General features: G+C 67.3%; 74 protein-coding genes and 1 pseudogene (1 of these 75 running past the window's edge). 57 read left to right on the forward strand and 18 right to left on the reverse strand.

Annotated features, from left to right (window positions below):
* The first annotated feature begins 70 nt into the window (after nt 1–70).
* From AB7O82_RS11840 to AB7O82_RS12005, 34 genes are all read left to right on the forward strand, one after another.
* Nucleotides 71–1,405: a site-specific DNA-methyltransferase gene (locus tag AB7O82_RS11840; protein ID WP_428542416.1), complete on the forward strand. Its 1,335-nt coding sequence runs from the start codon at nt 71–73 to the stop codon at nt 1,403–1,405.
* A 43-nt stretch (nt 1,406–1,448) separates the two neighbouring features.
* Nucleotides 1,449–1,784 carry a hypothetical protein gene (locus AB7O82_RS11845; protein ID WP_428542419.1) on the forward strand — a complete coding sequence of 112 codons (336 nt, stop codon included), beginning with the start codon at nt 1,449–1,451 and terminating at the stop codon, nt 1,782–1,784.
* Nucleotides 1,781–3,514 carry a terminase large subunit gene (locus AB7O82_RS11850; RefSeq protein ID WP_428542422.1) on the forward strand — a complete coding sequence of 578 codons (1,734 nt, stop codon included), beginning with the start codon at nt 1,781–1,783 and terminating at the stop codon, nt 3,512–3,514. The genes AB7O82_RS11845 and AB7O82_RS11850 overlap by 4 nt, the downstream gene beginning before the upstream one ends.
* A complete protein-coding gene (locus AB7O82_RS11855; RefSeq protein WP_428542425.1) occupies nt 3,498–4,880 on the forward strand; it encodes a phage portal protein in 1,383 nt (460 codons plus the stop codon). Before AB7O82_RS11850 ends, AB7O82_RS11855 begins: the two co-directional genes overlap by 17 nt.
* Nucleotides 4,873–6,015: a hypothetical protein gene (locus tag AB7O82_RS11860; RefSeq protein WP_428542428.1), complete on the forward strand. Its 1,143-nt coding sequence runs from the start codon at nt 4,873–4,875 to the stop codon at nt 6,013–6,015. Before AB7O82_RS11855 ends, AB7O82_RS11860 begins: the two co-directional genes overlap by 8 nt.
* A 1-nt stretch (nt 6,016) precedes the next feature.
* Nucleotides 6,017–6,733, forward strand: coding sequence for a head maturation protease, ClpP-related (locus AB7O82_RS11865; protein WP_428542431.1), 717 nt, complete (start codon nt 6,017–6,019; stop codon nt 6,731–6,733).
* Between the two features lie 96 nt (nt 6,734–6,829).
* Nucleotides 6,830–8,248 (forward strand): phage major capsid protein, encoded by a 1,419-nt coding sequence (locus AB7O82_RS11870; protein ID WP_428542434.1) that lies wholly within the window; start codon nt 6,830–6,832, stop codon nt 8,246–8,248.
* 81 nt (nt 8,249–8,329) lie between these two features.
* On the forward strand, nt 8,330–8,827 hold the full coding sequence (locus AB7O82_RS11875) for a hypothetical protein (protein WP_428542437.1): 498 nt from the start codon (nt 8,330–8,332) through the stop codon (nt 8,825–8,827).
* A 79-nt stretch (nt 8,828–8,906) separates the two neighbouring features.
* Entirely contained in the window at nt 8,907–9,317 is a 411-nt protein-coding gene (locus AB7O82_RS11880; RefSeq protein WP_428542440.1) for a hypothetical protein, read from the forward strand.
* Complete coding sequence (locus AB7O82_RS11885) at nt 9,314–9,844, forward strand: acyltransferase (protein WP_428619432.1); 531 nt, start codon at nt 9,314–9,316, stop codon at nt 9,842–9,844. Before AB7O82_RS11880 ends, AB7O82_RS11885 begins: the two co-directional genes overlap by 4 nt.
* Nucleotides 9,838–10,458: a hypothetical protein gene (locus AB7O82_RS11890; RefSeq protein WP_428542446.1), complete on the forward strand. Its 621-nt coding sequence runs from the start codon at nt 9,838–9,840 to the stop codon at nt 10,456–10,458. The genes AB7O82_RS11885 and AB7O82_RS11890 overlap by 7 nt, the downstream gene beginning before the upstream one ends.
* Nucleotides 10,455–11,135, forward strand: a complete 681-nt coding sequence (locus AB7O82_RS11895) for a hypothetical protein (RefSeq protein WP_428542449.1) — start codon at nt 10,455–10,457, stop codon at nt 11,133–11,135. The genes AB7O82_RS11890 and AB7O82_RS11895 overlap by 4 nt, the downstream gene beginning before the upstream one ends.
* The gene (locus AB7O82_RS11900) at nt 11,136–11,786 is read left to right on the forward strand and encodes a class I SAM-dependent methyltransferase (RefSeq protein ID WP_428542452.1); all 651 of its coding nucleotides are present in this window, start codon (nt 11,136–11,138) and stop codon (nt 11,784–11,786) included.
* A 16-nt stretch (nt 11,787–11,802) separates the two neighbouring features.
* A complete protein-coding gene (locus AB7O82_RS11905; RefSeq protein WP_428542455.1) occupies nt 11,803–12,135 on the forward strand; it encodes a hypothetical protein in 333 nt (110 codons plus the stop codon).
* 3 nt (nt 12,136–12,138) lie between these two features.
* A complete protein-coding gene (locus tag AB7O82_RS11910; protein ID WP_428542458.1) occupies nt 12,139–12,921 on the forward strand; it encodes a hypothetical protein in 783 nt (260 codons plus the stop codon).
* A gap of 2 nt (nt 12,922–12,923) precedes the next feature.
* Nucleotides 12,924–13,250 (forward strand): hypothetical protein, encoded by a 327-nt coding sequence (locus AB7O82_RS11915; RefSeq protein ID WP_428542461.1) that lies wholly within the window; start codon nt 12,924–12,926, stop codon nt 13,248–13,250.
* Nucleotides 13,251–13,358: 108 nt separating this feature from the next.
* The gene (locus tag AB7O82_RS11920) at nt 13,359–14,057 is read left to right on the forward strand and encodes a phage head-tail connector protein (RefSeq protein ID WP_428542464.1); all 699 of its coding nucleotides are present in this window, start codon (nt 13,359–13,361) and stop codon (nt 14,055–14,057) included.
* Entirely contained in the window at nt 14,054–14,491 is a 438-nt protein-coding gene (locus tag AB7O82_RS11925) for a hypothetical protein (protein WP_428542467.1), read from the forward strand. The genes AB7O82_RS11920 and AB7O82_RS11925 overlap by 4 nt, the downstream gene beginning before the upstream one ends.
* Nucleotides 14,488–14,841, forward strand: a complete 354-nt coding sequence (locus tag AB7O82_RS11930) for a hypothetical protein (RefSeq protein WP_428542470.1) — start codon at nt 14,488–14,490, stop codon at nt 14,839–14,841. The genes AB7O82_RS11925 and AB7O82_RS11930 overlap by 4 nt, the downstream gene beginning before the upstream one ends.
* 3 nt (nt 14,842–14,844) lie before the next feature.
* The gene (locus tag AB7O82_RS11935) at nt 14,845–15,288 is read left to right on the forward strand and encodes a hypothetical protein (RefSeq protein WP_428542473.1); all 444 of its coding nucleotides are present in this window, start codon (nt 14,845–14,847) and stop codon (nt 15,286–15,288) included.
* Between the two features lie 10 nt (nt 15,289–15,298).
* Complete coding sequence (locus tag AB7O82_RS11940) at nt 15,299–16,552, forward strand: phage tail tube protein (protein ID WP_428542476.1); 1,254 nt, start codon at nt 15,299–15,301, stop codon at nt 16,550–16,552.
* A gap of 119 nt (nt 16,553–16,671) precedes the next feature.
* Entirely contained in the window at nt 16,672–17,112 is a 441-nt protein-coding gene (locus AB7O82_RS11945; protein WP_428542479.1) for a hypothetical protein, read from the forward strand.
* Nucleotides 17,040–17,480 (forward strand): phage tail assembly chaperone, encoded by a 441-nt coding sequence (locus tag AB7O82_RS11950; RefSeq protein ID WP_428542482.1) that lies wholly within the window; start codon nt 17,040–17,042, stop codon nt 17,478–17,480. Before AB7O82_RS11945 ends, AB7O82_RS11950 begins: the two co-directional genes overlap by 73 nt.
* A complete protein-coding gene (locus AB7O82_RS11955; protein WP_428542485.1) occupies nt 17,477–18,145 on the forward strand; it encodes a hypothetical protein in 669 nt (222 codons plus the stop codon). Before AB7O82_RS11950 ends, AB7O82_RS11955 begins: the two co-directional genes overlap by 4 nt.
* Before the next feature lie 13 nt (nt 18,146–18,158).
* Nucleotides 18,159–20,600, forward strand: a complete 2,442-nt coding sequence (locus AB7O82_RS11960) for a phage tail length tape measure family protein (RefSeq protein ID WP_428542503.1) — start codon at nt 18,159–18,161, stop codon at nt 20,598–20,600.
* The gene (locus AB7O82_RS11965; protein WP_428542488.1) at nt 20,600–21,298 is read left to right on the forward strand and encodes a hypothetical protein; all 699 of its coding nucleotides are present in this window, start codon (nt 20,600–20,602) and stop codon (nt 21,296–21,298) included. The genes AB7O82_RS11960 and AB7O82_RS11965 overlap by 1 nt, the downstream gene beginning before the upstream one ends.
* Nucleotides 21,295–21,843 (forward strand): hypothetical protein, encoded by a 549-nt coding sequence (locus AB7O82_RS11970; protein ID WP_428542491.1) that lies wholly within the window; start codon nt 21,295–21,297, stop codon nt 21,841–21,843. The genes AB7O82_RS11965 and AB7O82_RS11970 overlap by 4 nt, the downstream gene beginning before the upstream one ends.
* Nucleotides 21,840–22,271 (forward strand): DUF6950 family protein, encoded by a 432-nt coding sequence (locus tag AB7O82_RS11975; RefSeq protein ID WP_428542494.1) that lies wholly within the window; start codon nt 21,840–21,842, stop codon nt 22,269–22,271. Before AB7O82_RS11970 ends, AB7O82_RS11975 begins: the two co-directional genes overlap by 4 nt.
* Nucleotides 22,271–23,800 (forward strand): hypothetical protein, encoded by a 1,530-nt coding sequence (locus AB7O82_RS11980; protein WP_428542497.1) that lies wholly within the window; start codon nt 22,271–22,273, stop codon nt 23,798–23,800. The genes AB7O82_RS11975 and AB7O82_RS11980 overlap by 1 nt, the downstream gene beginning before the upstream one ends.
* Nucleotides 23,797–25,116, forward strand: a complete 1,320-nt coding sequence (locus AB7O82_RS11985) for a DUF2793 domain-containing protein (protein WP_428619435.1) — start codon at nt 23,797–23,799, stop codon at nt 25,114–25,116. Before AB7O82_RS11980 ends, AB7O82_RS11985 begins: the two co-directional genes overlap by 4 nt.
* Before the next feature lie 7 nt (nt 25,117–25,123).
* On the forward strand, nt 25,124–27,253 hold the full coding sequence (locus tag AB7O82_RS11990; RefSeq protein ID WP_428619437.1) for a hypothetical protein: 2,130 nt from the start codon (nt 25,124–25,126) through the stop codon (nt 27,251–27,253).
* Nucleotides 27,254–27,465: 212 nt separating this feature from the next.
* The gene (locus tag AB7O82_RS11995) at nt 27,466–28,230 is read left to right on the forward strand and encodes a glycoside hydrolase family 108 protein (protein ID WP_428619439.1); all 765 of its coding nucleotides are present in this window, start codon (nt 27,466–27,468) and stop codon (nt 28,228–28,230) included.
* Between the two features lie 5 nt (nt 28,231–28,235).
* Complete coding sequence (locus tag AB7O82_RS12000; RefSeq protein ID WP_428619441.1) at nt 28,236–28,754, forward strand: 3TM-type holin; 519 nt, start codon at nt 28,236–28,238, stop codon at nt 28,752–28,754.
* A gap of 14 nt (nt 28,755–28,768) precedes the next feature.
* On the forward strand, nt 28,769–29,083 hold the full coding sequence (locus AB7O82_RS12005) for a hypothetical protein (RefSeq protein ID WP_428619444.1): 315 nt from the start codon (nt 28,769–28,771) through the stop codon (nt 29,081–29,083).
* A 14-nt stretch (nt 29,084–29,097) separates the two neighbouring features.
* Here the strand turns inward: AB7O82_RS12005 and AB7O82_RS12010 are convergent.
* Nucleotides 29,098–29,855, reverse strand: a pseudogene (locus AB7O82_RS12010) (ImuA family protein).
* 370 nt (nt 29,856–30,225) lie between these two features.
* On the opposite strand from AB7O82_RS12010, the gene AB7O82_RS12015 reads away from it, so the two are divergent.
* From AB7O82_RS12015 to AB7O82_RS12025, 3 genes are all read left to right on the forward strand, one after another.
* On the forward strand, nt 30,226–34,053 hold the full coding sequence (locus tag AB7O82_RS12015) for a DNA methyltransferase (RefSeq protein ID WP_428619446.1): 3,828 nt from the start codon (nt 30,226–30,228) through the stop codon (nt 34,051–34,053).
* Nucleotides 34,054–34,129: 76 nt separating this feature from the next.
* Nucleotides 34,130–34,978 (forward strand): helix-turn-helix domain-containing protein, encoded by an 849-nt coding sequence (locus tag AB7O82_RS12020; protein ID WP_428619448.1) that lies wholly within the window; start codon nt 34,130–34,132, stop codon nt 34,976–34,978.
* Nucleotides 34,978–36,651, forward strand: coding sequence for a DEAD/DEAH box helicase family protein (locus tag AB7O82_RS12025; protein ID WP_428619450.1), 1,674 nt, complete (start codon nt 34,978–34,980; stop codon nt 36,649–36,651). Before AB7O82_RS12020 ends, AB7O82_RS12025 begins: the two co-directional genes overlap by 1 nt.
* A 76-nt stretch (nt 36,652–36,727) precedes the next feature.
* On the opposite strand, the gene AB7O82_RS12030 is transcribed toward AB7O82_RS12025, so the two are convergent.
* The 16 genes from AB7O82_RS12030 to AB7O82_RS12105 form a co-directional block, all read right to left on the reverse strand.
* Nucleotides 36,728–37,117, reverse strand: coding sequence for a hypothetical protein (locus AB7O82_RS12030; protein ID WP_428619453.1), 390 nt, complete (start codon nt 37,115–37,117; stop codon nt 36,728–36,730).
* Entirely contained in the window at nt 37,114–37,338 is a 225-nt protein-coding gene (locus tag AB7O82_RS12035) for a hypothetical protein (RefSeq protein ID WP_428619456.1), read from the reverse strand. The genes AB7O82_RS12030 and AB7O82_RS12035 overlap by 4 nt, the downstream gene beginning before the upstream one ends.
* A complete protein-coding gene (locus AB7O82_RS12040) occupies nt 37,335–37,541 on the reverse strand; it encodes a hypothetical protein (protein WP_428619458.1) in 207 nt (68 codons plus the stop codon). Before AB7O82_RS12040 ends, AB7O82_RS12035 begins: the two co-directional genes overlap by 4 nt.
* Nucleotides 37,538–38,509 (reverse strand): AAA family ATPase, encoded by a 972-nt coding sequence (locus AB7O82_RS12045; protein ID WP_428619461.1) that lies wholly within the window; start codon nt 38,507–38,509, stop codon nt 37,538–37,540. The genes AB7O82_RS12040 and AB7O82_RS12045 overlap by 4 nt, the downstream gene beginning before the upstream one ends.
* Before the next feature lie 15 nt (nt 38,510–38,524).
* On the reverse strand, nt 38,525–39,637 hold the full coding sequence (locus AB7O82_RS12050) for a hypothetical protein (protein WP_428619462.1): 1,113 nt from the start codon (nt 39,635–39,637) through the stop codon (nt 38,525–38,527).
* Nucleotides 39,638–39,641: 4 nt separating this feature from the next.
* Nucleotides 39,642–40,577 (reverse strand): hypothetical protein, encoded by a 936-nt coding sequence (locus AB7O82_RS12055; protein WP_428619465.1) that lies wholly within the window; start codon nt 40,575–40,577, stop codon nt 39,642–39,644.
* Entirely contained in the window at nt 40,574–40,780 is a 207-nt protein-coding gene (locus AB7O82_RS12060) for a hypothetical protein (protein WP_428542317.1), read from the reverse strand. Before AB7O82_RS12060 ends, AB7O82_RS12055 begins: the two co-directional genes overlap by 4 nt.
* Nucleotides 40,781–40,789: 9 nt before the next feature.
* Nucleotides 40,790–41,365 (reverse strand): hypothetical protein, encoded by a 576-nt coding sequence (locus AB7O82_RS12065; RefSeq protein WP_428542320.1) that lies wholly within the window; start codon nt 41,363–41,365, stop codon nt 40,790–40,792.
* Nucleotides 41,366–41,821 (reverse strand): hypothetical protein, encoded by a 456-nt coding sequence (locus AB7O82_RS12070; protein ID WP_428542323.1) that lies wholly within the window; start codon nt 41,819–41,821, stop codon nt 41,366–41,368. It abuts the gene before it with no gap.
* A 310-nt stretch (nt 41,822–42,131) separates the two neighbouring features.
* Nucleotides 42,132–42,377 (reverse strand): hypothetical protein, encoded by a 246-nt coding sequence (locus AB7O82_RS12075; protein WP_428542326.1) that lies wholly within the window; start codon nt 42,375–42,377, stop codon nt 42,132–42,134.
* Entirely contained in the window at nt 42,374–42,670 is a 297-nt protein-coding gene (locus tag AB7O82_RS12080) for a hypothetical protein (protein WP_428542329.1), read from the reverse strand. The genes AB7O82_RS12075 and AB7O82_RS12080 overlap by 4 nt, the downstream gene beginning before the upstream one ends.
* Complete coding sequence (locus AB7O82_RS12085) at nt 42,667–42,897, reverse strand: hypothetical protein (protein ID WP_428542332.1); 231 nt, start codon at nt 42,895–42,897, stop codon at nt 42,667–42,669. The genes AB7O82_RS12080 and AB7O82_RS12085 overlap by 4 nt, the downstream gene beginning before the upstream one ends.
* Nucleotides 42,894–43,085 carry a hypothetical protein gene (locus tag AB7O82_RS12090; protein WP_428619467.1) on the reverse strand — a complete coding sequence of 64 codons (192 nt, stop codon included), beginning with the start codon at nt 43,083–43,085 and terminating at the stop codon, nt 42,894–42,896. Before AB7O82_RS12090 ends, AB7O82_RS12085 begins: the two co-directional genes overlap by 4 nt.
* The gene (locus AB7O82_RS12095) at nt 43,085–43,498 is read right to left on the reverse strand and encodes a helix-turn-helix domain-containing protein (RefSeq protein ID WP_428542338.1); all 414 of its coding nucleotides are present in this window, start codon (nt 43,496–43,498) and stop codon (nt 43,085–43,087) included. Before AB7O82_RS12095 ends, AB7O82_RS12090 begins: the two co-directional genes overlap by 1 nt.
* Before the next feature lie 75 nt (nt 43,499–43,573).
* Nucleotides 43,574–43,969, reverse strand: coding sequence for a hypothetical protein (locus tag AB7O82_RS12100; protein WP_428542341.1), 396 nt, complete (start codon nt 43,967–43,969; stop codon nt 43,574–43,576).
* Nucleotides 43,969–44,298: a helix-turn-helix domain-containing protein gene (locus tag AB7O82_RS12105; RefSeq protein ID WP_428542344.1), complete on the reverse strand. Its 330-nt coding sequence runs from the start codon at nt 44,296–44,298 to the stop codon at nt 43,969–43,971. The genes AB7O82_RS12100 and AB7O82_RS12105 overlap by 1 nt, the downstream gene beginning before the upstream one ends.
* Nucleotides 44,299–44,393: 95 nt before the next feature.
* On the opposite strand from AB7O82_RS12105, the gene AB7O82_RS12110 reads away from it, so the two are divergent.
* Nucleotides 44,394–44,606, forward strand: coding sequence for a helix-turn-helix domain-containing protein (locus AB7O82_RS12110; RefSeq protein WP_428542347.1), 213 nt, complete (start codon nt 44,394–44,396; stop codon nt 44,604–44,606).
* On the opposite strand, the gene AB7O82_RS12115 is transcribed toward AB7O82_RS12110, so the two are convergent.
* Complete coding sequence (locus AB7O82_RS12115) at nt 44,603–44,854, reverse strand: hypothetical protein (protein WP_428542350.1); 252 nt, start codon at nt 44,852–44,854, stop codon at nt 44,603–44,605. The two genes, AB7O82_RS12110 and AB7O82_RS12115, sit on opposite strands and share 4 nt — an antisense overlap.
* A 563-nt stretch (nt 44,855–45,417) precedes the next feature.
* Here AB7O82_RS12115 and AB7O82_RS12120 point away from each other — a divergent pair.
* The 19 genes from AB7O82_RS12120 to AB7O82_RS12210 all read left to right on the forward strand — a co-directional run.
* Nucleotides 45,418–45,753 carry a hypothetical protein gene (locus AB7O82_RS12120; protein ID WP_428619469.1) on the forward strand — a complete coding sequence of 112 codons (336 nt, stop codon included), beginning with the start codon at nt 45,418–45,420 and terminating at the stop codon, nt 45,751–45,753.
* 102 nt (nt 45,754–45,855) lie between these two features.
* Nucleotides 45,856–46,065, forward strand: coding sequence for a hypothetical protein (locus AB7O82_RS12125; protein WP_428542356.1), 210 nt, complete (start codon nt 45,856–45,858; stop codon nt 46,063–46,065).
* Nucleotides 46,062–46,211, forward strand: a complete 150-nt coding sequence (locus AB7O82_RS12130) for a hypothetical protein (protein ID WP_428542359.1) — start codon at nt 46,062–46,064, stop codon at nt 46,209–46,211. Before AB7O82_RS12125 ends, AB7O82_RS12130 begins: the two co-directional genes overlap by 4 nt.
* The gene (locus AB7O82_RS12135) at nt 46,208–46,525 is read left to right on the forward strand and encodes a hypothetical protein (RefSeq protein WP_428542362.1); all 318 of its coding nucleotides are present in this window, start codon (nt 46,208–46,210) and stop codon (nt 46,523–46,525) included. The genes AB7O82_RS12130 and AB7O82_RS12135 overlap by 4 nt, the downstream gene beginning before the upstream one ends.
* Nucleotides 46,522–46,683, forward strand: coding sequence for a hypothetical protein (locus AB7O82_RS12140; protein ID WP_428542365.1), 162 nt, complete (start codon nt 46,522–46,524; stop codon nt 46,681–46,683). Before AB7O82_RS12135 ends, AB7O82_RS12140 begins: the two co-directional genes overlap by 4 nt.
* Entirely contained in the window at nt 46,680–46,874 is a 195-nt protein-coding gene (locus AB7O82_RS12145; protein ID WP_428542368.1) for a hypothetical protein, read from the forward strand. Before AB7O82_RS12140 ends, AB7O82_RS12145 begins: the two co-directional genes overlap by 4 nt.
* Complete coding sequence (locus AB7O82_RS12150) at nt 46,862–47,062, forward strand: hypothetical protein (protein ID WP_428542371.1); 201 nt, start codon at nt 46,862–46,864, stop codon at nt 47,060–47,062. Before AB7O82_RS12145 ends, AB7O82_RS12150 begins: the two co-directional genes overlap by 13 nt.
* A complete protein-coding gene (locus AB7O82_RS12155) occupies nt 47,059–47,307 on the forward strand; it encodes a hypothetical protein (protein ID WP_428542377.1) in 249 nt (82 codons plus the stop codon). Before AB7O82_RS12150 ends, AB7O82_RS12155 begins: the two co-directional genes overlap by 4 nt.
* Nucleotides 47,304–47,774, forward strand: a complete 471-nt coding sequence (locus AB7O82_RS12160) for a hypothetical protein (protein WP_428542380.1) — start codon at nt 47,304–47,306, stop codon at nt 47,772–47,774. The genes AB7O82_RS12155 and AB7O82_RS12160 overlap by 4 nt, the downstream gene beginning before the upstream one ends.
* Nucleotides 47,771–48,013 (forward strand): hypothetical protein, encoded by a 243-nt coding sequence (locus AB7O82_RS12165; protein WP_428542383.1) that lies wholly within the window; start codon nt 47,771–47,773, stop codon nt 48,011–48,013. The genes AB7O82_RS12160 and AB7O82_RS12165 overlap by 4 nt, the downstream gene beginning before the upstream one ends.
* Before the next feature lie 9 nt (nt 48,014–48,022).
* The gene (locus AB7O82_RS12170) at nt 48,023–48,727 is read left to right on the forward strand and encodes a hypothetical protein (RefSeq protein ID WP_428542386.1); all 705 of its coding nucleotides are present in this window, start codon (nt 48,023–48,025) and stop codon (nt 48,725–48,727) included.
* A gap of 1 nt (nt 48,728) precedes the next feature.
* A complete protein-coding gene (locus AB7O82_RS12175) occupies nt 48,729–49,151 on the forward strand; it encodes a RusA family crossover junction endodeoxyribonuclease (RefSeq protein WP_428542389.1) in 423 nt (140 codons plus the stop codon).
* Nucleotides 49,151–49,753, forward strand: coding sequence for a hypothetical protein (locus AB7O82_RS12180; RefSeq protein WP_428542392.1), 603 nt, complete (start codon nt 49,151–49,153; stop codon nt 49,751–49,753). Before AB7O82_RS12175 ends, AB7O82_RS12180 begins: the two co-directional genes overlap by 1 nt.
* Nucleotides 49,750–49,932, forward strand: a complete 183-nt coding sequence (locus AB7O82_RS12185; RefSeq protein WP_428542395.1) for a hypothetical protein — start codon at nt 49,750–49,752, stop codon at nt 49,930–49,932. The genes AB7O82_RS12180 and AB7O82_RS12185 overlap by 4 nt, the downstream gene beginning before the upstream one ends.
* Complete coding sequence (locus AB7O82_RS12190; protein WP_428542398.1) at nt 49,929–50,126, forward strand: hypothetical protein; 198 nt, start codon at nt 49,929–49,931, stop codon at nt 50,124–50,126. The genes AB7O82_RS12185 and AB7O82_RS12190 overlap by 4 nt, the downstream gene beginning before the upstream one ends.
* Complete coding sequence (locus AB7O82_RS12195) at nt 50,123–50,341, forward strand: hypothetical protein (RefSeq protein WP_428542401.1); 219 nt, start codon at nt 50,123–50,125, stop codon at nt 50,339–50,341. Before AB7O82_RS12190 ends, AB7O82_RS12195 begins: the two co-directional genes overlap by 4 nt.
* Before the next feature lie 4 nt (nt 50,342–50,345).
* Nucleotides 50,346–51,050, forward strand: coding sequence for a hypothetical protein (locus tag AB7O82_RS12200; protein ID WP_428542404.1), 705 nt, complete (start codon nt 50,346–50,348; stop codon nt 51,048–51,050).
* A gap of 199 nt (nt 51,051–51,249) precedes the next feature.
* Entirely contained in the window at nt 51,250–52,779 is a 1,530-nt protein-coding gene (locus AB7O82_RS12205) for an AAA family ATPase (RefSeq protein WP_428542407.1), read from the forward strand.
* 15 nt (nt 52,780–52,794) lie between these two features.
* Nucleotides 52,795–52,829 carry the beginning of a hypothetical protein gene (locus AB7O82_RS12210; RefSeq protein ID WP_428542410.1) on the forward strand. 670 nt of this gene lie beyond the right edge of the window, so only the first 35 of its 705 coding nucleotides appear in the window; it begins with the start codon at nt 52,795–52,797; the stop codon falls past the right edge of the window.

Here is a 52,829-nt window from a genome sequence, read left to right on the forward strand (position 1 = left end):
CGCACGCGCACATTTTTTTTCTCGCGGGGAAAAATCCGCCCCGATGCCCGGGAGGTTTCTGCACTCCGCCATGAGCAAAACTGATGGCTGGCCCGCATTCCAGGTCGAGCGGCGGGCTGTTTTGGCGCTGAAGCCGTACAAGAACAACGCCCGTACGCACTCGGAGGAGCAGGTCGCACAGATTGCGGCAAGCATTCGGGAGTGGGGCTGGACGCAGCCGATTCTGGTCGACGAGAAGGGCGGGGTGCTTGCCGGACATGGCCGTCTGTTGGCGGCTCAGTCGCTCGGCATCGACGAGGTGCCGGTCATAGTCGCCCGCGGCTGGTCGAAGGCTCAGAAGCGGGCCTATGTGCTGGCGGACAACCAACTGGCGCTGAACGCCGGGTGGGACCGGGATCTGCTGAAGGTCGAGATCGGTGCGCTGCAGGACGTGTTTGACGTCGGGCTGCTGGGGTTCCCGGAGGACTTCCTCGCCGACGTGATGGCCGACCGATCGGCCGGGTTGACTGATCCGGACGATGCGCCGGCAGTGCCGGTCAATCCGGTTTCGCGCAAGGGCGATCTGTGGCTCTGCGGCTCGCATCGGCTGCTGTGCGGCGACAGCACGAGCGCCGAGGCTGTCGATCGGCTGCTCGGCGGCGTGAAGCCGCACCTGATGGTGACGGACCCGCCCTACGGGGTGGAGTACGACGCCAACTGGCGGAATGAACGGGTTCGCTCTGACGGCACGGCCATCGCTGGCCGTGCCGTTGGTAAGGTTCTCAACGACGGTGAGGCCGACTGGCGGGGTGCATACGAACTATTCCGCGGGGACGTAGCCTACGCCTGGAGCGCAGACCTGCGCTCCAGGGAGGCGATCGAGGGCCTGGAGGCGGCCGGCTTCGAAATTCGCGCCCAGATCATATGGGCAAAGCAGCAATTCGCCATTGGCCGCGGCCACTATCATTTCCAGCATGAGCCGTGCTGGTACGCGGTACGCAAGGGGGCGACGGGCCACTGGAACGGCGACCGAAAGCAGTCGACGCTCTGGCAGATCGACAAGCCGCAGGCGTCCGAGACCGGCCACTCGACGCAGAAGCCGGTTGAATGCATGCGCCGGCCCATCGTCAACAACTCCTCGCCCGGCCAAGCGGTCTACGATCCGTTCTGCGGCTCCGGCACCACCATGATCGCCGCTGAGATGGAGGGCCGTGCCGCCTACTGCATGGAACTCTCGGAAGCCTACTGCGACGTGATCGTGAACCGCTGGCAGGCATTCACCGGCAAAGAAGCGACGCTCGACGGGGGCGGGCGCACCTTCGCTGAAATCGACAGTGAGCGGTATGACCCGGCAAAAGACAGTGCGGCCTGCTACGAGGTCGCCATCGCAGACAAGCGCCGCAAGCGACTCGAAGCAGCCGAATAGGGGCGGGCGCCCGCCATACCAGCCGACCGACAAGGACCGGCAGATGGTGGAGGTGCTCGCCGGCTTCGCAATCCCGCAGGTGGAGATCGCGCAGGCTCTCGGCATTGCGCAGCATACGCTGCTGAAATACTTCGCGACCGAACTGGAGTGCGGCGCCGCCAAGGTCCACGCCAAGCTCGCGGGCAATCTCCTTCGCTTGGCAAGCGGTTCGGACGGAACGGCGCTGAAAGCAACCATGTTTGCTCTACAGACGCGCTTCGGCTGGTCAGCCTATGTGCCGAGGCCGGCGGAGGAAAAGCCGCTCGGCAAAAAGGAGATCGCGCAGATCGAGGCCGAGCGCGCGCCGGATGACGAGGGCTGGAGTCGGTTGCTCCAGTGAGCGGCAACTGGGACTTCGCCCTGCCAGACTGGGAGGGGCGGCTCCGCGCGGGGCATTCGCTGCTGCCGGACATGCCGCTGGACGAGGTGGAGGCTGCGCGCGCGGTTGCAATCTTTAACAAGCTCAGGCTCCCGGACGTCCCGGGCCAGCCGACGCTCGGCGAGGCTGCCGCGGAGTGGCAGCGCGACGTGGTAAGGGCAATCTTTGGGTCGATGGAGGATGGGCGCCGTCGGGTCGCCGAGATCCTCGCGATGGTCCCAAAGAAGTCGAACAAGACGACGATGGGCGCCGCAATCACGCTGGTGGCGCTCCTGATGAACGAGCGGCCGCGGGCGGAGATGGTCTACGTCGGCCCAACGCAGGAGATTGCCGACACCGCTTTCAGCCAGGCCGTCGGGATGATCGACGCGGACCCGTATCTGGCGAAGCGGTTCCACGTTCAGCACAACACGAAAACGATCACCGACAGGAGAAACAAGACCAGGGCGAAGATCAAAACCTTTGACATGAAGGTGGTCACCGGGTCGAAGCCGGTCTTCGTGCTCCTCGACGAATTGCACCTCATGGCGGCGATCAACGGCGCCGGCAGGATCATCGGGCAGATCAGGGGCGGGATGATGCCCAATCCAGAGGCGGCGATGGTGATGATCACCACCCAGTCGGACGTGCCGCCGGCGGGGGTGTTCAAAGATGAACTCACTTACGCGCGAGGGGTGCGCGACGGCAGACTTCCGTCCGGGCGGCTTCTGCCGCTGCTCTACGAGTTTCCGCAGCGAATGCAGCGGGACGAATCGTGGCGGGACCCGAAGAACTGGCCGATGGTCTCGCCGAGCCTTGGCCGGCCCGTACCCCTGGACTCACTGATATCGGCCTATGAAGAGGCGCGGCAAAAAGGGGATACCGAAGAGCGGCGCTGGGTGTCGCAGCACCTCAACATTGAGGTCGGAGTTTCGCTGCAGACCAACCGCTGGCCTGGCGCGGAGCACTGGGAGAAGCAGGGCGACCCGACGCTGACCCTCGACGCGGTGCTCGACCGGTCGGAAGTGGTGGTGGTTGGCGTCGACGGCGGCGGCCTCGACGACCTCTTCGGGGTGGTGGTGCTCGGGCGTGACCGCGAGACGAAGCACTGGCTTTGCTGGGCCCACGCCTGGTGCCATCGGGGCGTTCTGACCCGTCGGCAGAGCATCGCGAGCCGGCTACTCGACTTCGAGAAGGATGGTGACCTGACCATCGTCGACGACGACCTCGGCGACATAGCCGATATCGTCGACGTCGTCGTGCAGGTCCGCGATCGTGGTCTTCTGGCCTGCGTTGCGGTCGATCCGGCCGGCATCGGCGAACTGGTCGACGCGCTCGCCGAGGTTGAGATCACGCAGGACGGCAGGCAGATCATGGCGGTGTCCCAGGGCGACGCCATGATGAACGCGATCAAGACCTGCGAGAGGAAGCTGGCGAACGGGACGCTCAGGCACACCGGCTCGGCGCTCGCGGCCTGGTGCGTGGGCAACCTGAAGATCGAGGCGACGGCGACGGCCATCCGGGCGACGAAGCAGAACGCCGGCGACGCGAAGATCGACGTAGCGATGGGGCTCTTCGACGCGGCGAGCGTGATGAGCCTCAATCCGGAGGCGCAGGGCCTGTCGGTTTTCGATCTGCTCGACGACGAGCCCGAACCGACGTCTGCGCCGCACATGATGGAGAGGGAGGACATCGATGCGTTCGATTTCTGACCTCTTCTCCGGGATCTTCGCGCGCTTCACGTCGGAGCCGCGGCGGCCGGAAGAATCCCGGGTGCCGTACAATCCGCGGACCGTGGCCGGCGTCACGATCACGCCCGACACGGCGATCACGATCTCCGCCTACTGGGCGGGCATCCGCTACCTGTCGCAGACGGTCGCGGTGCTCCCGTGGCACGTCATGCGGACCACGCCGGCGGGCGGCGAGCGGGCCAGCAACAGCCCGATCGACTGGCTGCTCTGGCAGCGCGCGTCGGATGAGTGGTCGGCGTTCCAGTTCCGCGAGACGCTCACGCATTGGGCGCTCCGGTGGGGCAACGGGTACGCCGAGATCGAGCGGGACGCCTACGAGCGGCCGGTGGCGTTGTGGCCGATCCATCCCGAGCGGACCGAGGTCTGCCGGGCGACGGCGGCCGCCGAGGACGCCTACGGGACGGCTATTCCTGCCGGCGGCCTCTACTACGAGGTGAGCAACGGGACCGGGTCGAAGACGGTGCTCGCGCCGCGGAATATGTTCCACATCCGAGGATTTGGCGAAGGGCCGGTCGGCGTCAATGTCACGACCTATGCGGCGCAGTCGCTCGGATGGGCGCGAGCGGCGCAGATTTTCGGAGCGGCCTACTTTGGCAATGGCGCCGTCCCGAGCACGATCGTCCGCAACAAGAAGCCTCTGTCCCCGGCCGGCCTGGATCGGCAGCGGAAGGAGATGCGGCAGTTGTACGGCGGGCCCGCGAAGGCCCACGGGACTGCGCATCTCGACGCTGACGCTGAGATCGAGCGCATTGGCCTCAACGCCGCCGAGACGCAACTGATCGAGGTGCACCAGCACCTGATCGAGGAGGTGTGCCGGTGGGTCGGCGCGCCGCCGCACAAGGTGATGCACCTCTTGCGCGCCCACTACAACAACATCGAGCACCAGAACATCGAGGTGGTGGTCGACGCGATCTCGCCCTGGGCCAAGCGCTTCGAGGACGAGGCGAACCACAAGCTGTTCGGCGGGGTCCGGTGGCGCGGCTTCTACACGAAAATGAACATGAACGCGCTCCTGCGCGGCGACATGAAGGCGCGCATGGAGTTCTACCGCGGCATGGTCCAGGTCGGCGCCTATTCGCCGAACCGCATCCTCCAGCTCGAGGATGAGAACACGATCGGCGCCGAGGGCGACATCCACGTCATGCAGGAGCAGATGTCGACGCTCCGCTACATCGCCGAGAAGGAGCAGAAGACCGCGACGCCGGAATCGGCGCCTTCGCCACGGCAGGACCAGCCCGACGAAGGCGACGCGCCGGCCGAAGACGACGCGGCCGCGGATGCCCGCTCCGAATTCGAGGCCGCGATGAGCGAGCGCGTCGATGCCTGACCCGATCATGGCCCGCGCGACGGGTGGACCGAAGAAGCCGAGCCCGCTTGCCGCGGTCTGGAACGGCATGACGGCGCTCGCGCGGCGGCTTGCGGCGATGGAGGCGCGCCCGGCGGCGCGGGATGGCGTCGGCGTCGCGAGCGGGCTGGTCGATGCGTCGGGAAACCTTGTCCTGACGCTTACGGATGGCCGGCTGGTGCCGGTTGGCAACGTCGTAGGGCCGCCCGCGACGCCGCCTGCGGCATCTGACGTGGCGGACCTCGCGATGGACCGTCTCCGGCCGCTGGTCGACACGATCAGGCGAGACAACGCGGCGCTCGTCGCGAGCGAAGTGAAGGCCGTTGTTGCCGCCCTTCCCGCGCCAGAGCCGGGGAAGTCAGTTACGATCAACGACGTCCGACCGCTGGTGGAATCCGCCGTCGCCGCGGCCATGGCGGCGCTGCCGGCACCGGAGCGCGGCAAGGACGCCGATCCCGAGGTTGTCCGCCAAATGGTGGCGGACGCGGTCGCCGAACTGCCGGAGCCGCAGCCCGGCAAGGACGCCGACCCGGAGGTGACGGCGGCGATCGTGCGCGACGCCGTCGCCGCGGCTGTTGCGGCGCTGCCCGCGCCGAAACCGGGAGCGCCTGGGGTTGGGGTCTCCGACGCCGTGATCACCGGTGAGGGCCGGTTGGCGATCGTGCTCACCGATGGCCGCCGGGTCGATGCCGGCGCCGTGCCAAAGCCCGATCCCGGCCCGCCAGGCAGGTCGGTGGCATCCGGTCATATCGATGACCGGGGGCATCTGGTCCTCGTCTTCACCGACGGCGCCGAGGAAATGGACCTTGGCAAGGTGACGGGCGAGCCCGGCGCCTCGATCAAGGGCGAGCCCGGTCGCGGGATTGCCGAGGCGCGGATCGAGGGCGGCGATCTTGTCCTGTCGTTTTCGGACGGCAGCACACAGCGCGTCGGCCGGGTCAAGGGCACCGACGCCAAGCCAGCAAAGGCGGTCAAGGGCGACCCCGGTCCTCCCGGCCGCCTGAAGGTCACCGACGTGCGGGCGGCGAGCCTGCGCCCCGAAGACCTCGACGACCTGCACGAGATCGAGATCGAGGCCGAGGACGGCCGCACCATCATCCTCTACGGGAGGGCGTGACATGCCGCCGATCATGAATGGTCCGGTGCTGCCGATGGCGCGAGCCGGAAAGAACGGCGCATCCGGCTACCGGATGGTGAAGCGCGGCTCCGACCGCGCCGACGTCTATCTGTACGGCCTGATCGGCACCGACTGGTACGGCGATGGGGTCTCCGCGAAGAAGTTCGCCGACGACCTGAAGGCGCTTGGCGCCAGCATCAAGACGATCGACCTCCGCATCAATTCGGAGGGCGGGGACGTGTTCGCCGGCAAGGCGATGTACACGCTCCTCCTCGACCATTCGGCGCGCGTCGTCGTGCACGTCGACGGCCTGGCCGCGTCCGCTGCCTCTTTCGTCGCGATGGCGGGCGATGAGATCGAGATCGCGGAGGGCGCCTTCGTCATGATCCACAATGCGTGGACATGGGCGGTCGGCGGAGCCGAGGACATGCGGCGCAAGGCCGACCTCCTCGATACGGTCAACGAGACGATCCGCGAAGTCTATGTCGCGCGCACCAAGAACACCGACGCCGACGTGCGGAAGTGGATGGACGCCGAGACCTGGATGACGGGCAAGGAAGCCGTCGAGCGCGGCTTCGCCGACAAGATCGTGGAGAACCTGAAGGTTGCGGCCTCGGTCAGCCACCCCGAGAGCTTCCGCAACCTGCCGCAGGCACTCCGCCCGAAGCGGGCGCGGCTCGCGGCGATGCTGCAGGACCTGAAGCGTCCTCGCACCTGAAATTCCGGGCAACCGGAAGCGCCCTTCTTCGCCCTTGGGCAAGGCAGACGCGGCCCGCCGTGACGGCGCGCCGTTCCCATAGATGGAGCCTATCCCATGAACCAGGCCGCCTATCTGGCCAGCACTGGCCTTTCCCCGGCCGCCGGCATCGTGATGATGGCGGCCCGGACCGTTGCCGACCTGAGCGAGGAGCGCGACAACCTTCTGGCCGAGGGCGAGGCGCTCCTCGCCGCCGCCGACGAGGAGGACCGCGAGCCGACCGCCGAGGAGGTGGCGCGCGGCGAGGAGATTCGCGCGAGCATCACCGCGCTCGATCGCCAGATCAGCCTCCGCCAGTCGTTCGCGGATGCCCGCACGCCGCCATCGCCGGGTCGCCGGACCGCGGCCGAACTGCAGGATCGCGGCGGCGACAACGGCACCGGCGGTCGGCGCGTGCCGGCCACTGCCCGCGACAACGCGCGCCACAACTTCGCGAACTTCGGCGAGTTTGCGCTGGGCGTGCGCGCCATTGTGAGCGGAAATGGCGATTATGAGCCGGCCAAGAAGGTGCAGGCGGCCGCGACGACCTACGGCAACGAAGGCGCCGGGGCGGAGGGCGGCTTCCTCGTGCCGCCGGAGTTCTCCCGCCAGATTTGGTCGAAGGTCGAGGCGGAAGAAAACCTGATGAACCGTTGCACGGTTCTCACTCCGTCCGGCAACAGCATGGCGATCCCGAAGGACGAGACCACGCCCTGGGGCACCGCCGGCGTCCGCGTCTACTGGGAGGCCGAGGCGGCTCAGGCGACCGCCAGCAAGGCGTCGTTCGAACTCTCGAATCTGCGTCTCTACAAGCTGATGGCCCTTGCCCCGGCTTCGGAGGAATTGATCGAAGATGCGATGGGCTACGAGTCCTATCTGCAGGCCGTGGTTCCGGGCCGCATGTCTGCGGCGATCAACACGGCGATCGTGTCCGGCTCCGGTGCCGGCCAGCCGCTCGGCATCCTCAACGCGCCATCGCTGATCTCGGTTGCGAAGCAGACCAGCCAGCCGGCCGACACCGTTTGGATGCAGAACATCGAGAAGATGTGGGCGCGCATGTACGCCCCCTGGCGGCGCAATGCGATCTGGCTGATCAACCAGGATATCGAGCCGTCGCTCGGTGGCATGGCGTTCCAGGCGACGGGCGCCTCGTCCGATCTTCCCGGCACGTCGGCGGTGCCGGCGTACCTTCCGCCCGGCGGGCTGTCCAACGCGCCCTATGGCTCGCTGAAGGGCCGGCCGGTCGTGCCGCTTGAGGCCGCGAAGGCCGTCGGCGATCAGGGCGACATCATGCTCGTCGACCTTCGCCAGTACTGGGTCCTGCGCAAGGCGGCGGGCATGAAGGCCGACACGTCGATGCACCTCTACTTCGACCAGGCGTTGACCGCGTTCCGCTTCATCTTCCGGATCAACGGCCAGCCGATGTGGTCTTCGACGATCGCCCGGCAGAACGGCAGCAACACCTTGTCCTGGGCCGTCACTCTCGACGCCCGGTAGGTGCCCGGCGGGGCGGCCTGACTTCCCCGCCACCCCCTTCGCGCCGTGAGGCGCCGCCCCTCCCTTTGAAGGACTACTTCGATGAACCAGCACATCCTTGAAAAGCTCGACCTCGTGTCCGGCTTCGTCCCGATCAACATCGGGTCGGCCCGGGTCGGCGACATCGTGTCGATGAAGAACTGGGGCCGTTGCGCCATCGTGTTCTTCGCCGCCGCGGGCACCGCCGGCGACGACCCGACGCTCACCGTTGAGCAGTGCAACAACGTCGCCGGCTCCAACGCCAAGGCGCTCGACTTCACCCGCGTCGATGTCAAGCAGGGCACCCTGACGTCGGTCGGGACGTGGACCAAGGTGACGCAGGCGGCCGACAACGAATACACCGACGCGACCTCGGCCGAGGTGCAGAAGATCTGGGTGATCGACATCAAGGCCGAAGACCTCGACGTCGACAACGGCTTCGACTGCATCCGTGCCTCGGTCGGCGATGCCGGCACGGCGAACCAGATCGCCGCGATGCTCTACATCCTGCATGAGCCGCGCTACGCCAAGGAAGGCGGCGTCTCGGCGATCGCCGACTAGGCCGCTTCCGCGGACTGACACGCTCTCCCCCCGGGCCAGCGCGCCCGGGGGCATCTCCTCCGACACGGGAGCCGCCGACATGCGGATTAGATTCGTCGCCCGCCACGTCGTCGCTCAGGGCGACCGCAAAGGGCCGGTCTACGAGGCCGGCCAGAGCTATGATTTCGAGGGGCGGGTCGCCGAGACCTATGCCCGCAAGTATGTCAGTCGCGGCTGGGCCGTGGTCGAACCGTCGGCGCCAGCGTCCGCCCCGGTTGCCGCCGAGCCGCTGCCTCCGCCCGCTCAGCCGCCGGAGCCCGCGACCGCCGCAGAGCCGGTCCCGTCGGCCGACGCCGCGAAGGCGCTTCTCGCCAGCCTCAAGGACGAGCCGGCGATGAACTTCCTCGTCTTCCGCGCCGCCGCGGAGAAGATCATCGGCCCGACGATCCCGGCGAAGAAGGCGGAGATCCTCGCGGCGCTTCAGGCGCTCGCTGGCGAGCCTGCCGAGTGATCGACCCGTCGGCCTTCGTCCACCCGAAGGCGCATGTCGAGGGGGCGGCGCTCGGCCCGCGGACGCGGGTCTGGCAGTTCGCCACCGTGATCCGCGGCGCGTCGATCGGCGCGGACTGCAACATCGCGCCCGGCGCCATGATCGACGGCTCGACGATCGGGGACCGATGCGTGGTCTGCCAGAATTTCGGTGCGGGACCGGGGTTCCTCATCGGCAACGACGTCTTCCTCGGGCCGAACGTCGTCATGTCCAACGACTTCTTCCCGGCGGCGTCGAAAGACGGCTTCGATGCCGCGCGCTATCGCGCCGGCGAGTGGGCGATCATCGTGGAGGGGGGCGCGGCCATCGGCGCAAATGCGGTGATCCTGCCGGGCATCCGGATCGGTCGCGGCGCGATGGTCGGCGCCGGGGCGGTTGCAAGCCGCGATGTCCCGCCCGACACGCTGCTTGCCCGCGACGGGCGGCTGATGCCGATCACGGCGGCGATGCGGTCGCGCCGGATGCGCTTCGTGGAGCCGCGATGCTGACCGTCGTCGCGCCGCTCTGGGATGCTAACGCCGAGTCCTTCGGCTTCTCGCGCTGCTACAACGAGGCGTGGGTCGAGAGGCTCTACCGGGGCTTCGCGCGGAACCTGACGAGGCCCTTCCGCTTCGTGTGCTTCACCGACCGGCTGCGCACGTTCGCGCATCCCGAGATCGGGCAGGAGCGCTTCGCAGCGGCTGCGCCGACCTATCGCGACGGTGTGGAGCTCTACCGGCTGTCGGGGCCGCTCCTGGTGCTCGGGCTCGACACGGTGATCGTCGGCAACATCGACCACCTCGCCGACTGGTGCGAGACGACCGACCGGCTCGGCCTGCCGCGGGACCCGTTCAACCCCGGCCGGGCCTGCAACGGCATCGCCCTCGCACCGCGGGAGCACGGTCATGTGCTGGCCGACTGGGATGGTGAGGACGACATGGCCGCCGTGCGGAAGCACCCGCACGTCTACATCGACGATCTGTGGCCGGGGCAGGTGATCAGCTTCAAGGGCGCCGGCCAGCCGGAGGCGCTCGGCCCGGATGTCCGAATCGTCTACTTCCACGGCCGACCGAAGCCGCACGATCTGACGCACCTTGCATGGGTGCGGGAGGCGTGGCGGTGACGTCTCGCGAGCATGAATACTGGACGCCGGAGCCGATCTTCCGCGGCGAGACGGTGTTCTGCCTGGCGTCGGGGCCGAGCGCGACGCAGGAGGTTGTCGACAAGCTGCGGGGACGGCGGACGATCGTCGTCAACGCGACCTGCCATCTCGCACCGTGGGCGGACATCCTGTTCTTCACGGATTCGGGCTTCTACCTGCATCGCCGGGACCTGATCCGAACATGGCCCGGCATGGTCGTGACAATGTCGCGGATGGCGAAGCGGGAGCTTCCCGACAAGGTGCGTCGGGTGAAGGGCTGCGGCGCCCCCGAGTTTCCTCCGCGGCTTTCCGGCCGGCGCCCCGGCTTCCCGCCGGCTGGCTCGCCGGAGATCCAGCAGGGCCGGACGAGCGGGCACACCGCCGTCAGCCTCGCAATCGGACTCGGCGCCGCGCGGGTGTGCCTGGTCGGCTACGACATGCGCCTCGCCGCCGACGGTCGCGAGCACCATCACAGCGGCGAGGCGGGCTATGGCGGGCCGCGCGATCTCTCGCTCTACGCCAACGAGTTTGTGCCGGGCTTCAACGGCTGGCGCGCCGCGGCGGAAGCCTCCGGCGTCGAAATCCTCAACTGCACTCCCGGATCGGCGCTGAAGGAATTCCCCTTCGCCGATCTCGACGAGGTCCTGGAGGCTCTCTGAATGGCTGACGGATCGATGCCAGCCGGCTACGCGGGCCGGGTCGATGTCGGCTGCGTGCGGGGCTCGCAGGGCCTGCAGCGGCTGATCGACGATCCGGGCATCCGCGACGTCCTCGACATCGGATCGGGTGCCGGTGAGCACGCCCGCATCATGCGCGCGGCTGGCCTGCGCGTCTTCTCTGTCGATCTCGCGCCGCCGGCGGATCACGTCGGCGACTTCATGTCCTGGCATAGCGACCAGATCGGATTCGACGCCGTCTGGCTGTGCCACGTCCTCGAGCATCAGCCGTCGCCGGGTGGCTTCCTCGCCAAGGTCCGGTCGCATCTTCGGCCGGGCGGGCTGCTCTTCGTCACCGTGCCGCCGCTGAAGCATGAGATCGTCGGCGGGCACGTCACGCTCTGGAATGCCGGGCTGCTCCTCTACCAGCTCATCCTCGCCGGCTTCGACTGCCGGCGCGCTCGGGTCGGCACCTACGCGAGCGGGCCGGACTTCCCGCCCTACAACATCACGGCGATCGTGCAGCGCCCGGTGGCGCCGCTCGATCTGCCGCCGCTGAAGATGGACCGGGGCGACATCGAGACGTTGGCGCCGTTCTTCCCCGTTCCCGTGGCGCACGGCTTCGACGGTCGGCTCCCGGACATCGACTGGTAACGCGGAGAGAGCACAGATGGCCACGCTGTGGATCAGGGAATACACGCGGATCGCCGGCCCCGGCGTCTGGCGCGGCGAGCCGCCGACGGTCTACGGCGAGGGCTCGCCGATGGCTCAAGAGCCGGGCTCTGCCGATCCGTCGCCCGTAACCATCAGCGGCACGTCGGCGCAATCCGCTGCATTCAACGACGACACCAAGTTCATCGAACTGTGGGCCGACGCAGCCTTCCACTACCTGGTCGGCGCCGATCCAGAGGCAACTACGAACCATATGCCTGTGGAGGCTCGTACGTCCAAGTTCATCGGCGTGACCGCCGGCCAAAAGGTCGCTGCCAGGACCATGGCCTGAGCGATGGGCCTCGGCACTCTCGGCACGGGCTTCGGCCGTCTCTCCCTCCTCTCCGGACGCGGGGGAGAGTTCGACCTCGTCCGCGACGTGTTCGGGGGCGGCGATAGCTTTTACCGGGACTTCACGTCGGCAACGGGCCTTTATCAGACCGACGACACGTCTACGCCGGTCACTGCGGATGGGCAGACGATTGGCAGAGCTGAGGACCAGAGCCCGAACAACAGGGACCTGACGCAGGCGTCGTCTGGTCCGCGCCCCGTCTGGAAAACGACACACGCGTTATTCGACGGGAATGACGACCGGCTTGAGACGGGACTTAAGGTTGAGCCAAGCGGGATGACGCTGATTGCCACATTCCGTGTGGCGGATACAGCGGCGACCAAAACTATCATAGGCATGCGGAACGGGACTGGCCCTCGGTATTGTGCACTCGTTATAAGCTCAGGTGAAAGACTAGCGGGTCGATGGGGTTCGCAAATAGAGAGCACGATTAACTATACCGACTCAAACCTGTCGGGAATTGATGCAGTCGCCTTGATGCGAGCCAATACGACAGGTGTGGAACTTTGGCTGAACGGAACACGTGTTTACACAGGCGCTGCGGCCGACGCGGCGACCATCCCGAACACAGAGGGCCTGTGGGTTGGCGCCACTAACAACGAAGGCGCGGCGGCGGTTCCGTTTAGTGGACGTATCCACCGTGCCGGCGCGAGAAAGTTCTACATCCCCGACGACCTCATCCTCCCCGCCATGAGCGCTTTCGGCACCGGCTTCGTGAGCATCTGACCATGGCCGTCCTCTACATCTTCGCCGTCTGCTCACCCGACGAGGCGGACACCATCAACGCCGCCGCCAACGAGTTCTTCTCGGACAGCGGCCCGAACCTCCGCACTCCCATGTCGGCGGACGGCACCGGCCCCGCCACCAAAATGGGCTGCGGTGCGTGGATCACTCCGGCGACGCTGGCGGCCCTCAACAGCTTCATCGCCGGGCAGGGCTTCTCGACGCTCCAAACGCACGTCTTTGAGGCCGAGACGCACGAAGCGGTCGCGGCGAAGGCACGGGACGAAGTGCCGACCGTGTTCGGCGTGCGGCCGATCGAGTTGGCGGACTAGGCGCCGCCTACACCACCACGGCCACGGCGGTCGCTATCGCAGCCGCGAGGCAAGGACCACGAATGCGCTACACGCTCGTCACCGCGGCGGATGCGGTCGTCAGCATCGATGATCTGCGCGCTCACTGCCGTATCGACTCGCACTATCCCTTCGGGCTGTGAGGGGGGCACGCATATGCGCTCGATCGTGTCCGTCACTGCAGCCGCCGAGACGCCGTACCGGCTGACGACGCTTGAGCGGATCAAGCGCGAGCTTGGCATCAGCGACGGCGGGTCGGACGATCTCCTGCAGAACAAGATCGACGAGGCCGGATCGGACATCCAGGCGGCGCTCGGCTTTGTCGTGGCGCGCGAGACGGTGACGGAGACCTTCCGCGGCGGCGGCTGCGAGGCGAGCCTCCCTCTCAACCGGACCCCGGTTGCCACGATCACGTCGGTGACGGTCGACGATGTGGCGCTCGCGGCCTCGGAATATGAGGTCGAGACGGCCACGGGCATCCTGCACCGGCTCGACACGAGCGGCTACCCGGTCGCCTGGGAGTTCTGCCGGGCGATCGTCGTCGTCTATGCCGGCGGCTACATCCTTCCCGGCAACGCCGGAGCGAACCTTGAGCCGGCGATCGAGGCGGGCTGCATCGATCTGGTGTCGGCGTTCTGGGCGGCGCGCGGCCGCGACCCGATGGTCCGCGCCGAGGACATCCCCGACGTCATGCGCACCGAATACTGGGTCGGGTCGGTCGGCGAGGCCGGCGACCTCCCGCCGAGCGTGATGGCGAAGATCGCCAGATTCCGGAGGCCCGCGGCATGAACAATCCCGGCATCTACAGCCTCGGCGACGCCACAGTGGCGGCCGCGGTGACCGACGAGGTGATCACCAGCGGCGTCTCGTCCGCGAACGTGGCGCAGGAGTTCATCGACCGGCTGGAAGGCGCACTCGCGGTGACGCTCTTCTGCGATTTCGTCTATGGCTCGGGCGGAACCGCAGTGAAGGTCGACATCGAGACGTGGTTCACCGGGTCGATCTGGGTGCCGATCGCCCGCTTCGCCTTCACGACGGCTTCGGCGCGCAAGATCATGTCGGTGTCCGGCCTGACGGCGCGGCTGTCCGCCGCCACCCCGTCGACCCTGTCCGACGATACCGCCCTTGACGGGTGCCTCGGTCCGCGCCTCCGGGCGAAGATCACCAGCACAGGCACGTACGCGGGCAACACGTCCGTCTCGGTCCGGGCCTCGATGCGATGACGCCGGCAACGGTCAAGGCGTCCTACCGCCGGGCGATCGACCAGGCCGGCGAGCCGCTGACCGTGCGGCGCTACACAGGCGCCGGTGCGAGCCGTCCGCGTGTCGACGTGTCGGTCCGCGGCCGCGTCGTCGACTACCGGCCGGACGAGCTGGTCGGCACCATCCAGCAGGGCGACCGGATGATCATCCTCCTCGTCGAGGACCTTGTCGCGGCGCAGTTCCCGATGCCGCTCCGCAAGGGTGACAAGATCGTGGTCCGCGGGCGGGAACTGAACATCGAGGACCCGGACGACAACACGCGCCGGGTCGCCGGCGTGCTCATCGCCTATGAGCTTCGGGCGCGGGGCTGACCGATGACCGACATCGCGACGGCATGGGCCGCCATCCAGGCGCGGGCCGCCAGCCAGATCACCGGCATGCCGATCCTGTGGCCGGACGAGGGGAACGAACTGCCGGTCGAGCCGGCGCCCTTCGTCTTCATCGAGATGACGACCGATCGCGGCGCCTTCATCGAGATCGGCGGCGGCCGCGGGTCGAATACCTTCCGGAACCGCGGCGAGCTGCTCGCCTACGTCTTCGTGCCGATCGGCGAGGGCCTTGCCCGGGCGCTGGCTCTCGCCGAGCCCGTCGCGGCGGCGTTCCGCTCCTACCAGGGCGGCGGCGTCACCTTCGACGGCGCGACGGTCCAGCCCCTCGGCGAGGGCGCCTCGCTCGTCCCGCCGGGCCTGACGTCGGCCGCCGGCAACTACTCGGCGGCCATGGTGGTCTGCCCGCTTCACTTCGACCAGATCGGCTAGGAGAGCCTCGATGCCTCAGCTCCTCGAATCCACCTCGGAACGGCTGGTCTACAAGGCCTATGCCAGCGCCGTGATCGACCCGACGACCGAGCCTTCGCCGGCGAGCGATCCGGCGACCTCGGGCGGCCAGATTCTCCGCCACGTCTCGCACAACCTGTCGCTGACCAAGGAAGCCTATGCGGCCGACGAGATCAGGACGGACAAGCAGCGGCCGATGGAGAAGCACGGCACGCGCCGCGTGCCCGGCACGATCAACGGTCTTCTCTCGGCCGGCACGCATCAGGACCTCTTCGAGGCGGTGCTCGGCGGGACCTGGTCGGTGTCTGCGATCACGGCGAGCCAGACCGACTTCACGTCGGTGACGGCGGACGCCAGCACGGCGAAGTTCACCTTCTCCGCCGGCAATCCGGTGACCAAGGGCTTTCGGGTCGGCGACATCATCCAGTTCGCCGACCTGTCGGACGCCGACAACAACGGCGTGAACTTCATGATCATCGGCTTCGGCGGCACGTCGAACCGGGAGGTGAGCGTCTATCCGGCGCCGGAGACGATGACGGCCGACTCCGCCTTCACGCTGACCACGATCGGCCGCAGCCTGATCACGCCGTCGTCCGCGCACGTCGCGCGCAAGTACGCGGTCGAGGTCCATAACAGCGACGGCGACATCTCGCGGCTGTTCACCGAGGGCCTCTTCTCGGGCTTCGACCTGTCGCTCGCGCCGAACCAGAATGCCCAGATCAACTTCTCGGGCATGTGGCGGAACCGGGTGGTCTACAGCGCGGGCGACGCGCCGTTCTTCGCGTCGCCGACGGCGGAGACGACGAGCGACATCATCTCGTCGATGGATGCGCTGCTCCGGATCAACGGCGCCGTCGTCGGCGTCGCGACCGGGCTCAGCATCAACTACAATCGCGAGCCCTCGGCGCCGGCGCAGCTCAACAGGGACGGGCTCGCCGCCGGCATCCTCCTCGCCAACGCGATCGTCACCGGGCAGTTCACCGTCTTCCTGACGGCGACGACCTTCCTCGACGCTTTCAACGATGGCACGGAGATGGAGCTCATCGCCTACCTGCCGGCCTCGAACGCCGCCGCCGCGGCCGCCCTCACCCTGTACCTGCCGCGGCTGAAGATCAACTCCAACCAGGAAGTGGTCGTTGACGGCGCCAAGGCGCTGCAGTGCGGCTTCACGGCGGCGCGCTATCTCGGCTCGGGTGCCGGGATCGAGAGCACGTCGATCCGGATCACCGACACGTCCGTCTCCTGATCCTGACCCGCCCCCGACAGGCGGCTTGCCGTCCGGCGCCAGCCGGATGTTCGCGAACGGGGCGGCGGCGGTGTCGGCCGTCGTCGCCCTTTCCCTCCCGACAGAGGAACCAGCTTTCCATGACGAATGCGAAATTCGCGACGAATGCGAAATTCGCCGGCCTCGGCCTCGCGGTCGAGACGCCGGCCCGCGTCAATCTCCTGCATCCGGTCAGCCGGAAGCCGCTCGTCGACAAGGCCGGCAACCCGGCATGGGTCGATGTCTGGTCGATGGATTCCGACCGCGCCCGCGAGCACGTCCGGGCGGCTGCCCGGCGCCGGGTCGAGTCCAAGGCGCGGATGGACATCGAGGACATGGAGGCCGGCCAGACGGACCTCCTTGCCGCTCTCACCGCCGGCTGGCACCTCGTCGGCCTCGACGGGTCGCCGCTCGACGTGCCCTTCACCCCCGAGAATGCCCGCGAGCTCTACGGCACCGCCGCGGTGACGTGGATCCGGGAGCAGGTCGACGTCGCGGTCAACGAGCGGGCAAATTTCGCGCCCGCCTCGCCGAAGAACTGATCGCATGGGCCGGGCATCAGTTCCGGCAGTCGCGTCGCCTGGCCGACGGCGCGACGGAGGGCGATCACGGCGAGGCGCGGCGGCGGGTCGCAGCGAAGCTCGGCCGGGCCAAGGCGGCTCCGGCGAAGCCTGCCGGGCCGGCCTTCCCGGCGACACTCCGCTACGTCTGGGAGTGGTTCGTCGAGATCATGGCGGGCGTCGCTCCCGGCTACGGACCGGCGCAGCCGACATGGGCCGACCTTCGCGCGTGGGCGGACCTGACCGGCGAGACGCTGCACCCATGGGAGGCGCGGCTCATCGTCCGGCTCGGCATGGTGCGAGCATCGACGCTTGCCGAGGTGGCAGAAGCCGAAAGGAACAAGCCGTGACGATCCGGACGCGCATCCAGCCCATCGCCGACTGGGTATCGGTCGTCGTCCGCGACGACCTGTCGCCGGCAGCGCAATCGGCGGCCGTGGCGCAATTCGCCCGCGACCGGCTTGGCGAGGCGCGCGAGAAGAACCGCACCATCCTCGGCCGCGTCTCGACGCACCGCACCTTCGTCGATGGCCGCGAGAACGTGCCGCTCGAAAGCGTGCGGCCGAAGGGCGGGCGCATCGTCTTCGAGTTCGACCTCGTCGAGGACGCGCTGCAGTGGATATGGGCGACCCTCCGGGAGCGGTCGCCGGTGGTGAAGGGCGACTATCTCCGCGGGCATCGGGTTTTCGCTGACGGCATCGAGGTGCTCGCGACCGATGCCGTGCCGGCGGCGGCAGAGTATGCCTTCCTCAACATCGTCCCGTACGCCCGCCGTATCGAGGTGGGCAAGCGCGCCGACGGGACGCCGTTCCTGCTCCAGGTGCCCAACCGCATCTACGAGCGCACCGCCGAAGACGCCCGCCGGCGGTTCGGCAACATCGCCAGCATCAAGTTCGGCTACCGGTCGCCCGTCATGGCCTACCAGGCCGCGGGCACGGCCGGGGCGGCGGCTTCCCGGCGGGGCGGGATCGAGCGCGAGACGCGCACGCCGGCAATCATCGTGACGATGAGGTAGCGCCGTGGCGACCATGAACGAGGCCGTGCGTCGGCTGACGATCGTCAGCGAGGAGCGCGGCGTCAGGCAGACCGCGACCGCCCTCATGGCCTTGGGCGCTGCCGAGGATGCCGTTGCGGTCGCGGCGCAGAAGCAGGAGCGGGCCACCACCCTCTCGTCGGCGGCGCTGGAGAGGAAGCTCGCGCGCCTCGACCCGCTGGTGCGGGCGCAGCGCGACTATCGCACGGCGCTGGAGACTGCCAGCCGATACGAGGAGCACGCGATCGGCACGGCCGAGCAGCGTGCGCGCTACCTCGAATTGGAGACGGCCCGCTACCAGAAGCAGATCGACACGATCAACCGGCTTGCCGCGGCGAGGAAGGCGGCTGCCCAGAACACCGTCGATCAGGCGACGATCACGCCTGACCGTGCCGCGGACGTCGCTGCCTACGGCGCTGAGCTTGACCGTCTCAGGGCCAAGTACAACCCGCTCTGGGCTGCCGGCCGGCAGTACAAGGCGACGCTCGACGAGATCAACATGGCAACGCGGACCGGTGCCATCACGGAACGGGAGCGGACCGCGGCGATCGAGCGGACGAAGGCGGCCTTCGCGGCGCAGGTCGGGGCGCTGAACAGCGTGGCGTCGGCGAATGCGCTGGCGGCTGGCTCGGCGAGGCTGAACACGTTCCAGATGCAGAACATGGCGATGCAGATGAACGACATCGGCGTCATGCTCGCGTCGGGGCAGTCGCCCTTCGTGCTGCTCATGCAGCAGGGCATGCAGATCAGCCAGTTGTTCAACCCCGGCACGGGCCTCGGCGCTGCGTTCAAGTCGGTCGGCGCCGGGCTTCTCGCCTTCGTGACCAACCCGCTCAACCTCGCGGTGCTCGGCCTCGCCACCGCGGCCGGGGCGGTGGCCTACTTCTGGGACTCCATCACCGGCGGCGGCCAAGATGCGGAATCCACCCTCGAAGAGGTCCGCAGCCTCATCGACGACGTCAAGAATTCCTTCAGCGAGGCGTCGGAGGAGGCGCGCCGTTTCAGCCAGACGAGGCCGGCCGAACAGCAGGTGATGGCGCTGCAGAAGTATGTGGCGCTGACCGAGCAGATCATCGAGGCCCAGCGCAAGTTTGCCGGCGGCTCCGACATGCTCTTCTCGCTCGGCGTCGGCGGCGTGAATGTCGGCGTCCAGAACCCCTTCGCCAACCTCAACGTGCCGGTCGGCTTCGTCGAGCAGGTCGAGGCGTATCGCAAGGCCGTCGCCGCCGGCCGGCAGGACACTGAGGCCTTCGTCGAGCAACTCGCAAGGCTCGCGATTGAGTACCCCACGACGGAGAGCCTCGATTTCGTGGCCGCCACGATCAAGGCGCTGCAGCCGACCCTCGACCTCGAAGACGCGCAAGAGAAGCTTGCGGCGACGCTCAGGGTGATGGCGGGGCAGGCGACCGAGGCAGATGCCGCGATCCTCGGCCTCACCGGTAAGATTACGAGCGCGGCAATCGCGACCGCGGAGATCCGGCGCGGGCTTCTGATGCTTGGCGCCGGCGGCGGCACCCGGATTGAATATGACGAAGGCCTGAAGGCGCGCTTTGCCGACGCCTATGGCGAGAAATACGAACCGCCGAAGCCGACGAAGACGGAAACGGACGCCACGCGCCGGCAGAAATCCTTCGACGACGCGCTGGCCGCGACGCAGAAGCAGACCGAGGCGCTGCGCATCCAGGCCGACACCTTCGGCATGACCGAGGCGGCGGCGGCCGAGTACCAGAAGCGGCAGGAACTGATCAACCTCGCCAGGGCGAACGGGATTGCACTCAGCGACGGCACGGTGGCGGCGATCGACCGCGAGGCCGCCGCCTACGGCAAGGCGACGTCGGAACTGCAGCGCATGCGCGATGCGCAGGAGGCGCAGGACTTCCTCGCCCGCTCGCTCTTCGACGCGGTGAAGGGCGCGGACAGCCTCGCCGACGCCTTCGGCCGGCTCGCCACGAAGATCGGAGAGGCCGCCCTGGAAGCGCTACTCCTCGGCTCGGGCCCGCTCGCCGGACTGCTCGGCCTTGGCGGCGGTGGCGGCATCTTCGGCTCGCTCTTCGGGGCGCTTCTCGGCGGCGTCCGGCACCAAGGCGGTGTCGTCGGCGCGCCGGGCGGTCCGTCTCGGATGGTGCACCCGGCCTACTTCGACAATGCGCCGCGCTTTCGGACCGGCGGCATCGCCGGCTTTGGTCCCGACGAGGTGCCGATTATCGCGCACCGGAGCGAGGAGATCGTCCGCCGCGACGATCCGCGGCACCGGGCGAACGGCGGCGCCATGGGGCAGACGATCAACGTCTCTCTGGCGGTCAACTTCGGCGATGCGTCGTCGGCCGAGGCGGTGGCCGTGCTCGGCGCCCGCGTGGCGCAGCTTCAGCGCTCCATGCCGGAGATCGTCAAGGGCGTCTTCGTCGAGGCGAAGAGCACGGCAGGCTGGATACGCTGATGGTCGACTTCACTACGATCGGCTTCCCCGGCGACCTCCTGAGAATCTCTTCCGGGAGTTTTCGGCTGCGGCCGTTCCAGACCTCGCCGGGCTCGATCTATTCCGGGTTCGTGCGCGCCTACGGCAGCATGCAGATGCGCTGGACGGCGGAATGTGAGATGGCTGGCTTCGCCGGCGCCGACAACAACGCCTGGGACGCCTTCATTGCCCGCCTCGAAGGGCAGGTGAACCTCTTCGAGGTGTCCGATCCCCTCCACGACCTGCCACGCGGGGCGGGGGCCGGCTACGCGCCCGACAATACCGCGGTCACGATCACCGGCGTTTCCATCCCGGGCGTCTCGATCGTCGAGGGGGCGACGTCCTGCCTCGTGAAGACAGCGGCGGCGCGGTACGCCCGCACGATCATCATGAAAGGCCTCGCGGCCGACGAGGTCGTGTTCCGCGGCGGCGACTATTTCGGGCTCGACGGCAACCTCTACATGGTGAGCGGCGACGTGACGGCCGACGAGAACGGCGACGCCCGCGTGCCGTTCAAGTGGCGTTTGTGGAAGCCGGCGGCGGTCGATGATGTCGTGCAGCTTCTCAACCCGACCGCGCGGTTCCAGCTCGCGTCGGCCGACCAGGGCACGCTCCGCCGCACTGCGCCGGACTTCGGCAGTGCCGGCCTGTCGCTGATCGAGGTTCCGTACACGTCATGAGCCTCGCCGAGTACCGCGCCGGGCTGAGGCGGGCCGGCCTCAACGCGATCGTGATGGCTGACATCGACCATCCCGACGGCATGCTGCGGGTCTGGTCCGGCATCGGCATGCTCGACTACGACGGCTACACCTATTCGGGGCTCGGCGAGCTCGGCTCGATCGAGGGGATGAAATCCGACGTCGAGATCGAGGTGCCGAAAGTCACGCTCGGCCTGTCCGGCGTCGACCCGGCGCTGATCGCCGGGCTGTCGGACAGCGTGAAGAACCGCACGGCCGACATCTGGGAGGCATGGATAGACCGCCACTACCGGGTGCGGCACCGCCGGGGCCCGTGGTCGGTCCGGCTCGACTATCAGCGCTATGCGCTTGGCGAAGATGGCAAGGCGACGATCTTCCTCGTCGGCTACGGGGGCATGTTCCACCTGCTGAAGCGGTCGAACGCCCGCTGGACGCCGGAGGAGGCGCACCAGCAGTACCCGGACGAGGTCGGCTTCGACGAGATGCATCTGCAGGAGGATTCGCAGCTCGTGTGGAAGGCTTCATGAGCGTGCTCGCGATCGACCCGCGCGACCGGTTCTTCGCCATGGCAAAGGGCCCGCTCGTCTTCGGGCGGAACGACTGCGCCGCGACCGCCGCGACCCTGCTTGCGGCGGCAGGCCGAGGCGATCCCTTCGCCCGCTGGCGGGGCCGCTACACGACGCTGCGCGGATTCGTCCGGATCATTCGCCGCGCCGGTTATTCGAGCCTCGCCGAGGCGGTCGCCGGCACGGCGGCGGACATGGGCTGGCCGGAGATCGACCCGGCGGAGCGGCAGGACATGGATCTCGGGCTCTGCCGTGTCGTCGGGCCGGCAGCGGGTGCGACCTTCGGAGCCGAGGCGCCCGGCATCGCGCACGGCGCGTTCTGGCTTGTGCGGACGGACGTCGGAGGCCGGTTGGAGCCGTTCGCCGTGCGGGCATGGAGGACTGGCTGATGCCCGATCCGATCACCGGACTGGCGAGCACCGTCGGCCTCTTCCTCTTTAACGCCGGGGTTCCGCTCGCCGTGGTCAATGCCGCGACGACGATCACTCTCTTCGGCGCAGGCCTTGGTCTCGCGGCAGGCATCAGCTCCGCTGCCAACACCCTGTCGCAATCGCTGAATGCCCGGCAGGGCCTCGGCGAATCGCAGCGGGCGACGCAGGGCCTGCGCTTCCCGGTGCGGCAGGCGATCCCCGACCAGCGCCTCGTGCTCGGCCGCGCGACGTCGTCGGGCGCGTGGTTCTTCTCGAGGTCCAAGCCGCCCTACATCTGGATCGGCTACCTCATCGCCGCGCATGAATGCGGCGATCTCGAAGAGGTGGTGCTCAACGCCGAGGCCGTCCGGCTCAATTCGAGCGGGCTGTCGATCGCCGCGCCCTACTTCGACGGCACGACGAATTTCCTCAAGGTCTCCTATCGAGCCGGGACCGCCGACCAGGCCATCGACCCGATCATCGCCGCGGACTTCCCGTCGATGCCGGCGGACTTCCGCCAGCGCGGGCATGCGACCGTGGTGATCAAGGCGCACTACGGCGCCGACGACGACGAGCACCGGGCGATCTACGGCTCCGGCGGCGCCTTCAACCCGCTCTTTCGCTTCAAGGGGGCGAAGGTCTACGACCCGCGGAAGGGCGCGCATGTCCTCGCCGATCCGACGACTTGGACGTGGAGCGACAACGCCTCGCTCTGCCTCGCCCGGTGGCTGATCCACCCGTGGCCGAACATGCGGCTGGTGCGGCCGGACCAGATCGACTGGGACAAGATCGCGGCGGCGGCCGACATCGACGACCTGTGGCGCGGCCGGAAGGACGGGACTGCCGAGCGCAACCACACCGTCAACGGCATCGTCACCTCGTCGGAGGACCCGCTGACGGTCACCCGCTCGCTGCTCTCGACGCTCGACGGGCTCCTGATCCTCGACGGCGGCAAGTACCACACGATCCCCGGCAACCCGCGCGAGCCGGTCATGACGCTGCATCAGGACATGCTCGCGAGCGGTCTCGACTTCCAGGCGGAGGCGTCGGACCGCGACCTGATCAACACGATCAAGACCGAGATGGTGGCGCCCGACCGCGAGTATCAGACCGTGGTCGGCCCGGTGCTCGCGGACGCCGAGCTGGTGGCGGCCGACGGGCAGACGCTAGAGACGACGACCTCGCTCCGCTTTGTCGAGGGCCACCAGCGGGCGCAGCGGCTCGGCAACCGGATCATGCAGCGGAGCCGGGACGGCCGCTCGCTGGCGGCGGCGTGGACGACCGAGGCGAACCGCGCGCCGGCCGGCTCGGTCGTGCGGGTCTACCTCCGCGACTTCCCCCAGGTGAACGGGCTCTATCAGGTGCGGCAGGCCGTGCCCGACCACCAGACTGGCACCGTCAGCCTCCAGCTCACCGGCTGGTCGAACGCCGTCTTCGACTGGAACGCGGCGACGCAGGAGCGGGATTTCGAGATCGACCAGGACGTGCTCGACGCAGAGGCCGCATGACGAACCATCCCGTTCAGACCATCCCGCTCACCGGCTCGGTCACGCCGCTCGCGCTGCGCCAGGCGTTCGCGCTCGGCTTCCCGTGGTCGATCGCGGATCCGGACGATCTCCGCAACCTCGATGTCGGCAGCCTGTCGCTGACGATCACTGCGGTGATCTACGACGGGCAGGTCTTCACCTACGACGCGGCGGATTCGATCACGGCCGACGCGGGGTGGCCGTGCTTCGTTTCCGACGACAACAAGCGGTTCATGCGGGGGGCGGCGCGGCTGATCGATTTCGCCGTGCTATCGCGGACCACGGCCCAGTCGCGGGTCGGCGCCGATACCGGCGACGTCTACCGGGTGCCGGCGGCGCCGACCGGCGACTGGGCCTCGAATGCCGAGGACATCGCGATCCTGACCGGGAACGGCTGGGCCTTCGTCTCGCCGACGCCGGGGATGATGATCTACGTCCGCGACGAGGCGACCTATGAGCACTGGTCGGAGGCCGGTGCATGGGTGGACGGCGTCGGGGCGGTCGGGATCGCCGACGGTTCGGTCTACCCGGTGAAGCTCCGCTGGCCGCTCGGCGTGGCGGTCGAGGAGGAGACGGCGACGCCGCCGGGCGGGACGCCGGGGGCGGGCACGGCCTATATCGTCGGGACGTCGGGGAGCGGGGCGTGGGCCTCGCACGACACGGATGTGGCGATTGCCGACGGTGCGGGGGGCTGGTCGTTCCTCTCGGCCTATGAGGGCGCGACGGTCTTCGACCGTGGCGAGGGCGTATTGAAGTCCTTCAACGCGGCCGGGGCGTGGGCGTCGAGCGCGGGTGTGATCGTGGGGGCCGCGACGGCAGCGGTGGCGAGCACGGGCTCGGTCACCGCGCCGAGCGGGACCACCTTCTTCAGCGGATCGAACACGACGGCGCCGACGACGTCGCAGCGCCGCCTGATCGACACCGGGACGGCGGTCACCTACGCGGCCAAGGCCTCGGGCTCACGGCTGGTATTCAACTACCGGGCACACATGACCGGCAGCCAGACCGACGTTGGCAGTGTCTCGGGCAGCACCATCGGCGAGGCCCGCGTGCTGGCGCTGTATCGCGACTCCGAAGTGAACGCGCTCGACTGGGTGAAGATCGAGCCGCTCACCACCGACAATGCGACGTTCATCAACGCCACGCTGGAAACCACGGCGCCGGACACCAGTAGCCACACCTACCGGGTCGCGATCCTGTCGTGGCTCACGAATGCGGGTGCGGGGTCCAACGACCTCGCCCGCGACGCCGCTTCCATCGCCCGCCGTCGCCTTTCCCTCGAAGAATTTGCAGGCTGATCCCGAGATGGCGAACCATCCCTTCAAGGACGTCTTTCAGGGCACAGCGGCGGCCGACGACATTTCGGCGGTGATCGAGCGGAACACGCCGTTCGTCGCGCACTCGCTAGAGGACATCCGGACCCGCGACCTTGCCCGGACATGGGTGATCGAGCTCCGCCTCGGGACGGTGGTCCGGCGCTATGTCCGCGACGACACGAGCACGGCGGCCGACGACGGCGTGAACGTCATCTGGGACGACGAGGATCGGGCGTTCGTGCTGCTGTCGGCGGAGTCGGCAGGCGCGACGTTCGTCCGGGCGCGCGTCGCCGCGACCGGCAATGTCGCCATCGCCACGGCGCTTGAAGCCGGCGATACCCTCGACGGCGTGACCCTCGCCGAGAACGATGTCGTGCTCCTGCCCGCTCAGTCGACGGCGCATGAGTGCGGAATCTACGTGGTCCCTGCGTCCGGCGCCGCGAGCCGCCATGCGTCGTTTGCCACCTACGACTCCATGCCCGGCGTGCATGTTTCGGTCATGGAAGGCACGGTCAACGCTGACACGCTTTGGCGCTGCACATCGAACAAGGGCGGCACGCTCGGATCGACGGCGCTGGTGTTTGCCGAATTCGAATCGCTCGGAGCCGTCCCGATTGTGGCGGATCGTACGGCGCTCGCGGGCCGCTCCGCCGGGCTCGCATATCTCGTCGAGACGGGGCGCGAAGGGCTGTTCCGGTTCGACGACAGCGATCTCTCCGCCGCGGTGTCCGCCGACGCGCTGAAGGGCCTGTACGTCGCCCCGGCAAGCGATGCGACGGGTGAAAGCGGCGCATGGGTCCGGGTGCGCAACAACGGTGACGTGCGGGCGAAATGGTTCGGCGCCGCCGGCAACGGAGTGACCGACGATGAGGCCGCGATCAATGCGGCCATCCAACATTTGCCGGCAACCGGCGGCACCTGTTGGCTCGACGGGAAGCATCTCGTAGAGGACACGATCCGGCTCGGAAATGGCACGTCGTCTACGCTATCGACGCGCCATGGCGTCATTCTGAGGGGCGCGGTTCCGCCGGTGTTCGCTCGTGACGGGTCCGCCCTGGCGTTGACGCCGGCCGCGTCGATCATATGGGGTGGCGGAACCGGCCAGGCCATTGTTGACGTCGCCGGGCCGATGATCGGCGGCGGTGTCTGCGATCTGCTCATTGACGGCGACGACACGACCGGATCTGTAGGGCTGCGGCTCAAGTCGATCAGCCGATTTGAGCATTCGCGCCTGACCATCCGCAATTGCGCCATCGGGCTGCAGCACGACTGCCACGACGGCACCGGCTTCGATCCGGTGATCAGCGGCAATACCGAGCACGTCCGCGGCAGCGACATCATCATCGAGATGCCGGCAATGGCCGATGCGATCGGCTACCTGGCGACCGGCCCCGCCAGCGGCGCAGCGTCATCGGCATTCATTACGATGGATACGCTGCGCATCTATCCGCAGTCGACAAATCGCGCGCTGCCGATCATCTTTCAGGTGGCAGACGGCATCAAGATCAGTAATCTGCTCATCTTCCATGCGGCTACCGCGCACGCCGACAGCTACAATATAATCTTCGACTATTCGCTAAACGGTACATTCCCCAGCGGGATCATGCTCGACATGATCGATGTCGGCTGGAATATCCCGGCCGGTCGGCAAATCGTCAATTCCGGCTCTCCAGGCTCGCTTTCGACGCCGAACCACGTCACGAACATCTCCGAGATCAACGGTGGTCGCTACCCGAGCAATATTAGCAACACGCTCGTCGATCTGCCGAAGAAATGCGCCGATCTGCTGCTTTCCGGCACTGACGCCGGCGTGTCGAGCACAACGATGTTCGTCCCGAAGATCGGGACTCGCTACCGTATCTCGTGGCACATCGCCGTAACAACGGCGGGCTCCGGCGGGAATATCCTTCTGACGTTTTCGTACAAGGACGATGCAGGGATCGCTCGCAACAAGACGGTAGAGACGCTTGCGTGCAACAGCACGGACAGCGCCGGTAACGGATCACTACTGATCGAAAGCTCTCTGTCGTCGCCGTACATCAACTATCAAGTTGACTTCTCGGGCGTGTCCGGGTCGCCTGAATACACGCTCGCCGCGACGGTCGAGCGGCTGAATTAGGCCGCGACGCTCACCCGGCGGTCCCCGTCGTCCGCGACCGGAGAAACTGGGTGATGCTGCGCATAGACGATGTGCGCCAGCGACACGCCGCCGGTCAACGCACCGTCACCGGGGCGAACGAGGGCCGCGCCCACTGGTTGCATCCCGCCACCTAACCATACTTCCCGCCCTCCGGGAACCCCGACGATCCCCAACTGTGAGGACTGTGCAACATGGCGGCAACCAGCTTTGCCCGCGCCTACAAGCTCGTGCTCGTGCATGAGGGCGGCTACGTCAACCACCCGGCCGATCCCGGCGGCGCGACGAACAAGGGCGTCACCCAGGCAACCTACAACGCCTATCGGAAGGGCCGCGGGCTGGCGACGCGCTCGGTCCGCGAGATCACCGACGACGAGCTCGCCACCATCTACCGGACCCGCTACTGGGATGCGGTCGACGGCGACCGGCTCCCGGCCGGGCTCGATTATTGCGTCTATGACTTCGGCGTCAACTCCGGCCCGCGGCGCGGCATCGAGTTCCTGCAGCGCGCGGTCGGCGTCGATGATGACGGCCGGCTCGGCCCGATGACCATCGCCGCGGTCGGCCGGGCGAACGTCGAGGCGACGATCAACCGCATCTGCGACGCCCGGCTGGCCTGGCTGCGGACGCTCAAGCACTGGGGCACCTTCGGCAAGGGCTGGTCGAGCCGGGTGGCCGGCGTCCGCAAGAACGCCCTCGCCATGGCGCGCGGGTCGGCTACGGAGCCCGTCAGGCCCGATCCGGTCCCGTCGCGCACCGACGAGGCCGTGCAGGTGCCAGCGCCTTCGGCAGGGGCCGGCAAGGGCGCGGCCGTCGCTACCGGCACCATCGCCGCGGGCGGCGCGGTCGTCGCGGTTGCCGAGGCCGACCAGACCGCCGGCATCATTCTCGGCGTCGGGCTGATCATCGCCTTCGCCCTGGTCGGCTTCCTGATCATCCGCAAGCGCAACAAGGGCTGATCCCCATGTCCATCATCGGAATGATCGCCGGATCCAAGCTCGCCGGCGCGCTGGTCAAGGTTGGGGCGCCGATCCTCGCCGACGTCGTCAAGAAGAACGTCGGCCCCGGCGCCGGCAAGGTCGTCGAGAAGCTCGGCGAGGCGCTTGGCGTGCCGCCTACCGCCGAGGCCGTCACCGAGGCGATCGAGGCCGCGCCCGACGTGACCGCACCGACCGTCCGCGAGGTCGAGGCGGCCGATCCGGACTACTGGCAGTTCATGGCCGGAGCCGACGACAATCGAGCTGCCCTTTTCGAGCGTGAGGATGCTCGCGAAAGCTTCTTCTCGTGGGGCTGGCGCCCGGCGATGTGCTGGCTGCTGATCTTCCTGTGGGCGTGGAACGGCATGCTTCTCCCGGTCGCCAACGCGGCCCTTGGCGCGGCCATCCCGTCGATGCCGTGGGAACAGCTCGTCGCCTTCTCCGGCCTCTGGCTCGCGATCTACGGCGGCGGCAACACGATCAAGAGCGTCTGGGGCAAGGGCTGAGGCAGGGCGGGGCAATGGGGCTGGACTGGTGGCAACTCCTTCTCGGGATCGGCGGGTTCCTCACGCCGGTCGTCCTCACCGTCATGGCGCGCGATCGGGCGCTCCTCACCATGATCGGGCAAATCCAGACCGGGATGCAGGCCATGATCAAGGCGGCGACCGACCCGATCCACGAGCGGATCAACCGGGTGCGCGACGAGTATGTCCGCGAGGACCACCTCAACGGCCATCTCATGCGGATCGAGAAGCGATTCGACGACATGGCAACGGAGCAGCGCCGCCGCATCGGCGGGCAAGCACCACACGCTGGCGTCCGTCGCGGCCGATAAGGACGAGCGGCGTCTCAGGCGGAGACGCGGCGTCGCCCGATTTCCTTCTGAAGCGGTCTGTTGGCCACGACGGAAGGAAGAGCGATACGACCCTTGGCATCGCATGGCTCCACTATGAAATCTGCGCTCTCTCCGGCACGGCATCGGATCAGTTCAAGCTGCCAACGCGCACGCCCGACCCCTGGCACCGGCAATGGCGTCGACAGCAGGACCGATACCCGCCAGCGCGTTGCGGCTGCCGCCGGCTGGCCAAAATCCGTGGCTTCCGTCTGGCGCCGCCAGCGGCGAATTGCGATGCCGATGGCGCCAGAGCTTTCGGCAGCAAGCTGCAGCCGCCGCGAGGCCGTCATTGAAAGCCGGGCAATCTCGGCAACGACAGCGCCAGAGCCGCCACGAAGACCTTCCTCAAAACAAGCGAGAACGGATTTTTCGTCACCAGCCTCGACATAGATCACCCTTCCCGGAGGGAGGCCCGCCTGTTCGATCGCCGGCGCGAACAGGTCCGGCCGGGTAACGCACCACAGCACCTTGCCGACCGTGGAGCGGCGATTCCGGCCGCGAACAGTGCAGCGGCCGCGCCATCGACAGCGCCATTTCCTCCGCCCGCGATCTCGTGCAGACCGCCAAAAGCCAGTCCCCCTCCCGGCAGAACCCTGTCGATCGCGGCCACTCCGAACGGCAAAACCGTACGCTCGCGTGCATTTCCACCTTCGAGGCGCGCGATGCGTTCCCGAAGCTCGGAAATGACAGCAGCTGGCGTCGATGCACTCATCTGTCCCTTGAAACACGGGTTGCCTGTGATATGTTTCTCATTTGTTCTCATCTTGCTAAAGAGTCAATCGGGCTGGTGTGAATGCTACCGGGAGGAGATTGCAGGCGCTCTGGAGTCAAATGCCTTGCATTGTTTCTGTGGTGGAAAGCGGAGGGAGGCTCTGCGTAAATGGAGGACTAAGCGCTACGCCAGATTGCTACCATTCGCCCAGACCTCTGAGATTAATTGGCGTTTATGGCGTCGTTTCACCACAGCTCATTAGCCAGGCGTGTTTGTGAAAAATACTTCGTAAAATCAGTTATTAGCGCTCGTTGTGGTGTTGACTAATTTTGTTAACGGTGCGACTCTCAGGCAATGTGCGGAGAGGCGTATGTGGTCTGCAACTGCCATCAAAAGTCGACGTGAGGCTTTGTCCCTGACGCTGACCGATCTGGCCCAACGGCTGGATGTGACGAAGTCATACCTGAGCTACCTTGAGAGCGGAAAGCGTGCGCCCACGCCCGAGCAGGCTGTTCTGCTCGGCAAATTGCTCAATCTTCCAGCCGAAATGCTGTTGATAGGGTCAGGACGCCTCCCGGGCGACGTTCAGACCGCGATCAGCGAAGATGCCGCTGAGGTGACGGTCGCGGTGCGGGCCAGGGCCGACCAGAACGCCGTGCGCGTGCAGACGGAGCCTTTGGCACTGCCGGTCCCCAAGCCGGGCCGGGTCGTATTCGGGGCGGCGCCGCCGCCACCGCCTTTGTTGGAAGTAAGCAAAGCGTCCACGCCTTACCGAGCACACAGCTACCACACAAAAATTCCACCGGCGGCGATCAAGCCGTTTATCGAGGCTTTCACCCGGCCGGGTGATACCGTGCTGGATTCTTTCTGCGGTTCAGGAATGACAGGCGTGGCCGCCCTAAGTGTGAACCGAAATGCACTCTTGTCGGACCTTTCCCCGGCAGCTGTGCATATCGCCCGTAACTACACCACGCCTTGCGACCCGAGGGCCTTTGTGCGGGCGCTCAACGCAGTTGCGGCGGCTGTCGAGCCCACGATGGCTTGGCTTTACATGCCGGTTCAGCAGACGAATCGAACCATCGAGTACACTACCTGGAGCGATGTGTTCGAATGCTCCGATTGTGGCGGAAAGATCGTCTACTGGGACGCTTTCCAGGCTTCGGGCGATGATCTGATCAGGTGTCCACACTGCGGTGCCCGTGCGCGAAAGGCCAGCTTGACCTGGATCGGCGAAGAGCCGGTCCAGACGCATATGACGGAGCGCGGCTCCCGCCGGATTTCATCTCACGCGCCGACCGCGCAAGAGAAGGCGTTGATCAGCGAGATCGAGTCCGCTCCCATCCCGCAATGGACCCCCACGACCGTGTTTGGTGCAGATCGAGAGATGTGGCGCGCCTCCCATTCGGCTATGGGGATCACCGACGCAGCAGGCTTCTATACCAAGCGAAATCTCCATGGGCTTGCCGCCCTGCGTCACGCCATTCTCGCTGAACCGGACCTTCGCCTGCGGGAAGCGCTGCTCTTCGCTTTCACCGGCTGTGTCAATCGCGCGTCTCGCCGCTACCAATGGAACGCGAAGCGGCCGACAAATGTGATGACGGGCACCCTCTATATCTCGTCACTGCGGTACGAGTGGAACGTGTGGAGTCTGTTCCGGCGCAAGGCTGCGGATGTACTTCGCTACTATGAGAGCTTCCCCGTCACGTCCGCAAAGGCCGATGTCTATCAGCGATCAGCGACGGATCTCAGCTGCATCCCGGACGCCGCCATTGATCTCGTGTTCGTCGATCCGCCTTTCGGCTCGAACATCTTCTACGCCGACAGCTCGTTGCTCTGGGACGCGTGGCTTGGATCGGCCACCGACCAAAATGCCGAGATTGTGGTCAACCAGAAGCGCACGCGCGCAGTTGGTGGCAAAGACATTGCGGCATATGGCGGGCTGTTGGGGGAGGCGTTCGCTGAGGCGAGCCGAGTGCTTCGCCCTGGCGGCCGGGCGGTTCTCGCATTTTCAAATTCCGACGATCGGGTCTGGACTGCCGTGCAAGATGCGATCTCGGACGCTGGACTTGAGGTGCTTACAGCGCACGTATTGGACAAAGGACAGCCGTCGATCAAGGGCGTGAAGGGGCATCTCGGTGAGGAGCATGTCACTAGACTCGATTTGACGCTTTGCATGGGCCATCGCGGCCGCGCTTCACGAGGAGTGCGGAAGGCCGTCACGCCGGCCTTTATTGATAGAGCGATCGAGCGCGCGGTGGCCGGCGGCGACAAACGCAATGACCAAATTTACTCGGCGGTCCTGCGGGATGCGCTGAAGGCCGACCTTTCAGTAACGGGGATCACCATGCCGATAATCGAGAAGCGACGGCTCGCGCTCGCCAAGGAGCCGCCGCAGGCGCCTACTTCGTTGCCCGACACGCCGATTGATTTTGTCAGCGGTTATCTCGCGGCGGGTTCTGAGCTTCCGCATTCTAAACGCGCGTTCACACCCGATGCACCGCCGGAGGAAATTTCAGTTCCAGGCGGCCGGAACACTGCATTCTACCTTGCTCATAGCTATCACACGAAGGTGCCCCCTGAAGCGATTACACCCTTCATTGAGCACTTCACAAAGCCTGGGGATGTGATTCTTGACCCTTTCTCCGGTTCCGGAATGACCGGTGTTGCCGCCGCACAAGCTGGCCGAAAGGCGATCCTCAACGATCTATCATCCGTTGCCGCCCACTTGGCCTGGAACCACACTCGGCCCTGCGATGGTGATGCGTTGGCGAAAGGATTTGCCGACGTCGAGACCGCAGTGGGATGGCGACTGGCAAAACTCTACGCAGCCAAGGACGAAACCGGAAAGCCTGCGCAGATTCGGTGGACACTTTGGAGCACGCAGCACCGATGCCCGGCGTGCAGCAACGTCTTCGCTCTCTGGGACACGATGGATCGCAAGACCGGTCGCCTTGGCCGATCGACGCAATGTCCCCGGTGCCTAACCGAGGCCGACCGGCGACGGTTTGAGGTGATCGACAATGTGCCGGCGCTCGTCGCCTTCCAACGCAGCAATGGCAGTCTCGGAGAACGTCCCGCCACCGCCGCCGACGTCGCCCACGCGCGCGGCGTGAAACTGGATGAAGGCTTGTGGTGGCCAACGACACCGCTTGGGCCTGAGAGGGAAATGTATCAGCGTTGTGCGCTTCAGCTTCAGGGGGTTCGCACGGTAGCGGATCTCTACACACCCCGTAACCTGCTGGCGTTGGCGTTGATCTGGCGTGAAATAAACGAGTGTCCTGATGACCGTGTTAAGCGCGCCCTGGCCTTTGCCTTCACCAACACGGCGTGGCACGGGACGAGGATGCGCCGCTTTAATGCTCGCGGCGGCCACCGGCCGCTGACCGGCACGCTTTATGTCCCGCAGCTGAGCTCCGAGGCAAATGTCTTGGAGGTCATGAGGAAAAAAATCGGTCAGCTTCGCAGCTACTACGAGGCATTCGTTCCGAAGGCGAAGGAATCGCCACACGTGATGGTAGGCAGCGCAACGGCGCTTACCGAAATCGTAGATAACAGCGTCGACTATGTCTTCACAGACCCCCCTTTTGGTTCAAATATCTTCTATGCGGACTGCAATGTCGTTTGGGAGTCTTGGCTCGGTAGGCTGACCAATCCCGACAACGAAGCGGTTGTGAACAAGTCGCTTTCGCAGGCCGACGGCGGCAAGTCGCTAGCTGACTACGAAGGGCTGATGACGCTCTCCATGAAGGAGATTGCTCGGGTCTTGAAGCCGGGTGGTTGGGCGACCGTTGTGTTCCACAACACTGACGCGAGCGTTTGGCGCTCCCTTCATGACGCAGCATCGGCTGCAGGATTTGAGTTCCATGAGGCGTCGTCTCTGGATCGGAAACAGCAAAGCCACAAAGGGTACAAAGGCCGCGATGGGCAGGAGAATGTTGCTCATTTCGACGTGGTCATGAACTTGCGGAAGAGCGTTGCGACAAGAAGCGCTGCAGCATCGAAAGTCCGTACGGCGCGGGCGGACCTTTCGACTCTGGTCGAACGAGCGCGCGCGATCCCTGATGTGGCCGCGAGGGGTCTCCAGGGTGTCCATGCGGAGGTCATGCGTCAGCTTGTTTCCAGCGGTAACCGAGATTTTCCCGAATTCGGCGAAGTTCGCCACGTGTATCAGGCGGCTCTAAGAGACCTTGACTCCTAACGTCGAGACCCATACAGCTTGCTAAGCTGTAGCATTCGCCGCATGCGGCCGCGATTGCGCAGCTTAGGAGTGGGGCTTGGACGACGAAATTCTGACGATCCAAGAGGTCGCGGTTCGGCTCAAGCTGGCTGAGCGGACGGTTTATGCCATGGCGACCGCGCGGGAGTTTCCGGCTTTCAAGATCCGGGGGCAGTGGCGCGTGAGACGCTCTGACTTTGAGGCATGGCTGCAGCACATCATCGCGGCTGGGGGCACTGGCCATAGCAACGCGGGTGGCGACGGCCTATCGGAACAGCAGGCCACGTCCGCTCCAGCCAACGTTAACACCGGGATCACGCCCTCCCCGACAGCGCCCAGGGACGCCTCTACCGCATCGGGGGTTAAGGCGTTGAGCGACCGCCTAACGCAGCTGGACCTTCATCGTCACTTCATTGCCATGCTGGGGAAAGGAGTTACCTCGCATTCCGCCCTGTCTCAAAAACCGCTCGAACTAGACTTGGCATCGCCTTTTCCAGGCCGCATCAGAATCTATCTTTTCAACGCTACGCGCCCCCCAGGCGGCAGGCCGCTGGGTGAACATAAGGTTCAACTGATCATGCCTGGCCAACGCAGGGATGAGCGAGGATCGTTCGACCACGGGGATGGCCGAATGGTCTTTCTGGTTGGTTATGCGGCGGAAGAGGATGTTTTTGTCCTGTGGGACGCCGGACTGTATCCAGACTTTGCATGGTCGCGAAACGTCCAGGTCAAAGCCGAAACCATTGTCGAAGCGTCCGCCGGAAAACTTGCCACGCAGCAGCGCCATCTGCGGCCAGCCGACGGTCAGGCGGTCACTGAAACCCTACTTGCCGCTCCGGCCTCGCGATTGGTTGAAGCGATGCAACGTCGGGTCCAGCTGACCCGTGAGCGGATGATGCAGACCTGATGGCCAGCCTTGCGGATCTCGCGCTCAAACGAGCTTATCACAAGCCTGAAGATGACATTGCGTCGTCTTTTTACTTGCCCGCCGTGGCTGTTTCAAACGCATATGATCGGGCAGTCGGCTATTTCAGCAGCACCGTATTTCTTGTCGCCTGGCCGAGCCTGAAGGCGTTCGTGGCCAACGGCGGCAAGATGAGGTTGATCTGCTCTCCAGTGCTGTCGGACGACGATCATGCGGCGATGCGCGAAGGATATAGCGACAGGGCAAACGCCGAGCTCGCTGAAAGTCTAAAGACCAGTTTCGCTGCGATGATGGCGTCCGAAGCTTTGATGAAGCCAGCGGTGGTGCTGGCCTCGCTCGTTGCGGCGGGTGTGATCGACTGTCGCGTCGCATGGGTTGGCGAGACTGCTGGTGGCCGGCCAAAGCGGCTATTCCATGACAAGACCGGTCTTCTAACGGACGCGTCGGGAAACAGGGTCGCGTTCAAAGGATCGATGAACGAGACCTGGCCCGGCTTAGCGTTCGATGGAAATCTCGAGTCGGTAGATGTTTTCGCCAGCTGGCGCGACGAAGGCGAGCGCGAGCGTATTGCCGATGAGACAGAGTACTTCCAGCGCTTGTGGACCAACACTTGGCCTGGGGTGATCACACAGTTCCTTCCCGATAGCGCCCGAGCGGAAATCATATCGGCGGCAGATGCTGCGAAGTGGCCGGAATTCGTTGATGACATCTGCCTGACACTCGAACGAGCGGCTGGCTGGTCCCCCGAGGCAGGCAAACAAGGTGGCCGAGCACCGAGGCCCCATCAGGTTGCGGCGTTGGAGGCCTGGACCGGCCGAGGACGCCGGGGAATCTTCGAACACGCCACAGGCTCGGGCAAAACCTTTACAGCGCTCTGCGCGATGAATGACGGCCTTAAACGGGGTGATGTACCGCTTATCCTGGTCCCGAGCGATCTCCTTCTGAAGCAGTGGGAAGCTGAATTAGGGACCGCATTTTCGGGCCCCGGCGTTCAACTGCTGATCTGTGGCGGAGGTCATGCGGACTGGCGCTCCGACGCAAGGCTCCGCAGCTGGACGCGTCCAACATTGTCTGGCGCGCGACCACGTGCCGTTCTTTCGACTCTGCAGACGGCGACGAGCCCCGCTTTTGTTGGTTTGGTGAGCGGCGGCTCCCACTTGTTCATGATCGCAGACGAGGTACATCGACTTGGGGCGATCGGCGCGCGCAATGTTTTCAACCTCGATACGGGTGCTCGCCTAGGCCTCAGCGCGACCCCGAGGCGCGCTGGCGATCCCGAAGGCACGAAAGCCATTCTCGACTACTTCGAAGGGGTCGTTCCTCCACCTTTCACGCTGATGGACGCCGTCGCCGCTGGCGCGTTGACTCCGTACGCCTACCACGCACACCCGATCCGCCTCGAACCAGACGAACAGGCTAGGTGGCTTGAGGTTACGGAGAGAATTCGTCGGCTATCCGCCCGTGCCCAAGGGGATGCGGACGGACAACCTGGTCTACAGGCCCGGTTGAAGCTGCTGCTGATTCAGCGTGCTCGTATCGTCAAGGGCCGCCCGCGCTGCCCACAACAAGTCGCCCGTCACCGGGCGGGAGAGGGCGTCGGCGGCTTCGCGGTCGAGATCGCGGTCAGCATCGAGGTAGATGATTGGACCCGGTAAGACCTCAACTCCAACCATGTCTGAGGTGTCCTCGCGAGCGGCACGCGCCCGCAGCCGGGCGATCAGGTCTGCACGGTCAGCCATGCTGTGCCTCCAGGGCGGCGAAGAGGGCGGCGAGAACGGCGAGCGCGGGCGTGGCCGCCTGTTCGTACGCACGCTGCCCGATGGCAAAACCAAACTCGGTGACGACCGGCTCCGCCAATTTGGCGAGCGGGAGGCGCTTGAGCTTCGACCAATCGCCCGGCGGGACAGTCATCGTATCGACCGACCACGACCACCCCGGCAGCTTCTCCTCTACGAGGGCAAGCGCCGCGTCGATGGAACCGCGCAGCGCGGCATCGAGCAGGTACCATTCGTGGCTGAACGGCGGGAACGTGGCAGACGACAAAACATGGGCCGCGATGTCGTCCAGTGGCCCGGTTGCTTCCGCCAGACGGCGGCGGATGTCGGCGTAGGGGGAGGTCATGCGGCGGGCTCCCTCAGAACGAACGCGCCATCCCGGCGCTCGACGATGCCGCGGCGGACGAGCCCGCCGAGCGACTGGCTGTGGACCGGCTCGCGGTCGCTAAACCCGAGCCGCGCCTCGAACTTGCTCCCGCGCCGGTAGACGACGGGGACGATGCGGCGCCCGGCGCGCATGCGGTCGAGGATCGCCTGCTGGTCGTCGGGGAGCCGGGGGCGGCTCAATGCGTACGCTCCGCGGCGTTGAGAATCTCGGCGAAGTAATCAGCGGCGGCCTTGGCCGACCGCAGCCAGCCTTCGCGCACGTCCTCGTCCATCGCGGCTAGAGCGTGACGGGCGTCGGGCGTTGGTCGCTTGAGCCGGTAGTTCGCCTCGCATAACCGGATGGCCAGTTCGGCCGGATCGACGATGGCAACGAAGCCAGTCATGACCGCGCGGCCTCCATGCGCTGGTTGAGGTCGTCGTGGATGGAGTCGATCTTCGCCTGGTCGTCGTCGGACAGTTCGCGGTACCACGCGAGGAACTCCTTCCGGCCGAGCGTCTCGGCCTTCTTCCGCGCGAGGTCGAAGATCGAATCCTCGTCGCCGGGGAGGCCTCCCGCATCGAGGGAGGGCGAGGCGGTGGCCTCCCCGGCCGGCGCCGCGGTCGCGGTGCCTGTCGCGCCGCCCTTCGCCCATTGGGCGAGGCCGCGGCCCATTTCTTCGGACAGCGCCTTCCCCTCGGTGATGTACGGCCGAAGGTAGGACGGCAGCTTGATGATGAAGTCCTCGCCGATCTTGTCTGACCTCCACACCGGCACGCCGTCAGCGCGCGGCGGCAGGATGCACGTCAGGTCGAGAGTGTGGACGATCTCCAGCGGCGCGACCGGCTGCCAGCCGATGTTGATCACCTTCTTCCCGTCCTGCTTGGTCTTCTCGCGGGCCCGGAAGGTGAAGATCAGCGGCGTCTTGATGTGCAGGATCCCGTTGATCAGGCGCTTCCGCGATGCCTTCGGCTTCGCCCAGGCGGCCCACTCGTTGCCGCCCATCTTGGGGATCATCTCGTCGTGCCATTCGAGATATCCGCCCTCGCCCTCATGTTCGTCCGATGCGCTGTCGACGATGATCGCCGCCGGCTTGCGGGCGAGCTGGTCGCGGATCGCATCGAGGAACCGTTCCGGCCGGCACGGCGGCGCAAATTCGACGATCTCGAACGGGATCTGATCGGCGTACTTCCGGGACCGCCCGCCCTCGGTGTCGATGACGATGATCGGGCCGCCGCGGACGGACTGTATGCCCTTCGCGATGCGCAGGCTCGACAGCGTCTTGCCGCCGCCGGGCGGGCCGACCATGCCGAGAAGCAAGGGCTCCTCCTGGCGGGTGGCCGGGCGCGCTTCGAACTTCGCCGGTGCGTTCATCGGTCTATCCTCCCGTCAGTAGGCAATGCGGGTGTGCGGGACCTTGCCCTGCGCGATGGCCGTGACGACGGCGACGGCCTGCTCGCGCTCGATGGCCGCCTCGCCGATCAGGCTTGCGACGATCTCGTTGTTGATCGCCGCCCGATGTTTCTTGTCGGCGGCTCGCTTGGCGGCCGCGGCTTCCTCCTCGGCCTTCTCCGCCGCCTGGCGCTGGCGTTCGGCCTCGATAGCCGCGACCCGCTCGCGCTCCGCCTTCTCCGCCGCCGCCCGCTTCTCGGCCTCGACGCGCTTGGCGGTTGCCTCGGCCTCTTCCCTCGCGCGCGCCTCGGCGAGGACCCGCGCACGCTCGGCCGCCTCTGCCTTCTCTTCGGCGCGGCGCTTCTCGTCTTCGACGCGGCGCCGCTCGCGCTCCGCCTTCTCGGCAGCGGCCTTGGCCTCTGCCTCGGCACGCTTCTCCGCAGCGATGCGCGCCTTCTCCGCCGCCTCGGCTGCGATCCGCGCGTCCCGCTCCTTCTGCTCGCGCTCGGCCTGCTCGCGGCGCAGCCGCTCAAGCTCGGCGCGTTCGGCCTCGCGCTTTGCCGCGGCGTCGCGCATCCTGGTCAGGGTCGCGAGCGTCGCCGAACGCATGTCGTCGGCCCGCTTCTGGAACTCCTGCCAGTCCCTCGCCGGCAGGTTCTCCATCGCGGCGAGCCGGCCATCGATCTCCGTAGCCGTCGCATCGGCATCGAAGACGCCGATCCTTCGCATCTCTTCGAGGGCGGCTTCATGCGCCGCAATCCGCCGCCGGTCGGCGGCCTCCCATTCGTCGAGCGGCTTCCGCACTTCGTCGCGCAAGGCGTCGAGCGCTTCGCGGATGCGCCGGCGGTCGGCATCCACAACGGCGGCCTTCTGCTTCCAGTCGGCGACCAGTTGCTTGCCCATGTCGTCGAGGGCGGTCTTGGACCGGGCGACCTTGTAGGCGAGCGACGCCACGGCGGACCGGCCGGCCGGCGTCGAGATATCGGTCGAGATCGACCGGACCTCCGCCGTGATCCGGTCAAGGATCGCGTCCACGCCACCCGGCACGAAGACCATCTCGGCCTTGAGCGTGCGGCTCGTCGTCAGTTCGCCCTGAACTTCGGCATTCATCCGATCAGCCTCCCATGAGTGAGTTCAACATCTGGCCCCGGCGCGGCCGGCGCTCGGCCTCTTCGACCTCGCGGGCCAGCCACTGCGATTCCTTCCACGCGGGGTATTCGGGCCGCACGACCTCCGGCGGGTAGGCGGGCCACGCGCCCGTCGCCATCGCCTCGCGCCAGAGGCGGATCGCGTAATCGAGCCGCTTCCGGCCCATTGTCAGCGTCGCCTCGGTCAGCTCGACCGGCGTCAAGGCGTAGGGCGGTTCGTTCTCCTGGCAGACGAACCGGTGGCGACGGCGCCCGCGATTGTCGGGGTCCACCGCGTCGAGGGCCCGCTCGTGCATCGCCGCCTGGATATCCCAGCCGGCGTCGGCCATGAGCCGCCCGACCGCGTGCGGGGCGGCGGAGAGCGCGGTTGACTTGTAGTCGACCGGGCGCGTCGGCTCGGCCATCCAGTCGATCATGGTCCGGAACCACAGGCCGTCCTCCTGCCACGCGACGACGACCTCGCCGTGACCGATGCCGTCGGCGAAGACGTCGGTCCAGCCGGCGGCGTCGAGTTGCGCCCGGGCCGCCGCGACCATCGCGACCGCGCGGGCGTGGTGCTTCTCGAGGATCGGGACGCGACCGGCGTCGAGCGCCTCAGCCTTGAACGCCTTCGCCTCCTTCGTCCGCCAAGTGTCAAACCCGGCGACCGCCAGCGTCTTGCCGCGGCCGATCAGCATGGCGTGGGCGGCGTTGCCGATCGCCTGGGCGACCACGTAGGACTCGGGCGCCTCGTCGTCAGCCTCGGGCGGCGTCAACCGCGGATGCGCGGCCGCGGCGTGGGCCGGCGACCGCTCGATCAGCAGCTTCGCGATGCTCTGGGTGAACGATGGCGCCGGACATGGATCCCGATGATAGGCGTCGACCGGAAAGTCGAAGTAGAAGCCGGGCTGGTCGATGATCAAAGCAGCCTCCCGGCCTGTTCCTCGCGCTCGGCGACGGCGCCGTAATCGGCCGCGATCTCGTCCATGATGGCGATGCCGCGGGCCATCTCGGCCTCGGTCATGTGGCCCTCGGCGACGCGACGGCGGTAGACGCCGCGCCGGTAGCCGGCCTCGCGCTGGGCGGCGCGCATCTTCTCGCGGGGTGTGAAGGTCGCGGTCATCATGCTCGGCTCCTATGCGACGGACAGGGCGACGACGCGGGCGCCGTGCGCGCGGGCGAACGCGGCGGCGGCCTCGGGCGTGTCGAAGATCGCGGCCTCGGCGTGGAACGGCTCGTCCTCGCCGTCGGGCGTCGTCAGGATGAACCGCCCGGCGTCCGGCCCGTAGGCGGCGCGGTCGTCGGCGAGCTGCCAGATGGCGACGGGGGTCATAGCCGATACCAGCGACATCTCTTTCAGGAAGATGGTGAGGTCCCCAGAGTTGCCTCGCCATTCTGGTGATGCCGGGTCGCGAGGGTGCATCTTGCGCCACTCGTCGAAAGCATCCCCGTCATAGTCGATATACTGGTGATCCCATGTTGGGTCTGCGTAATATTCAATCTGAAGGAGCTTCAGCGCATGTACTAGAAGCTCTCTCACCACGTCATCGTAGAACTGGTCCAGGAAGTCGATGACGTGCTTGTGAGTGTCGCGACGCTCGCAGGTGCGGCTAGCCGCCCAGACGGCCGCAAAGATGAAGTATCCGGCGGTGACATCCTCTACGGTGATCGGGTCATAGATCGCCCGCGCTTCGAATGGGATGCGTACCATCTACGCGCCCCCCGTCAGCCTGACGAGCGCCTTCTCGGCCTGCCGCAGGGCGACCAGCCGGTTGCCGTCGTAGGTCCAGTGGCCGGCGCGGCCTAGTTCGCTGGCGATGCGCCCCCGGCACTCGGCGAGCACGTCCTCGGCGGTCATGCCGGGGCGCGGCGGCCAGATGCACGCGTGCTCGACCCCGTACACCGCCCGCGTGATCCGCCAGCGGCTGCGGAACGGGATCATCTGGTCGATCACCGCGTCGTCGAGTTGCGCGGCCGTCCGGTCGCGAGCGCGCCGCGCCACCATGTCGTCGATGTCCACGATCGCCCGGTCTATCGGGTCCGGCGTCCGGCGGACCTCCGTCGCCATGGACGCGATGGCGTGGCACAGGTCGGCGCCGGTGATGGCGAGCGCGCGGCGGCGCTCGATCTCGACCGATGCCCAGAGCTTGTCCTTGAGGGTGCTCATGGCGCGCTCCCCTCGGGGAGGCGGGTGAGTTCGGCAAGCGGCTCCAGCCACGACGACGTGCCGTAGGCGACCCAAGCCACGTCCCTGTAGATGTGGATAATCTCGCCGCCGACCGACCGGGCTCGGTGTCCATTCCGCACCGTGTCCCCCACCTTCAGCGGGCGGGGGCTCGACGGAGAGGATGGCGGCAAGCGGCACCCAGTGTTCGCCGAGCGTCGTCGCCACCTTGACTGATGCTCCATCTGAGTCGATATCGACGACTGTCTCGCGCACCGTCACCACCACGGCGCCGGGGTAAAGCTCGCTGCGGTCAACCATGGGAGGCTCCTTCGGAAAGCCTGACGAATGCCGCAGCGCGCGTCTCGAATGCCTTCGCCTCGATGCGGGCCTGTTGCCGCTGCCGCCTCGCGACCGCCTGCGGCCCGTTCAGGCCATTGCGCCGGTACTCGGCATGGCGGCCCTCGCGAATAGCGGCGCGCTCCTGCTGGCGCTGCATGCGGCGCAGGGCCGTCTCAATCTCCGCCGGGGTGAGCGGACGCTGGCGACGCATGGTCATGCGGAGGCTCCTTCGGTGGCCTTGGCGAGGGCGGCGCGGGCGGCCTCGCATGCGTCGTTGACGGGGTCGCTCTCCCAGCCTTCCGGGAGCGCGCGGCGGAATTCGTCATTCGCGGCGATGATGTTGGCCAGCGCCTCCGCCATGTCCGGAGCCGCCGCAATCAGGCATCCGACAGCTTCGCTTTGCTCGCCATGGGGTATGATTGCGACGGTCGCCTCATCGTTGTCCTCAGAAACGACCTCGCCGATGTCGAGGTAGACCCACCTCCACGCCGTCCACGCCCGCCCGCTCATGCCGCCATCCTCCGGCCGAACACCTCGCCGATGGGGACCGCCTCGGACGCAGGCTCGCCGGTCCAGAAGCGGCGCTCGATCCGGATGCTGTCGAGGCCACGGTCGATCATCAACCGATCCGCCGCATCCGCCAGCGACGGCGCGACGACGACCTGGGCGCCGCGGACGATGGTCCCGTTCCGCCAGTAGGCGAAGCCGAGGAACCAGCGCTGGTCGAGCGGGTTCACGGCCGCACCTCGGTGAAGAAGCCGCCGAAGTAGAGCAGCGTTGCCGACACGAATAGCGCGATCAGCGCGGCGGTGCCGTTGAACTTGCCGGTCTTCGGCTCGCCATCCATGGCGACGGCAACAAGCACCACGACGCAGGCCCACACCGCCCATGTGATCTGCGGCCACTGCCAGACGAAGGTGCCCATCACGCCGCCCTCGCCGGGATGGCGGGCTCGTTGGCGTCCGCCAGCGTGGCGATGATCCGGCGCACGGCGCTCTTCTGCCGCTCGCTGAGCCGGGCGGCCTCGCGGGCAATCGCGAGGTCAGCCGCCGATAGCGTGGCGAGGTCACCCGCCGGCGCCGCGCCCGGCCCGTCGCCGAAGAAGTAGGCCGGCGCGACGCCAAGCGCCTCGGCGATCTGGATCATCCGCGAGCCGGAGACCCGGTTCGTCCCCTTCTCGTATTTCTGGACCTGCTGGAAGGTGACGAAGCAGGCGGCGGCGAGCGCTTCCTGGGTCATGCCGATCTGCATCCGGCGGAACCGGACGCGCTGGCCGATCTCGATATCGGCGGTCTGAGGGCCTTGCTTCCGTGCGGTGTTCGCCATGTCGCGCTCCATCGTTGATGGAGGCAATATACGCAGCGCGCATAAATGGCGTCAACAGGAAAATGCGCTAGGCGTATATCTGGGCGGTCAGTCCGACGATGTGACGGGGAGCGGAGTTGGCTTCTTCGGCGCGGGAGGCGGCAGGACCGGGGGCGGGCATCCCTTCTCGGCAGCCGCGGATGTGAGCGCCTGGTGCTCGCCCTTCAGGACGGCGATGTCGGCTTCGCGGCCCTTTGCTCCGCCCATCATGGTCGGGGTGAGGCCGACCAGCACGCCAAGGACGATATCGGCTCGGCGCTGGTCCCGCTGGTCCGCCGTCTGCTCAGTCAGGCGCGGGACGACAATCGCAAGCTCCGCGTTGATCTGCTCGCAGCTTGCCGAGGCGTATTTGTTGGCAGACACATAGGTCGGCTGGATCGCTTTCGGGTCGCTGGCGCACGCCGCGGTCAGAGCCGCCACGGCGAAGACGGCAGCCGCGCGCACTATTCGCCCGACGCCCGCTTGAGCCCGCGAAGGATTTCGACGGCCCGGACCTTGTCGGGCTGCGGCAGCGTCTCCCAGATCGACCATGGCGCCTCCGGATCGAGCGGATTCCTCATGATGAGGTCCGCCGGTTCGCAGCGGTAGGCATAGGCCGCGGCTTCAAGAAAGTCTTGGGTGTAGGCGATCAGGCCGCGCTCGATTCGGCTGAGCGTCGCCTGCTCGATGCCAATCCGCTCGGCGGCGGCCTCCTGCGTCAACTCGCGATGCTTTCGCCACTCGCGGAAGAACGTGCGGCGCCGAGGCCGCTTCTGCGCCAGGGGATGCTTCATCCGGGCAGGGTATTCCGACGCGGTGTGGAGCATTAGGGCGCCCTACGCATTTTATGCTTGACCAGTATTATTCGCGGCGCGTATGTTTCGCGGTCATGAAGCTCGACACATACCTCGCCGAGGAAGGGCTGACCGAGACGCGCTTTGCGGCTCTCGTCGGCATCTCGCAGCCGCATGTAAACCGCCTGAGGGCTGGCAAAGCCTGGCCGGCGCGGGATCTCGTTGAGCGCATTCGCGCGGTGACCGGGGGCAAGGTGACGGCCGACGACTTCCTGACGTCGCCCGCCCAGCCTGAGGCCGCCGCCTAATGGCCGCGCGCTTCCAGCATGCGCTTGGCCGCCAGCCGGAAGCGGAGAAAGTCCCCGCGCGGCATGTGCACCCGGAACACCTCGTGGTTCTCCCCGGCCCGGCCGACGAAGTAGACGAGCGTGAACACCTCGCCCTCGTCCCGAAGGACGGCCCCGTTCGCGAAGACGTCGGGCGTCCCGTACCCCTCGATGATTTCCGGCTCCTCCAGATCGTTCAGCGTCGCGATGATCGGCCATTGTCGCGGCATGCAGTTTCCCCGAGTTGGCCCCCCATCGGCAATTCTGACACTGCATCGCTTTGCCGGCGCACCTATTCGTTGCCGCGAATGGAACTTTTCCACGGCGCAGCGCGGGTAGGGTTAACCCGGCGGATTCGAGGCAAATCGCATTCCGGCCGCAGGGCCGGTCACCAGCTTCGCCGCCCTCTTCCTCCCTGCGGCGGAGAACCCCAACTGCCGGGCGGCTCCGGTCGCCCGGCCTTTTCCCATTCTCGAATTCCTGAGCCTGCCACTGGCGTTGATCCGGATCGGAGCGGAATTCGATCCGGGGAGCTGCTGGCGGGGGCAATCGATGTCGCCGGCCTGCGGGGGACTCGGTTGCCGGATTTGCGCAGGACGGCCAGCCGCCAGGCCGATGAAGCTCGCCCTGCGGGGAGAGCGGCGGCACCCATCTCATTCGCGTGCGGCGGACCCCGGCCGAGGGCCACCCGGCCGGCCTTGAGCACGCGGGTGACGGTCGCCGGGCGCCTCGCACCTCGCCCGTCGTCGCTCCCGGCGACCGCTTCTCTCTCGTCATCTCGATAGGTGCAATCATGCGCGTAGCTAACGGCCTGGCGGCTTTTGACGCAAACGACCGGTGGCGGTCGAAGGTGCCCGAGCAGTTGGCGGCGATTACCGGCCATTCCACGCGCTCCTGCGAGCGCTGGCTCGCCGGCCACGTCGACCCGGACGGCCCGGCGACTCTCTCGCTGATGCTCAGCCCGCACGGGCCGACCTTCATCGAGGCAAAGGTCGGCGAACTGTCCCTGAAGCAGCAGACCGCCTTCTGGGAAGAGATGAAGCGCGCGGCCCGCCGGCACGAGCTGCGGCTGCGGCGCGCCAAGATCGACGCCGAGGAGCGCGATCTGATTACCGACAGGCTGTTCTAGCGCGTCCCGAGCCGGGGCGGCGCTCCCCCGGCATCTCCGACCGCCTGACCGAGATGCGGCACATCTCATGGACGGGAAGGTCGGCCAACGGAGACAGAGGCCATGCGGCGACTGCTCGCCGAAATTGCCTTCGCGCTCGCCGAGTGGCGCGCTGACCAGGCGGAACGCGCGGAACTCGCGTCCGACCGGCGGCGGCTTCTCGACAAGTCGGAATGGTGGACCGACGCCGAGGCGTGGATCATCGGCCTCGGCGGATGGCGCGACCTTCGCGACGCACGCGCCCGGCTGCGGCGCAAGGCGGTGCGGCCGTGACCGCTCTTGCCACCATTGCCGCCCCCGTCCTCGGCGCCCTGTCGCTGATCATCGGCATCTATCTCAGCCTGTACGGCAACCGGGCGGTCGGCATCTTCTGCATGGCGTGCGGCGTCATCGCCATCATCGCGGCGGTGCGGCCGTGAAGAAGCTCGTCCGCGTCTCCGATCACGCCATCGTCCGCTGGCTGGAGCGGGTGAGGGGCGTCGATATCGAGGCCTTCCGCGCCGAGATCGTCGCCACCGTGCAGCCCGCCGTCGATGCCGGCGCCAAGCAGATCAGCGTCGGCGGCGTCACCTACATCCTCGACGGCGCGGTGGTGACCACCGTCTCGCCGAACGCCTCGCCGACCTCGACCCGGATCAACGGCATCCGGGCGAACGGCGTGACGCCCAAGCGCGGGGACGTCGGCCGGGCGGACTTCCACCGGGCCATTCGCCGGGGGAGGGCGCACGCATGACCGCCGACTTCCTCACCGTCATCATCGCTGTGGTCGTCGCCATGCTGGCGATCGGGATCGGCGCCGCGCTCGCCCTTCTCCTGGCGGGCCTCAAGGCTGGTGCGCGCGAGCCCCGCGACTGGGATCACCCGCGCCCGCCGAGGAGGCTGCGGTCATGACGACCATCACGATTTATTGGCAGGCGGTGGGGTGGTTCGTTCTTGCCCTCATCGTCGGAATCATCGGCTTCGTTCTGGCGCTTGCGGCGGGATCGACCGAAGGCAGGGACGGCGAGGCGATGGCGTCCCTGACGTGCCACGTGGTCTGTGCCGCTCTCGTCGGGCTCGGCGTGCAGGCATGGCACCCATGACCCGCCTCGCCCGCTGGCTCCTCGCCCCCGACGCCGATGTCCGCGCCGTCGCCGCGCTCTACCGGGCCGCGCGCCGGGACCGCGCGATCCGGGCCGAGGTGGCGGGGCAGCTCGCCGAGTCCCTCGCCGGCCTGCCGGTCGGCACCGTCGGCCGCGTGCCGGTCATCACATACGGGAGCCAGCCGTGATCCGCGCCCTGCCGCTCGCCGCCTGTCTCGCGCTCGCGCCTTTCCCGGCGCCCGCCGCGCTGGTCGCCAGCGAGGACGCCTGCGCCGAGACCCGCACGATCACGTTGATGGTCGTCACGCCCGCCGGCCCGGTCCTCGTCCACGTCATCGCCTGCACCCGCCGCTGCTACGTCGAGCCGGGCACCGCGCCGGACTGCCGGACGGATGCCGCCCGCCGACGGATCAACGCCGTGGGGCGGCCATGAGCTTCGACTGGCGCAAGGAGTTCGAGCGGCAGCACGGCAGGCTGCCGAAAAGGGACCCACAGAGCCCCTCTAACCGCGATGCAAGCGCGGGCGGCGAGGCATCAGGGCAGGGGGCCGTTCCGCCGGACGCCCCTGCCACACCCCCGGCCGGAGAAGGACGGGTCCTCTCGGACCACGATCCGCAAATCGGGCCGACGGGCAAGAAACTTGTGCCGGCGGGCCGCGAGGGGCCTTCACCGAGAGGGGGAGGCGGGCCGGACGAGCCGGGTGCGCCGACCGCGGCGCTGACGCCTCCCCCATGCCTTCCCGATCCCGTCCTGGCGCTTCTCGGCGCCGGTGACCTCGCCCATCTCGACGCCATGGCGGCCGAGGCCGGGAAGCCACGCGAGCAACTGGCTGCCGACCTGCTGGCCGACCTGCTCGCAGACGATGCCGAGGCCCACCAGCCGCAGGGAGCCGCCGCATGACCCGCACGCCCCTCCACCGCGGGCGCTGGCCCGTCGACCTCTCCGCCGAGCCCTACGGCCCGCCGCGCCAGCCGTGGACCGTCCGCATCGGCGACCGGCTGTATCGCCGCGGCGGGGCGTCGGAGCCCGTCAGCGCGGCCGCCAAGCCCGCCAGCGGGCCGGCCCGCACCATCACCGCGCTCGTCCTCGGCGACCCGCCGCCAGGCCGCAGCGCACTCGACCAGAAGCGCGGGCGGTAGGAGACCGGCATGGCACGGAAGGCGAAGAACGACGACGGCGAGACGACGGACGAGGCGAACGGCGTCGGCCACAACAGCGGCGACATGACCGAGGAGCAGCGGAAGGCGCTGACCTTCTCGCACAAGCGGCTTTACGAGAAGGCGCTCGCCGCGAAGAAGGCCGCCGACGCGGATCTCAAGAATGCGGCCAAGCGGGCCAAGGCCGAACTCGGCGACGATGCCGTGGCGCTGATCAAGGACATGATCGCGCTCGAAGGCGACGACGGCGAGGAGAAGATCAAGGCCGCGATCGACCGCCAGCGCCGCGCCGCCGAATACATGGGCCTGCCCCTCGGCGCGCAGCTCACCATGTTCGACGAACCGGACAGGACGCCGGCCGTCGACCGGGCCCGCGCCGAAGGGCAGCGCGACGGGATGCAGGGCAAGTCGCTCGTCAACCCCTACGCCCCCGAGCTCGAGCAGCATGCGGCCTATGCCGAGGGCTGGCACGACGGCCAGAAGGCTATCTTCAACCTGAAGCCGCTGGAAGACGCCGCCGAGGATGATCCCCGCCCGCGCTTCCTGAAGGAGAAGGACGCCGAACTGCCGCCGAAGCCGAAGAAGGGCCGCGGCCGCAAGACGCCCGAGGAAGCGGCGGCGGAAACGGCCGTCGCCGAGAAGGGCATCATCGCCGCCGCCGGCGAAGCGCTCGGCACCCAGGCCACGGCGCACTGACATGGAGGTCGTCGTTCATCTCCCCGGCGAGCCGCGCGGCAAGGGCCGTCCCCGGTTCAGCCCCCGCACCGGCACCGCCTACACCGACGCCGCGACCCGTCGTTTCGAGCGGGCGCTTGCCGGCGCGGCGGTGAAGGCCATGGCTGGCCGGGGGATGATCGACGGCCCGCTCTTCGTGTCGGTCGTGGCGCGGTTCGGCATCCCGGCATCGTGGCCGAAATGGAAGCGCGCCGAGGCGGCGAAGGGGGCGCTGCTGCCGACAGTCACGCCCGATGCCGACAACCTCCTGAAGACCCTCGACGCCCTGAACGGCGTCGTCTTCGCCGACGACAAGCAGATCGTCACCGCGATCGTGCGCAAGGAATACGGCGAGCCGGGGCTGACGATCTTCGTCGGGCCGGCCGCCGAAGCGAGGGCCGCCTGATGGACGCCCCGACGCCGAAGGCCGCGCACGTCTGGGCCCGCGACCCGCTGGATTTCTATATCGAGCCCGAGTGGGTGTCCGACCGGCTCTTCGCCGTCGAGCACTTCGAGGGCGGCATCCTGGATCCCGCGTGCGGGACCGGGCGCATCGTCCGCGCCGCCGAGCGCGCCGGGCTCGACGCTACCGGATCGGACATCGAAGAGCGCGCTCCCGGATTCATGTACGCGCTCGACTTCCTGTCGTCCGACTACCCGGACGAGATCCTGTTCGAGGAGGCCGGCGGCATCTGCCGAAACGTCGTCAGCAACCCGCCCTTCCGGCACGCGCGCCCCTTTACCGAAAAGGCGCTGGCGCTCGCCGACGGGAAGGTCGCCATGCTCCTGCCAACCCGCTGGATGAACTCGGCGAGCACCGGGCGCTGGCTCGAGACGACGCCGCTCTGCCGCGTCTGGCTGCTCGGCCCGCGCCCCTCCATGCCGCCCGGCGCCGCGATCCTCGCCGGCGAGAAGCCCGGCAACGGCACCGTCGATTTCGCGTGGTTCGTCTGGATGCGGGGATACCAGGGCACGCCGCGGCTCGGTTGGCTGAGGAGGGACGGATGACGCCCGCCGTAGCAGACCTGATCACCCGCGCCGAGGCCCTGATCGCCTCGCTCACCTACGACAATTCCGGCAGCGCGGGACGCGGCGGCAACGGCGGGCTGATCAGCCGCGACACCATCCGCAAGGCAGACGAGCTCCGGCTCGCGATCTACGAGGCGAAGAAGGGCATGCCGGAATGAACGCCCCCATCGTCCTCTACCGCCGGCGCGAGACCGTGCCGTCAGAGCGCCTCCGGGCCGCATGCGACGGCTACCGCGTCGCCGTGGAAGCCCGCGAGATCGCCGCCGACCTCGGCTGCTCCGGAGACATCTACGACGCGCTGACCGCACTCGCCGAGCGCGAGGCAGCCCGCCACGAGGAGCGCAAGGCATGAGCGCGCCCGACGATCTGCCGCTGCCACTCCCCAGTGAGCGACGCCGTGGCCTGATCACCGCCGTCATCGGCATGTGCCTCTGCGCCCGCGGCAACGGCGCCGACGACACGTCGCTGAAGCTCGCCCTCCTCAACCTCCGTTCCGGCCCCGTCGGCATTCTCCGCGACGACGAGGCCGCCACCCTCATCTCAGACCTCGGCATCGGGAGCGCCTGAACCCATGGCCCGCATCCGCAGCGTTCACCCAGGACTGTCCACCGACGAGGCCTACATGGCGATGTCCGCCTACGCCAAGGCGGCCTGGCCGACGCTCTGGACCGAGTGCGACGACAGCGGCATTTTCGAGTGGAAGCCGCTCGTCCTGAAGGCCCGGCTGCTGCCCGCCGACGCGGTCGACTTCGAGACGATCATGGAGGAATGGGTTCGGCTTGGAGCGGTCCGTAAGCTCACTCTGGACGGAAGGAGTTACGGAGCGGTTCGGAACTTCTGCCGCTTTCAACGCCCGAAAAAGCCGAACTACAGGGACTTATTGCCAGACGAGTTCCGTACCTACGTGGGCTTGAAGCCCGCCGAGTTCGGAACCAGTTCCGAACTTTCTCCGCAGATGGAGAAGGAGAGGGAGAAGGAGGAAGAAAGAGAAGAAAGAACTCCCGTCGTCGAATCTCCGCCGCGCGCGAAAACCTACGCCTTCGCCGCCCGTCACATCCGGCTCAACGACGACGACTTCAAGCGATGGTCGGAGAGCTTCCCCCACCTCGAGCTCCGGGCCGAGCTCGAAAGCCTCGACGCCTGGGCTGGCGAGCAGGGCAAGAACTGGTTCAAGGCCGTGTCCGGCGCCCTCGCCAAGCGCGAGCGCCTCGCCGCGGACGCCGCCCGACGATCGCGGGACGGCCCGTCGCAAGCCCTCGATCCTCGCCTCGCATAGCCGCCAGCCATGCGCTCCCCAGGCGAGATTCTCCGCGACCACGGCATCACCGAACGCACCGGCGGAAAGTACCTCACGACATGCCCGAAATGCTCACACACCCGGCGAAAGAAGCGCGAGCGCTGCCTCTCGGTGAAGGTCGATTCGCTCGGCGTCCAATGGTGCTGCCATCACTGCGGCTGGAAGGGAGGCGAGCTCTATGAACGCGATCGGCAAGCTCCACGCCAAGTGGCTGGAAAACCGCGGGATCAGCGCGGAAACGGCCGTCAGATCAGGGATATTTACCGCTGAGCGGGCCGAATCCGGCGAGGTGATTCCCTCCGACCGCGGGAACATCCTCGTCTTCCCGTTCGCCGAGCGTGGTCGCATCGTCGCCGAGAAATACCGCGGGCCGGAGAAGCGCTTCTGGCAGCGCGCCGGCGGACGCCGAACGTTCTGGAACGCCGATGCGATCGACGATCCAGCCCTTGAGGACGGGCGCCAGGCGCTGATCATCACCGAGGGCGAGATGGATGCCCTCTCGGCCATCGAATGCGGGTTTCCGCTCACCGTGTCGGTTCCAGACGGCGCCCCGCCGGTCCCGGAAGGCCGCACGCCTGACGACCTCGACCCGATCGACCCGAACGCCGAGGGCGCCGGCAAGTTCGAGTTCATGTGGAACAATCGCGAGCGGCTGAAGGCGGTGAAGCGCTTCATCATCGCGGTCGACAACGACCCGCCGGGGCAGCGCCTCGCCGCTGAGCTGGTGCGCCGCCTCTCGGCCTCCCGCTGCCTCTTCGTGAGCTATCCGGACGGCTGCAAGGATCTCAACGACGTGCTCGTCAAGCACGGCGCCGAAGCGGTCGCCACGGTGCTGAACGGCGCCAGGCCCTATCCGGTCCGCGGCCTCTACCGGCTGTCCGAATACCCAGAAGGGCGCGAGATCGAGGCCTACTCCGTCGGCTGGGAGACGGTCGACAAACACTGCAAGGTCTTCCCGGGCGAATTCATGGTGGTGATCGGCATCCCGGGTCACGGCAAGTCGGCCTTCGTGCTCAACATCGTGGTCAACCTCGCCGAGCGCTACGGGTGGCGGACGGCGCTCTTCTCGCCCGAGATGCCCGTCGTCCCGCACCTTCGCGACACGCTCCGGCGCATGGTCATGCGGCGCGGCCTCGAGGCCTTGACTGTGACCGAGCGCCGCCGGGCCGACGAATGGATCGACGCCTCGATCGTGTTCATCGACGCCGATCCGACCGGCCGCGTCGACCAGGACTTCGACCTCGACTGGCTGATCGACCGCGCGACCGATGCCGTGCTCCGCGACGGGATCCGGATGCTGGTGATCGACCCGTGGAACGAGCTCGAGCACGCCCGCCGGGCGAACGAGAGCTACACCGAGTATGTCGGCCGGGCGATCCGCGCGCTGAAGCGGTTCGGCAAGCTCTACGGCGTCGCGATTGTCGTCGTGGTGCATCCGACCAAGGAAGTCGGCAAGGACGGCAAGAGCCGGCCGGTGACCCTCTACGACGCCGACGGAAGCGCCCACTGGTTCAACAAATGCGACCACGGGCTGGTGATCGACCGGCCGGACCCGACAGCCAACGAGACTCTGGTGCGGGTGTCCAAGGTGAAGTTCGTCCCCGAGACGGGCGAGCGCGGCGCGGTGCGGCTCGCCTTCGACCGGACGACGCGGCGCTTCGAGATGCTGGCCCATGCGGGCCAGGAAGCCTTCGCCATGACGGCCTGACCGCCCATGCGCCGGATGGACATCGAGGCCGCCCTGCAGTGGGCCTACCG

Origin of the sequence: Reyranella sp. (assembly GCF_050185545.1) — a bacterium.
In the GTDB taxonomy this organism is placed as follows: Bacteria; Pseudomonadota; Alphaproteobacteria; order Reyranellales; family Reyranellaceae; genus Reyranella.

Coding starts and splice junctions, on each gene's coding strand:
- AB7O82_RS11840 (WP_428542416.1), top strand. CDS start 71: ATGAGCAAAACTGATGGCTGGCCCGCATTCCAGGTCGAGCGGCGGGCT.
- AB7O82_RS11845 (WP_428542419.1), top strand. CDS start 1,449: ATGGTGGAGGTGCTCGCCGGCTTCGCAATCCCGCAGGTGGAGATCGCG.
- AB7O82_RS11855 (WP_428542425.1), top strand. CDS start 3,498: ATGCGTTCGATTTCTGACCTCTTCTCCGGGATCTTCGCGCGCTTCACG.
- AB7O82_RS11860 (WP_428542428.1), top strand. CDS start 4,873: ATGCCTGACCCGATCATGGCCCGCGCGACGGGTGGACCGAAGAAGCCG.
- AB7O82_RS11865 (WP_428542431.1), top strand. CDS start 6,017: ATGCCGCCGATCATGAATGGTCCGGTGCTGCCGATGGCGCGAGCCGGA.
- AB7O82_RS11870 (WP_428542434.1), top strand. CDS start 6,830: ATGAACCAGGCCGCCTATCTGGCCAGCACTGGCCTTTCCCCGGCCGCC.
- AB7O82_RS11875 (WP_428542437.1), top strand. CDS start 8,330: ATGAACCAGCACATCCTTGAAAAGCTCGACCTCGTGTCCGGCTTCGTC.
- AB7O82_RS11880 (WP_428542440.1), top strand. CDS start 8,907: ATGCGGATTAGATTCGTCGCCCGCCACGTCGTCGCTCAGGGCGACCGC.
- AB7O82_RS11890 (WP_428542446.1), top strand. CDS start 9,838: ATGCTGACCGTCGTCGCGCCGCTCTGGGATGCTAACGCCGAGTCCTTC.
- AB7O82_RS11900 (WP_428542452.1), top strand. CDS start 11,136: ATGGCTGACGGATCGATGCCAGCCGGCTACGCGGGCCGGGTCGATGTC.
- AB7O82_RS11905 (WP_428542455.1), top strand. CDS start 11,803: ATGGCCACGCTGTGGATCAGGGAATACACGCGGATCGCCGGCCCCGGC.
- AB7O82_RS11910 (WP_428542458.1), top strand. CDS start 12,139: ATGGGCCTCGGCACTCTCGGCACGGGCTTCGGCCGTCTCTCCCTCCTC.
- AB7O82_RS11915 (WP_428542461.1), top strand. CDS start 12,924: ATGGCCGTCCTCTACATCTTCGCCGTCTGCTCACCCGACGAGGCGGAC.
- AB7O82_RS11920 (WP_428542464.1), top strand. CDS start 13,359: ATGATCTGCGCGCTCACTGCCGTATCGACTCGCACTATCCCTTCGGGC.
- AB7O82_RS11925 (WP_428542467.1), top strand. CDS start 14,054: ATGAACAATCCCGGCATCTACAGCCTCGGCGACGCCACAGTGGCGGCC.
- AB7O82_RS11930 (WP_428542470.1), top strand. CDS start 14,488: ATGACGCCGGCAACGGTCAAGGCGTCCTACCGCCGGGCGATCGACCAG.
- AB7O82_RS11935 (WP_428542473.1), top strand. CDS start 14,845: ATGACCGACATCGCGACGGCATGGGCCGCCATCCAGGCGCGGGCCGCC.
- AB7O82_RS11940 (WP_428542476.1), top strand. CDS start 15,299: ATGCCTCAGCTCCTCGAATCCACCTCGGAACGGCTGGTCTACAAGGCC.
- AB7O82_RS11945 (WP_428542479.1), top strand. CDS start 16,672: ATGACGAATGCGAAATTCGCGACGAATGCGAAATTCGCCGGCCTCGGC.
- AB7O82_RS11960 (WP_428542503.1), top strand. CDS start 18,159: ATGAACGAGGCCGTGCGTCGGCTGACGATCGTCAGCGAGGAGCGCGGC.
- AB7O82_RS11965 (WP_428542488.1), top strand. CDS start 20,600: ATGGTCGACTTCACTACGATCGGCTTCCCCGGCGACCTCCTGAGAATC.
- AB7O82_RS11970 (WP_428542491.1), top strand. CDS start 21,295: ATGAGCCTCGCCGAGTACCGCGCCGGGCTGAGGCGGGCCGGCCTCAAC.
- AB7O82_RS11975 (WP_428542494.1), top strand. CDS start 21,840: ATGAGCGTGCTCGCGATCGACCCGCGCGACCGGTTCTTCGCCATGGCA.
- AB7O82_RS11980 (WP_428542497.1), top strand. CDS start 22,271: ATGCCCGATCCGATCACCGGACTGGCGAGCACCGTCGGCCTCTTCCTC.
- AB7O82_RS11985 (WP_428619435.1), top strand. CDS start 23,797: ATGACGAACCATCCCGTTCAGACCATCCCGCTCACCGGCTCGGTCACG.
- AB7O82_RS11990 (WP_428619437.1), top strand. CDS start 25,124: ATGGCGAACCATCCCTTCAAGGACGTCTTTCAGGGCACAGCGGCGGCC.
- AB7O82_RS11995 (WP_428619439.1), top strand. CDS start 27,466: ATGGCGGCAACCAGCTTTGCCCGCGCCTACAAGCTCGTGCTCGTGCAT.
- AB7O82_RS12000 (WP_428619441.1), top strand. CDS start 28,236: ATGTCCATCATCGGAATGATCGCCGGATCCAAGCTCGCCGGCGCGCTG.
- AB7O82_RS12005 (WP_428619444.1), top strand. CDS start 28,769: ATGGGGCTGGACTGGTGGCAACTCCTTCTCGGGATCGGCGGGTTCCTC.
- AB7O82_RS12015 (WP_428619446.1), top strand. CDS start 30,226: ATGTGGTCTGCAACTGCCATCAAAAGTCGACGTGAGGCTTTGTCCCTG.
- AB7O82_RS12025 (WP_428619450.1), top strand. CDS start 34,978: ATGGCCAGCCTTGCGGATCTCGCGCTCAAACGAGCTTATCACAAGCCT.
- AB7O82_RS12030 (WP_428619453.1), bottom strand. CDS start 37,117: ATGACCTCCCCCTACGCCGACATCCGCCGCCGTCTGGCGGAAGCAACC.
- AB7O82_RS12040 (WP_428619458.1), bottom strand. CDS start 37,541: ATGACTGGCTTCGTTGCCATCGTCGATCCGGCCGAACTGGCCATCCGG.
- AB7O82_RS12045 (WP_428619461.1), bottom strand. CDS start 38,509: ATGAACGCACCGGCGAAGTTCGAAGCGCGCCCGGCCACCCGCCAGGAG.
- AB7O82_RS12050 (WP_428619462.1), bottom strand. CDS start 39,637: ATGAATGCCGAAGTTCAGGGCGAACTGACGACGAGCCGCACGCTCAAG.
- AB7O82_RS12060 (WP_428542317.1), bottom strand. CDS start 40,780: ATGATGACCGCGACCTTCACACCCCGCGAGAAGATGCGCGCCGCCCAG.
- AB7O82_RS12065 (WP_428542320.1), bottom strand. CDS start 41,365: ATGGTACGCATCCCATTCGAAGCGCGGGCGATCTATGACCCGATCACC.
- AB7O82_RS12070 (WP_428542323.1), bottom strand. CDS start 41,821: ATGAGCACCCTCAAGGACAAGCTCTGGGCATCGGTCGAGATCGAGCGC.
- AB7O82_RS12075 (WP_428542326.1), bottom strand. CDS start 42,377: ATGACCATGCGTCGCCAGCGTCCGCTCACCCCGGCGGAGATTGAGACG.
- AB7O82_RS12080 (WP_428542329.1), bottom strand. CDS start 42,670: ATGAGCGGGCGGGCGTGGACGGCGTGGAGGTGGGTCTACCTCGACATC.
- AB7O82_RS12090 (WP_428619467.1), bottom strand. CDS start 43,085: ATGGGCACCTTCGTCTGGCAGTGGCCGCAGATCACATGGGCGGTGTGG.
- AB7O82_RS12095 (WP_428542338.1), bottom strand. CDS start 43,498: ATGGAGCGCGACATGGCGAACACCGCACGGAAGCAAGGCCCTCAGACC.
- AB7O82_RS12105 (WP_428542344.1), bottom strand. CDS start 44,298: ATGAAGCATCCCCTGGCGCAGAAGCGGCCTCGGCGCCGCACGTTCTTC.
- AB7O82_RS12110 (WP_428542347.1), top strand. CDS start 44,394: ATGAAGCTCGACACATACCTCGCCGAGGAAGGGCTGACCGAGACGCGC.
- AB7O82_RS12115 (WP_428542350.1), bottom strand. CDS start 44,854: ATGCCGCGACAATGGCCGATCATCGCGACGCTGAACGATCTGGAGGAG.
- AB7O82_RS12120 (WP_428619469.1), top strand. CDS start 45,418: ATGCGCGTAGCTAACGGCCTGGCGGCTTTTGACGCAAACGACCGGTGG.
- AB7O82_RS12125 (WP_428542356.1), top strand. CDS start 45,856: ATGCGGCGACTGCTCGCCGAAATTGCCTTCGCGCTCGCCGAGTGGCGC.
- AB7O82_RS12140 (WP_428542365.1), top strand. CDS start 46,522: ATGACCGCCGACTTCCTCACCGTCATCATCGCTGTGGTCGTCGCCATG.
- AB7O82_RS12145 (WP_428542368.1), top strand. CDS start 46,680: ATGACGACCATCACGATTTATTGGCAGGCGGTGGGGTGGTTCGTTCTT.
- AB7O82_RS12150 (WP_428542371.1), top strand. CDS start 46,862: ATGGCACCCATGACCCGCCTCGCCCGCTGGCTCCTCGCCCCCGACGCC.
- AB7O82_RS12160 (WP_428542380.1), top strand. CDS start 47,304: ATGAGCTTCGACTGGCGCAAGGAGTTCGAGCGGCAGCACGGCAGGCTG.
- AB7O82_RS12165 (WP_428542383.1), top strand. CDS start 47,771: ATGACCCGCACGCCCCTCCACCGCGGGCGCTGGCCCGTCGACCTCTCC.
- AB7O82_RS12170 (WP_428542386.1), top strand. CDS start 48,023: ATGGCACGGAAGGCGAAGAACGACGACGGCGAGACGACGGACGAGGCG.
- AB7O82_RS12175 (WP_428542389.1), top strand. CDS start 48,729: ATGGAGGTCGTCGTTCATCTCCCCGGCGAGCCGCGCGGCAAGGGCCGT.
- AB7O82_RS12180 (WP_428542392.1), top strand. CDS start 49,151: ATGGACGCCCCGACGCCGAAGGCCGCGCACGTCTGGGCCCGCGACCCG.
- AB7O82_RS12185 (WP_428542395.1), top strand. CDS start 49,750: ATGACGCCCGCCGTAGCAGACCTGATCACCCGCGCCGAGGCCCTGATC.
- AB7O82_RS12190 (WP_428542398.1), top strand. CDS start 49,929: ATGAACGCCCCCATCGTCCTCTACCGCCGGCGCGAGACCGTGCCGTCA.
- AB7O82_RS12195 (WP_428542401.1), top strand. CDS start 50,123: ATGAGCGCGCCCGACGATCTGCCGCTGCCACTCCCCAGTGAGCGACGC.
- AB7O82_RS12200 (WP_428542404.1), top strand. CDS start 50,346: ATGGCCCGCATCCGCAGCGTTCACCCAGGACTGTCCACCGACGAGGCC.
- AB7O82_RS12205 (WP_428542407.1), top strand. CDS start 51,250: ATGAACGCGATCGGCAAGCTCCACGCCAAGTGGCTGGAAAACCGCGGG.